A 41,847-nucleotide genomic window follows, 5' to 3' on the forward strand; every position below is an offset into this window, starting at 1 on the left:
CCGTATGGTGACCAGCGGCATCTGGCGTCCTGTCACGTTGCGTTTCTATGATGTGGCTGCCATTGGCGACTATCATGTGAAACAGCTTTCGCTGACCGACCGGCAGGCGGAGATTTCCAATGAGCTGGAGATAAACAGTATATCATCGGGAAAAGAGGAAGCCGAAATCATCGTGTCCTGTTCTTTGAAGGACGGACAGCCCCTTATCGTCAGACGGCCGGTAGTGCTGAATCCCGGCATCAACCATGTGAAAATCCCTGTAGAGATAAAGGACCCGGTGCGCTGGATGCCCAATGGCTGGGGAGAACCTGTGCTGTATGACTTTACGGCGCAAGTGGTCTGCCGGGGAAAGACGGTAGCTTCCGAACATCACCGTATCGGACTTCGTACGGTCCGTCTGGTGAATGAAAAGGATGAACACGGTGAATCCTATTACTTTGAAGTGAACGGTATCCCCATGTTCGCCAAAGGGGCGAACTTTATTCCCAATGACATTTTGCTTCCTTCCATGACCGACGAGCGATATGCCACCTTGTTCCGGGACATCAGGGAAGCCAATATGAATGTCATCCGTGTATGGGGAGGAGGCACTTACGAGGATAACCGCTTCTATGACCTTGCAGATGAAAACGGTATCTTGATATGGCAGGATTTTATGTTCGGATGTACCATCTATCCGGCTGATCCGGTATTCTTGAAACGCGTTTCCGAGGAGGTCGATTATAATATCAAGCGTTTGCGTAACCATGCTTGCCTTGCCATGTGGTGCGGTAACAACGAGATTCTGGAAGGGTTGAAGTATTGGGGATGGCAATCCCGTTATACTCCCGAAGTGTATGAGGAGTTTTACCGCAATTATGACAAGCTGTTCCGCGAATTGCTTCCTTCCAAAGTGAAGGAGTGGGACGAGGGGCGCTCTTATATCCATACTTCTCCTTATTTCTCCAATTGGGGACGTCCCGATTCCTGGAATATCGGTGACAGCCACAACTGGGGTATCTGGTACGGCAAGAAAACTTTTGAATCGTCCGACACGGAAATCGGACGGTTCCAGAGCGAGTTCGGTTTCGAATCGTTTCCCGAAATGAAGACCATCGCCACTTTTGCCTCTCCCGAAGATTATGAGATCGAGTCTGAAGTAATGACTGCCCATCAGAAGAGCTCTTTGGGCAATGACTTGATACGTACCTATATGGAACGTGATTTCATCGTTCCCGAGAAATTTGAGGATTTTGTCTATGTCGGTCTTGTACTGCAGGGACAGGGGATGCGCTATTGCTTTGAAGCGCACCGCCGCAACCGTCCATACTGTATGGGAACGCTTTATTGGCAACTGAACGACAGCTGGCCGGTCGTGTCGTGGTCGGGCATCGATTATTATGGTAACTGGAAAGCTTTGCATTATCAGGCGAAACGTGCGTTTGCTCCGTTGATCGTTAACCCTATCCATGAAAACGGGAATCTGAATGTCTATCTGCTTTCTGACAAACTGGAAGATTCGGCAGGCATGACTTTGGAAATGCGGTTGATGGACTTTAACGGCAGGAAACTGCAACAGGAGTCGGTCAAAGTGGAGGCTCCCGCCAACAGTTCTGTCAAGGTGTTTGGCAAACCTTTGGACGAGTGGGCGGATGAAGGACAACGCAAGGAGTGTTATTTGCTGCTTTCCCTTAAAGACCGGCAAGGGCGTGAGATTGCGCGTGACATCCATTATTTCGTGCCTACCAAGGACTTGAATTTGCCCCGGGCTGTTGTGAAAAGTAAGCTGAAGGTGTCGGATGGCCGTTGCGAGGTTACACTCTCTTCCTCAAAGCTGGCAAAGGATGTTTTTGTGCAGATACCTTATCAGGGGGCACGCTTTACGGATAATTTCTTTGACCTTTTGCCGGGAGAAACACGCAAGATTGTAATTACCTCTCCGGAAATAAGGAAAGGTGTGGTTCCTGAGATATCCATTAAGCATATACGTGAAACTTATTAATTTTTTTTAAACATATAAATATGAGAAACCTATTGAAGACGGCAGCAGCGATTGCCATGACCGGATGGTTATGTTCCTGCTCCGGTGAAAAAACTGAAGCAAATTACCGGGTGATTCCTATCCCTCAAGAAATTGTGATGGCTGCCGGCAGTGAGTTTACATTGAGTAGCGGTGTTAAGATTATCTATCCGGAAGGAAATGAGGCGATGCAGCGCAACGCCCGGTATCTGGCCGACTATTTGAAGAAAGCCACCGGAATGGATTACCGGGTGGAAGCCGGTACTGAAGGCAAGGGGAATATCCTGCTTCAAGTACTTCCGGATGCTGAAAAACCGGAGGCTTATCAGTTGAAGGTAAATGGTGAAGGTGTCGTGATTTCCGGTGCAAGCGAGGCCGGTGTATTTTATGGAATCCAGACTTTACGCAAGTCCATTCCCGTCGTGGCAGGCAGCACTCCCGTGCTGGCCGGAGTTGAAATCAATGACGCTCCCCGTTTCGATTACCGTGGTGCCCATTTTGACGTGAGCCGCCACTTCTTCACGGTGGATGAGGTGAAGAGTTTCATCGATATGATGACACTGCATAATATGAACCGTCTGCACTGGCATATCACCGATGACCAGGGCTGGCGTATCGAAATCAAGAAGTATCCGTTGCTCACCGAGATTGGCTCCCAGCGCAAGGAAACCGTTATCGGCCGTAATTCCGGAGAATATGACGGCAAACCTTATGGCGGTTTCTATACTCAGGAGCAGGCTAAGGAAATCGTGGCTTATGCCGCTGAACGCTATATCACCGTAATTCCCGAAATAGACCTTCCCGGACACATGCAGGCTGCCTTGGCGGCTTATCCGCATTTAGGATGTACAGGTGGCCCGTATGATGTATGGACGATATGGGGAGTCTCCGACAATGTGCTTTGTGCGGGCAATGACAGTGTGCTGACTTTCATTGATGACGTACTGGCGGAAATAATGGATATCTTCCCTTCGGAATATATACACATCGGAGGTGACGAATGTCCGAAGGTGAAATGGCAGACTTGTCCTAAGTGCCAGGCACGCATCAAGGCCTTAGGCATCAAGTCCGATGCCAAGCATAGCAAGGAAGAGTATTTGCAGAGCTTCATCATCAATCATGGCGAGAAATTCCTGAATGCACATGGCCGCCAGATGATAGGTTGGGACGAGACTCTGGAAGGTGGTCTGGCACCGAATGCCACCGTGATGTCCTGGCGTGGCGAAGGCGGAGGCATTGAAGCTGCCAAGCAACACCATGATGTGATCATGACTCCGAACACTTATCTCTATTTTGACTATTATCAGACTAAGGATACGGAAAACGAGCCTCTCGGCATTGGCGGTTACCTGCCGTTGGAGCGGGTTTATGGCTACGAGCCGATGCCCCGTTCACTTACTCCTGAGGAGCAGAAGTATATCATAGGCGTCCAGGCCAACCATTGGACTGAGTATATTCCTACACTTTCGCATTTGCAGTATATGGCATTGCCGCGTTGGGCAGCTCTCTGTGAAGTTCAATGGAGCAGTCCGGAAGAGAAAAACTACCAGGATTTCTTGAGCCGTCTGCCGCAACTCATCAAGTTGTACCAGGCCGAAGGTTACAATTATGCCAAACATGTGTTTGATGTGACCGCTGATTTCCGGGCCAATGCGCAGACCGGTGTTGTGGAGGTCAGCATGAAAACCATAGACAATGCTCCCATCCATTATACACTGGATGGTACGGAACCCACCGCAGTCTCACCCGTGGCAGACAGTGTGCTTGCCATCAAGGAGAATTGCACGTTCCGTGCCGTAGCTGTACGTCCCGAGGGCAACAGCCGTATTCTTTCCGAGAAAATCGCTTTCAGCAAATCCACCTGCAAACCTATTGTGGCTAACCAGCCTGTGAACAAGCAATATGAGTTCAAGGGGGTATCTACCTTGGTTGACGGGCTGAAAGGCAACGGTAACTATAAGACCGGCCGATGGATTGCTTTCTACCGCAACGACATGGATGTGACCATTGACTTGCAGGAACCTACCGAAATCTCCAGTGTGGCTTTCACTACTTGCGTGGAGAAGGGCGACTGGGTATTCGACGTACGTGGTATCACTGTCGAGGTGTCTGATGACAACAAGACATTTACCAAAGTCTTTTCGGAAGAATATCCGGCTATGAAGGAAACCGACCGCAACGGTTTGTATGAGCATAAGCAGACATTCGAGCCCGTCAAGGCACGTTACGTGCACATCCTTGCCCCGTCGGAACACTCTATTCCTGCTTGGCATGGCGGAAAGGGAAATCCCGGTTTTCTGTTTGTAGATGAGATTGTAATAGACTAAAAGAAGAATCAACGACAGCAGAAGAATGAAATCAGTGAACAGGTACTTGTGGGGAGCGGCTTTCGGGGCGCTCCTTGCAAGTTGCGGCACAAATGCCGTGCAGAAAGATTATGCGGATTACGTCAATCCGTTTATCGGTACCGGAGGACATGGACACACGTTCCCCGGTGCTGTTGTTCCTAACGGTATGATACAGCCGGGGCCTGATACACGTATTTATGGCTGGGATGCGTGTTCGGGCTATTATGATGCGGATACTGTCATCAACGGCTTTTCACATCTTCATCTGAGCGGAACCGGTTGTGGTGATTATGGCGAGATTCTATTGATGCCTACTGTGGGAAAACAGCATACGGAACTTTCTGCCGCAGCAGTCTCTTCTGATGCTTCATTTGCCGCGACGGGCGGTTCACCGGCTCAGACGTTACCATACGCTTCCCGTTTCTCACACCGAAATGAGGAGGCGGCTCCCGGTTATTATTCCGTATTCCTCGACACCTATGGCGTAAAGGCGGAACTGACCGCCACTTCACGAGCGGCATTGCATCGCTACACTTTTCCCGAAAGCAGTGAGGCCGGCTTTATCCTTGATCTGGACTACTCTTTGCAGGGGCAGCACAACCGTGCCCTTTCTTTGGAAGTGGTGAATGATTCTACAATCTGCGGATATAAAAACACCAACAGCTGGGCATGGAGGCATGATGTCTATTTCAGGGCGGTGTTCTCCAAACCGTTTACTTGTGAAATCCTGACCGATTCCATCCTCCGGCCTAAAGGACAGCGCTCCCTGCCGGTGAAGAAGGCGTTGCTGCATTTTGCGACAGCCAAGGATGAGCAGGTACTGGTCAAGGTGGCCCTTTCTTCGGTAGATGCGGAAGGAGCGGTAAAGAATCTGGCAGAGATTCCCGGATGGAATTTTGAGCAGGTAAAGGCTGATGCCCGCCGTGACTGGAATAATTATCTGGGCAAGATAGATATTGAGACGGATAATGCGGAGCAGAAGACCGTATTCTATACGGCCCTTTACCATACGGGCATTTCTCCGAGCCTGTTTACCGATGTGGACGGACGTTATCGTGGCCTTGACCGTGAGATACATACGGCCGAGGCAGACAAGCCCATGTACACCATTTTCTCTTTATGGGACACCTTCCGTGCCTTGCATCCGTTGCTTACCATCATCGAACCGGAACTTAATACCCGTTTTATCAACGCTTTGCTGAAGCAGTACCGGGATGGGGGAATCTTGCCGATGTGGGAGCTTGCCGGAAATTATACCGGTACCATGATTGGTTACAACGCCGTGCCGGTGATTGTGGATGCCTATATGAAGGGTGACCGTGGTTTCGATGCCCGCTTGGCTCTGGAAGCTTGTCTGCGCAGTGCCGAGTATGACACATTGGCTCCCATCGCCACGACTGACTATCTGAAACATGCCGCATTGATGCCCATCTCCAAATATTACAAGAACACGCTGGGCTATGTACCTTGTGACAAAGAACATGAGGCAGTGGCGAAGGGATTGGAATATGCTTATGACGACTGGTGTATCAGCCGGCTGGCAGGAGCTTTGGGAGATACCGCTACCCAACGCCGTTATGCCGAATTCGGCCGTTCGTACCGCCATTATTTTGATCCGGTCGTTCGTTTCATGCGCGGTAAGGATATGGATGGAAACTGGCGTACACCATTCAATCCCCGTTCCAGCAGCCACCGTGAAGACGATTATTGCGAAGGTACCGCCTGGCAATGGACATGGTTCGTCCCGCAGGATGTGGAAGGATTGGTACAGCTGATGGGAGGCCGTGAGGGCTTTATCAATAAGTTGGACTCCTTGTTTACCGCCGATTCCGCATTGGAGGGTGACCAGACTTCTGCCGATATCTCGGGACTGATAGGACAGTATGCGCATGGAAACGAACCGAGCCACCATATCCTGCATCTGTATAATAAGGTAGGCCAGCCTTGGAAAACGCAGGCTTTGGTAGATAGTGTGCTTCACAGCCAATACTTCAATGATCCTGACGGCCTTTCCGGTAATGAGGACTGCGGCCAGATGTCTGCGTGGTATATACTGAATTCAATGGGGTTCTATCAGCTTTGTCCGGGTAAGCCGGAATATTCTATCGGCCGTCCGTTGTTCGATGCTGTAACTATTCGTCTGCCGCAAGGGAAGGAATTCCGCATCGTGGCAAAGAACAATTCAGCTGCCAACAAATATATTGAGAGTGCCACGCTGAACGGGAAGCCTCTGTCAGTGCCTTACTTCACCCATCAGCAACTGATGGAAGGGGGCATGCTGCAAGTAGTGATGACGGATAAACCGACAGAGTGGGGGACGGAATAACGTAGTGATACCGAAATACTTTAAACACCGCCTTATATGCATAAGAAAAAAATAACAGGTGTCTTCATGTTTGTGGCTTTTCTTTGGTGCGGAAACTTGCCGGCCCAGAGAGTGATTCCTGTGCCGCAACAGGTGCAACAGGAAAGCGGGACATTCCGCATCACCGGAGACACTAAACTTTATACCAATCTGAAAGGCGCGGAAAGGGGGAGGCTGATTGCCTACCTCTCTTCCCAGCCTTCTTTTCTGAATAGAAAAGTATATGCGAGGAACTCTGCAGCAGGGAATGCTATCTTTCTTCAGAAGCTTCCGGTAATTGCCGCTTCCTCTTCCGAGGGATATGTCCTGGAAGTGACTGCCGGGGGAGTTACCGTCTCTTCCGCTACGGACACCGGGCTGTTCTATGGTTTGCAGACCTTGCTTCAGCTGGCGGAACCTGCCGGAGAGAATCTGTGGCAAGTGGCTGCCGTCAAGATAGAAGATGCTCCCCGCTTTGACTATCGCGGTCTGATGATCGACGTTTCACGGCATTTCCGTACCAAGGAATTTCTGATGAAGCAGATGGACGCTCTGGTGCGTTATAAAATCAACCGTCTGCATCTGCATCTGACGGACGCTGCCGGATGGAGAATTGAAATCAAAAAATATCCCAGGCTTACGGAGTTTGCCGCATGGCGTCCGGAAACGGTCTGGAAGAAGTGGTGGAACGCCCCTGACGGGCGCAAGTACTGTGAAGGGACAGACCCCGCCGCTTATGGCGGATATTATACGCAGGATGACATACGCGAACTGGTGCGCTATGCCGCTGACCGTCATATCACCCTTATTCCCGAAATAGAGATGCCTGCCCATTCGGAAGAGGTCCTGGCGGCCTATCCGGAACTTTCATGCCAGGGAAAGCCCTATACGAGTGCGGATTTTTGTGTAGGCAATGAAAAGACGTTTGCTTTTCTGGAAGATGTGCTGACCGAGGTTATGGATCTTTTTCCGTCCGAGTACATTCATGTAGGAGGCGACGAGGCAGGTAAGCAGTCCTGGAAAACTTGCCCTAAGTGCTTGCAGCGTATGAAGGACGAGGGGCTGAAGGATCTGGACGAATTGCAAAGCTACCTCATTCACCGTATGGAGGTGTTTTTGAACAAGCACGGACGCAAGCTGCTGGGCTGGGACGAGATTATGGAAGGAGGGCTGGCACCCAATGCCACAGTGATGTCCTGGCGGGGTGAAGAAGGCGGATTGAAGGCGGTGCAGGCTGGTCATCGTGCCATTATGACCCCGGGAAGCTATTGTTACTTCGACGGTTATCAAGATGCCCCTTATTCCCAGCCGGAAGCCATAGGCGGTTATCTGCCTTTGTCCAAAGTCTATTCATACAACCCTGTCCCGGATTCGTTTACAACGGAGGAAGCCGGATTGCTGTATGGCGTGCAAGGCAATCTGTGGGCGGAATACATACCTACTGACGAGCATTATGAATACATGATTTATCCTCGTATCCTGGCTCTTGCCGAAGTGGCGTGGAGTATGCCGGAACGTAAGTCATACAGCGAGTTTCACCGCAGTGCCCTGCGTGAAGTGGATTGGCTGTCGTCCAAAGGCTATCATCCTTTCCCGTTGAAGAATGAAATCGGCAACCGTCCCGAAGCGGCACATCCCGTCAAACATCTGGCATTGGGCAAACCGGTGAAGTATAACGCTCCCTACAACGGGCATTACAAGGCTCAGGGAGATCAGTCGCTGACCGATGGCATCCGTGGGGGGTGGACTTATTCCGACGGTGCCTGGCAGGGTTTTATCTCGCGTGACCGTCTGGATGTGACCATTGACCTGGAACGGGAGGAAGAGATTCGTTCCGTCGGTGCCGATTTCATGCAGGTGGCAGGACCGGAAGTCTTTTTGCCTGCCGAAGTCATTGTTTCCGCTTCTCTTGACGGAGTGGAGTTTGCCGAACTGGCGCATCTGGAGAATGTAGTGTCCAAAGACTCTGCCATTTGTTTCAGAAACTACGGCTGGAAAGGTGAAGCCCGTGCCCGTTACATCCGCTATCAGGCACGTGCGGACAAGAATATAGGCGGGTGGATATTTACGGACGAGATTGTGGTGGATGGAGGTACCCGGCAACCGGTGGATTATGTGAATCCTTTTGTGGGAACGACCAATTACGGCACTACGAATCCCGGTGCGGTGTGTCCGCAGGGCATGATGTCTGTAGTTCCTTTCAACGTAATGGGGGCGGTGAACGGAAACATCGACAAGGACAGCCGCTGGTGGTCCACTCCATACGAGAATAAGAATACTTACTTTACAGGCTATGCGCATGTCAACCTCAGCGGGGTAGGTTGTCCCGAAATGGGTTCCTTGCTGCTGATGCCTACTGCAGGTGAACTGAACGTGGATTACATGCAGTATGGAAGTTCCTATAGAGATGAACAGGCAAGTCCGGGCTATTACTCCAACTATCTGACCAAGTACGGCATAAAGACCGAAGTGACCGCTACGCCCCGTACCGGCCGTGCCCGTTTCACTTTCCCTACCGGACAAGGCAACATCTTGTTGAATTTAGGGGAAGGATTGACCAACGAGAGTGGGGCTACCGTCCGTTTTGTGAGTGATACCGAGATAGAGGGTAGTAAATTGCTGGGAACTTTCTGCTATAATCCCGATGCGGTATTCCCTGTTTATTTCGTGATGAAGATAAACAAGGCTCCGAAAACCCGCGGCTATTGGAAACAGATGCGCAAGATGGGAGTAGAGGCTCAGTGGGACAGCACGTCGGGTACCCGAAAAATCTATCCGCACTATACCAAGGAGATGAGCGGCGACGATGTAGGAGTCTGGTTTACTTTTGATACTGCCGGAAACGAAGAGGTGGAGGTAAGTATGGGCGTGTCTTTCGTAAGCATTGCCAATGCACGCCAAAATCTGGAAGCGGAGCAGAAAGGAAGAAGTTTCGAACAGCTGCATACGGCTGCCCGCCAGGCATGGAATGATGACTTGGGCCGCATTTTAGTGGAAGGCGGAACGGAAGAACAACGCCGTGTGTTCTATACAGCCTTGTACCACTTCCTGATACATCCCAACCTCTTGCAGGATGTCAACGGGCAATACCCTGCCATGGAAGGCAATGAGATACGTACGGCGAAAGGAAACCGCTACACGGTTTTTTCCTTGTGGGATACTTACCGGAATGTACACCAGCTGATGACCTTGCTTTTTCCGGACCGCCAGCTCGATATGGTACGGACAATGATAGATATGTATCGCGAGCATGGCTGGTTACCCAAATGGGAACTTTATGGCCGCGAAACACTCACGATGGAAGGTGATCCCTCCATCCCCGTCATCGTGGATACCTGGATGAAAGGTTTGCGCGATTTCGACGTGGAGACGGCATACAAGGCGATGTACAAGTCGGCCACCTTGCCCGGAAGGGACAACTTGATGCGTCCGGATGTCGATGACTACTACTCGTTGGGGTATATTCCGTTGCGTGAGCAGTATGACAATTCGGTTTCCCATGCATTGGAATATTACATTGCCGATTATGCCCTTTCCCGTTTTGCAAAGGCGTTGGGCAAGAAAGAAGATGCCGAGCTTTTCCATAACCGCTCCATGGGCTATAAGCACTATTATTGCCGACAGTACGGTACGCTCCGGCCCATTCTGCCGGATGGAAAGTTCTATTCTCCTTTCGATCCGATGGAGGGCGCCGATTTTGCCCCGAGTCCGGGCTTCCACGAAGGGAACTCCTGGAACTATACATTCTATGTTCCCCACGATGTTTTCGGGCTTGCCAAACTGATGGGCGGCAGAAAGAATTTTGTGGATAAACTTCAGAAAGTGTTTGATGAAGGATTGTATGATCCGGCCAATGAACCGGATATTGCTTATCCATATCTTTTCAGTTATTTCGGTGGAGAGGAGTGGCGTACCCAGAAGCTGGTCAAAGAGCTGTTGGCACGTTACTTTACCGACAAGCCGAATGGTATTCCGGGCAATGATGATACGGGAACCATGTCTGCATGGGCTATTTTCAGCATGATGGGCTTTTATCCGGATTGTCCCGGTACTCCCGATTATACACTGACGACGCCTGTTTTCGACAAGGTAACCCTTCGTCTGGATCCACGTTATTATGGGAAAGAGGCATTAATCATCCGCAAGTCATCTCCGGATTCGGACTATATCAGGGAAGTGAAGCTGGGTGAGAAGAAGCATGCCGGTTTCCGCATCACGCATGAAGAACTGACGCGTGCCGGAGAACTGGTATTTGAAATGAAAGAAAACGATAAAAAGTGATGATATGAAAGGAAAATTGAAACTTGCAGTTATTTCGCTGCTGGCTATACCTATGTTGCTTCAAGCGCAGGTACGTACGGAACAGACCTTCAAGAAAGGATGGAAGTTTACCCGTGAGGACAGTAAGGATTTCAGCCGGCAGGATTATAATGATGCCAAATGGCAATCGGTGACAGTGCCGCATGATTGGGCTATCTACGGTCCTTTCAGCGTCAACAACGACAAGCAGAACGTGGCCATTGCCCAAGATGGGCAGAAAGAGGCGATGGAACATGCCGGACGTACCGGAGGCCTGCCTTTTGTCGGTGTGGGATGGTATCGCCTGAATTTCGAGGCTCCTGCTTCCATGGCAGGGAAAAAGGCTACCCTGGTGTTCGACGGCGCCATGAGCCATGCCCGTGTCTATATCAATGGGCAGGAAGCGGGCTATTGGCCCTATGGCTATAACTCCTTCTTTGTAGATGCTACCCCTTATCTGAAAGCGAATGAAGTGAACACGCTTGCCGTGCGTCTGGAGAACGAATCGGAATCTTCCCGTTGGTATCCGGGGGCGGGACTTTACCGTAACGTACATCTGGTCATTAATGAAGATGTACACATTCCTGTGTGGGGCACTGTAGTGACTACTCCGGTGGTGGAAGAGGGATTTGCCAGAGTCAACGTGAAAACGGAACTGGTAATGCCTGAAGGAAAAAAGGTATCGGACTATCGCATCGTGACTCAGGTTAAAAGAGCGGACGGCAAGATGCTGGCTTCGGATGACAGGCCGGGAAACAAACTGGATGCTACCTTCTTCAACCAGAATTTTGTGATTTATAACCCTTCGTTGTGGTCGCCCGACTCTCCTGTACTCTATACGGCGGAGACCAAGATATATGAGGGGGATGTGCTGAAAGATGAATATACGACCCGTTTCGGTATCCGTACGCTGGAGATTATTCCGGACAAAGGATTCTTCCTGAACGGGAAGATGACGAAATTCAGAGGAGTGTGCAACCACCACGACCTGGGGCCTTTGGGTGGTATAGCCAATGAGGCAGGTATCCGCCGCCAGATCCGGATTCTGAAAGATATGGGTTGCAATGCCATCCGTACTTCTCATAACATGCCTGCTCCCGAACTGATCCGTGCCTGTGATGAGATGGGTATGATGGTGATGGCAGAATCTTTCGATGAATGGAAAGGTGCCAAGGTGCAGAACGGATATCACAAGATATTTGATGAATGGGTAGAGAAGGATTTGGTGAATCTGATCCGTCATTACCGCAACAATCCGAGTATCGTGATGTGGTGTATAGGCAATGAGGTTCCCGACCAGTGGAACGGAAACCGTGGCCCGAAACTTTCCCGCATGCTTCAGGACATCTGTCACCGTGAGGATCCTACGCGTCCTGTAACCCAGGGTATGGATGCTCCGGATGCTGTAGTGAATAATAACATGGCAGCTGTGATGGACGTGGCAGGTTTCAACTATCGTCCTCATAAATACCTGGAAAACTACAAGAAACTTCCCCAATGCATTGTTCTGGGTAGTGAGACAGCCTCTACGGTCAGCTCCCGCGGAGTATATAAATTCCCTGTAGAACGCCGTTCCATGCAGAAATATCCCGATCATCAGTCTTCCTCATACGATGTGGAACACTGTGGCTGGAGCAATTTGCCGGAAGATGACTGGATCTGGCATGAAGACAACACCTGGTGTATCGGAGAATTCGTATGGACGGGTTTCGACTACCTGGGTGAACCTACTCCTTATTATACGGACTGGCCCAGCCACTCCTCGCTCTTCGGTATCGTTGACCTTGCCGGACTGCCTAAGGACCGTTTCTATCTCTATCGCAGTCATTGGAATCCCGGGAAAGAGACGCTGCACATTCTTCCGCACTGGAATTGGGAAGGCCGCGAAGGAGAAGTGACACCGGTTTTTGTCTATACCAACTATCCCTCTGCCGAACTTTTCATTAATGGAAAAAGCCAGGGCAAACGCAGCAAGGATCTGTCCGTGACAGTGGAAAACAGCAAGGATTCTATCTCTACAGCCGAATTCAAGCGCCAGCAACGTTACCGCCTGATGTGGATGGATACAAGATACGAACCGGGCAGCATAAAAGTGGTTGCATACGACAAGGACGGAAAAGCGGTTGCCGAAAAAGAAATGCATACTGCCGGTGCACCGCATCATATTGAACTGGTCGCCGACCGTACAACGATTGATGCCGGTGGTGAGGACTTGTCGTTCGTTACCGTAAAAGTAGTGGATAAAGACGGTAATCTTTGCCCGCTTGCCGATAATGAAATCCGTTTCAAGGTGAAAGGAGCCGGTTTCTATCGGGCGGGTGCCAACGGTAATCCCGCTTCATTGGAAAGTTTTCAGGTTCCGAGAATGAAAGTGTTCAACGGTATGATGACTGCCATTGTCGCCGCTACCGATAAACCCGGAGAGATTCTGCTTGAAGCTACGGGTAAAGGCCTGCAAAAAGCGGTGCTGAAGCTGGAGAGCAAATAATAGGTAGAATTATCCTTGTATTAGATAAATGCTATAATTTATTTAATGTGGGGATAATTCTAATTATTTTTATTAATGTATCGCTATAATTTTAAATATTGCTTATATTTGCAAACGTAAATCTTAATGATTTGCTTAAAGTCATGGATTTGCCATAGGAAAAAACTTTGATAAAATCAGAATATTATGAAGAAATCCCGCTTCTTGCTGATAAGTGTAGCTCTCCTCCCTGCCACGTTGAAGATGTATTCGGCTGAAAAGCCTTTGAAGCCTAATATAATCTTTATTTTGTGTGACGACATGGGATATGGAGATTTGGGGTGTTATGGTCAGAAATATATACAGACACCCAACCTTGACCGGATGGCTCAGGAAGGCATGCGCTTCACACAAGCTTATGCCGGTAGTCCGGTAAGTGCCCCTTCACGTGCTGCATTGATGACCGGCCAGCATTCCGGTCACGGACATGTACGTGGTAATAAAGAATACTGGCCTCAGTCTCCTGTGATGAAATACGGTGAAAATAAGGACTGGAGCATTGTGGGGCAGGAACCGTACGATGCGAATCATGTCATTTTGCCGGAAATAATGAAAAACAATGGATATACGACCGGCATGTTCGGAAAATGGGCAGGTGGTTACGAAGGTTCCTGTTCCACTCCCGACAAGCGTGGCGTGGATGAATATTACGGTTTTATCTGCCAGTTCCAGGCCCATCTGTATTATCCGAATTTTCTGAACAGATACAGCAAGTCAAAAGGAGACACGGCCACCATTCGCCTGACGATGGAGGATAATATCCGTTACCCGATGTTCGGTGATGACTATAAGAAACGTACACAGTATTCTGCCGACCTCATTCACGGGGAAGCCTTGCAATGGTTGGATGCCCAGGACGGGAAACAGCCTTTCTATGGATTTTTCACTTATACCTTGCCTCATGCGGAATTGGCGCAGCCCAATGATTCCATTCTGAAACATTACAAGAAGCAATTCTTTACAGATAAGACCTGGGGAGGAAGTGAAGGCTCGCGATACAATCCGGCTGAACATACCCATGCGCAGTTTGCCGGAATGATTACCCGTCTGGATGCATTTGTAGGCGAAATCTTTGCGAAGTTGAAAGAGAAAGGGCTGGATGAAAATACCATCGTCATCTTCAGTAGCGATAACGGGCCTCACGAAGAGGGCGGAGCCGATCCGTCCTTTTTCGGACGTGACGGGAAATTGCGTGGGCTGAAGCGCCAATGTTATGAAGGTGGGATCCGTATTCCGTTTATTGTCCGTTGGCCGGGACATGTACCTGCCGGTACGGTGAACGACCATCAATTGGCTTTTTACGATGTAATGCCTACTTTCTGCGAGTTGGCGGGCGACAAGAGATTCCCCAAAAAATACTTGAACAAGAAGATAGACGGGGATTGCTTCGACGGTATTTCTTTTGCGCCTACCCTGTTGGGGGATGATGCGCGCCAGCAGAAGCATGAATTCCTTTATTGGGAGTTTCACGAAACAGACCAGATAGGTGTCCGTATGGGCGACTGGAAACTGGTGGTAAAGAAAGGAGAAAAATATCTGTATAATTTGGCGGAAGATATACATGAGGACGTGAATGTTGCGGCGCAGCATCCCGACATACTGCAACAGATGGTGGATATCATTTTGCGCGAACATACTGACAATAAATTGTTTCCTGTTACATTGCCTCGATTATAACCATCGATTTTTATCATTTTAATCCATTAATATCATGAAAAAAGTATTGAACCTATTTCTTTTTTTCTTTTTGTGGAGCACTGCAACTCAAGTGATCCATGCTGCCGATTCTATATTTGTTCGTGAAACGCGTATCCCGATTTTGATCGAAAGACAGGATAATGCATTGTTTTATATCCGGTTGAATGCCGGAGAAAACCAGACCTTGGACAATGTGGCTTTGAGTTTCGGCAAGGAAGTGAAACTTTCTGATATCCAGGCAGTGAAGCTTTATTATGGAGGTACGGAAGCCTTGCAGGACAGAGACAAAAAACGTTTTGCTCCTGTAGAATATATTTCCAGCCACAAGCCGGGAGGTACTTTGGCTGCGAATCCTTCTTATTCAATCAAGAATTCCGAAGTGAATAATCCGGGAAGTGAGGTTCTGTTGAACAGTGGCCAGAAACTTTTCCCCGGTGTGAATTTCTTCTGGATCAGTTTGCAAATGAATCCCGGAACCCGGTTGGATACAAAGGTGACGGCGAAACTGACTTCCGTTACTTTGGACGGCAAGAAAGTGCCTTTGAAAATGTTCTCTCCCGAGGGCATCGAACACCGTATGGGTGTGGGAGTGCGCCATGCCGGAGATGATAATTCCGCGGCGTTCCGTATCCCCGGCCTGGTAACGACCAACAAGGGTACTTTGCTTGGAGTATATGATGTGCGCTACAACAGCAGCGTTGATTTGCAGGAGCATGTAGATGTAGGACTCAGCCGCAGTACAGACGGTGGCAAGACTTGGGAAAAAATGCGTCTGCCTTTGGCTTTCGGCGAGACGGGCGGACTGCCTGCTGCACAGAATGGTGTGGGTGATCCTTCCATTCTGGTTGACACCAAGACGAACACTGTATGGGTGGTGGCCGCATGGACGCACGGAATGGGCAACCAGCGTGCATGGTGGAGCTCACATCCGGGAATGGATGTGAACCATACGGCACAGTTGGTGATGAGCAAGAGTACGGACGACGGAAAGACGTGGTCTGAACCTATCAATGTGACGGAACAGGTAAAGGATCCTTCCTGGTACTTCCTGTTGCAGGGACCGGGACGTGGTATCACCATGAGTGACGGTACATTGGTATTCCCTATCCAGTACATCGGTTCGGACCGTATTCCCAATGCAGGTATCATGTACAGCAAGGACAGTGGCAAGACCTGGAAAATACACAACCATGCACGTACCAATACCACCGAAGCACAGGTAGCAGAAGTGGAACCGGGCGTATTGATGCTGAACATGCGTGACAACCGTGGCGGTAGCCGTGCCGTATATACAACGACTGACTTGGGCGAGACATGGAAAGAACATGAATCTTCACGCACGGCTTTGATAGAGCCTGTATGTATGGCAAGTCTCATCAGCGTGAAAGCCAAGGACAATGTATTGAAAAAGGATATTCTTATATTCTCCAATCCCAATTCAACCAAAAACCGCAATAACATGACTATCAAGGTGAGCCTCGACGGCGGAAAGACCTGGTCGCCCGAACATCAGGTATTGGTGGACGAAGGCTATGGATGGGGATATTCCTGCCTGAGCATGGTAGATAAGGAAACTGTTGGAATCCTATATGAGAGTAGTGTAGCACACATGACCTTCCAGACGGTAAAACTGAAGGATCTGGTGAAATAAACCTGCATGCCCTTTTAAAAGAAAAAATCTTTCTGCTCCGGTACTCTGATCTGAGTGGAAAGATTTTTTTGTTTGATAAATACATGAAACCTATGAAGAAGTTTGCGATATTATGCCTGATACTGGCGGGATGCGCTGCTCCCGAAGTGAAAAACGAATCTGTCTGGACTGTGAGACAGATGCAGGGTGCTCCTGCAGAAGAGGCAGGGATTGGACAGGGTGTTTCGGCCTGCTATGCCGGTGTCCACAATGGAATGCTAATGATGGCGGGCGGCTGTAATTTTCCGGAGGTACCGGCTTCGGAAGGAGGGAAGAAGCGGTTTTACCGGGGCATTTATGTGGCGGATGCTTCGGCCGATTCGGTATTCGTCTGGAAAAAAGCCGGAGAACTGCCTGTTGAGGCTGCATACGGTGTGTCTGTCTCTACTTCCCAAGGGATAATTTGTGCGGGGGGGACCAATCAGAATGGTGCGTTGGCTTCCGTTATCCGTATATCATTGGATGGAAACGGTGCCGGAGTGACCGTTGATTCCTTACCGTCACTTCCGTGTACGATAGATAATATGGGAGGAGCCGTATTGGACCATTATCTCTTTATTGCCGGAGGGAATGTCAACGGTGTACCTTCCAATACGCTGTATTGCCTGGACCTGGATCATACGGATGCAGGCTGGATACAGATGCCTGGTTTTCCCGGCGCTCCCCGTACGCAGCCGGTATGTGTGGCGCAACGAAAAGGCGCGGACAGCCTCCTGTTCTTATGGGGAGGGTTTTCCGGTGCGGGTGAAGGACGTCCGGCTACTCTTTCGGTAGATGGTTATTGCTATAGCCTGGCGGCAAGGACATGGACTCCCGTGGCCATTCCTGCGGGGGAGGATTCTGTTGGGATTTCCTTGGGAGGAGGTACCGGCATAGCCTTTGGAGATAGTCTCATACTCTGTACGGGCGGAGTGAACAAGGATATTTTCCTGGATGCGCTGAAGCGGGAAGAGAAGATGAAACAGGCGTTGGCGGAGGGGAACCGTCCGGTAGCCGATAGTCTGAAACTGGCGGCCAAGGAGTATATGTCCATGTTGCCGGAAGCTTATCGTTTCAATGATAGGATACTGGTGTATAATACGTCCGGGGACTGTTGGACGGAGGTCATGCAATTTCCGGGAACAGCCCGTGCCGGTGCGGTGTTGGCAGGAGAAAACGGTACTTTCTTCAATATAGCCGGAGAACTGAAACCGGGAATCCGTACTCCTGAGATAGTAAAGATAACAGCAGGTGGAGTTTCTGGGAAAAAAAGCCTATCTTTGCGCCCCGTTACCGAAACTAACTAATTCAGAACATTAAATATTATGGCATTTACGAGCAACATTATGATTGTCCGCCACAGATTGCTGAAAGAATTGGTCAGACTGTGGAATACCGGCAAGTTGTTGGAGGAAATAGACCGTTTGCCCATCGAGCTGAGTCCGAGAAGATCCAAGCACGCCGGGCGCTGTTGTGTGCACAAGGAGCGTGCAGTGTGGAAATACAAGTCATTGCCGTTGCTGGGATTGGACATGGAGGATGAAACGGATGAGCTGACCCCCTTGTCCGAATATGCGGCCCGTGCGCTGGACAGGGCGGAAAACGGTACACCGAAAGATAACATCATGTGCGTGATTGATGAAGCTTGCTCGGCTTGCGTGCAGATTAATTATGAAATCACAAACCTCTGCCGCGGATGTACGGCTCGCAGTTGCCAGACCAATTGTCCCAAGAAAGCCGTACACGTCAAAGAGAGCGGACAGGCATGGATTGACCACGATGCCTGTATTAGTTGCGGCATTTGTCATAAAAGTTGTCCTTATCACGCTATTGTCTATATTCCCGTTCCATGTGAGGAAGCATGCCCGGTGAAGGCCATCAGCAAGGATGCGAAAGGAATAGAACATATCGATGAAAACAAGTGCATTTATTGCGGGAAGTGCTTGAATGCCTGTCCGTTCGGAGCTATTTTCGAAATATCGCAGGTCTTTGACGTACTGCATAAGATACGCAAGGGGGAGAAGATGGTGGCTATCGTTGCCCCGTCCATCCTCGGACAATTCAAGGTAAACATCGGGCAGGTATATGGCGCATTGAAACAGGTAGGCTTTACGGATGTGATAGAGGTGGCGCAGGGAGCCATGGATACCGTGAGCAATGAGGCGCATGAGCTGATTGAAAAGCTGGAAGAGGGACAGAAATTTATGACTACTTCCTGTTGCCCGTCCTACATAGAGTTAGTCAACAAGCATATTCCGGATATGAAACCTTATGTGTCGGGCACCGGTTCGCCGATGTATTATGCCGCCCGTATCGCCAAAGAAAAATATCCGGACGCCAAGGTCGTCTTTATAGGCCCGTGCGTAGCAAAGCGCAAGGAAGCCCAACGGGACGAAGCGGTAGATTTCATCCTGACGTTTGAGGAAGTGGCTTCTATATGGGCAGGACTGGGCATTAATCTGGATATGTCGAGCCCTTATTCCATGAGTTTTACTTCCGTGCGTGAAGCCCATGGCTTTGCACAGGCAGGCGGCGTAATGGGAGCTGTCAAGGCTTATCTGAAGGAGGAGGCGGATAAGATCAACGCTGTCCAGGTAGCCAATCTTGATAAAAAGGCTATCGGTACTTTGCGTGCATACGCCAAATCCGGTAAAGCCCCGGGACAATTTATTGAGGTGATGGCGTGTGAGGGCGGTTGCATTACCGGTCCTTGCTCCCACAACGAGGTGGTTGCCGGAAAACGCCAGTTGCAGCAGGAGTTGGTTAAGCAGGAAAAGACTTATTGAGAGCCTCACACCCGATCCCTCTCCGAAAGAGAGAACTTAAAATCATGTAAATGCGGGACTTTGAAAAACGTCGCTTATGACTTTAAAAGAACGGAATGACGCTGAATACCCCACCTCCCTCTCTTCCTTCTCCTCCGGAGAGGGGTCGGAGGTGAGGCTGTGCAAACTTCTGGTTTCCGCATTGCGTCGGAATCACAAGTTGGATGCCGGAGAATACAAAGCTTTATTGCTGTGCAAGGACACGGATACCTTGAATTATCTGCAACAACAGGCGCGGGAGGTTGCGCTTGCCCGTTTTGGCAATCGTATTTTCATCCGTGGATTGATTGAGATAACCAACCGGTGCCGCAATAATTGCTATTATTGCGGTATCCGGAAGGGGAACAGCCATATTCCCCGTTATGGATTGTCGCAAGAGGAAATTTTGGCGTGTTGCCGTGACGGATACCGGCTCGGTTTTCGTACTTTTGTATTGCAGGGAGGTGAAGCGCCCGACATAAGGGATGAATGGGTGGTGGAAACGGTTGCTTCCATCCGCCGTGAGTTTCCGGATTGCGCCATAACCTTATCGTTGGGGGAGAAATCGCGGGAAGCCTATCTGCGTTTTTTCCGGGCAGGTGCCAACCGCTATCTGCTTCGTCATGAAACGTATAATGAGGAGCATTACCGTAAACTGCATCCGGAAGAAATGTCCCTGAACCATCGGTTGCAATGTCTGGACTGGCTGAAGAAGACAGGTTACCAGACGGGAACAGGCATCATGGTGGGGAGTCCGTATCAGACAGTTGACCATTTGGTGGAAGATATACTTTATATCGAACGGTTTTGTCCGGAGATGATAGGCATAGGGCCTTTTCTCCCGCATCATGATACCCCGTTTGCCTCTTTCGGGCCGGGAGATATGGAAATGACCCTGAAGTTACTTTCTATCTTCCGTTTGATGCATCCTGCTGCCCTGATACCTTCTACCACGGCATTGGCTACACTTGCACCGGACGGGCGGGAGAGAGGTATCCTGGCGGGAGCGAATGTGGTGATGCCCAACCTTTCCCCGCAGGGGCAACGCAGCAAGTATTCCCTCTATGACAACAAGGCCTCTATGGGTGCCGAATCCGCAGAAGGATTGCGGCAATTGGAGAAACAGTTGGAGACCATCGGTTACTGTCTGTCTGAAGACAGGGGTGACTATGGCAGTTGATCATTTGAATTATGGTATATAGTTATAATGTAAAATCAAAACAGGCGGAAGAGTTCATCAACCATCAGGAGATACTTGATACGCTGGAATATGCCCAGGCCAATCGTGGTAACCGTCCGCTGATTGAAAACCTGATTGAAAAGGCTGCTTCATGCCGGGGATTGTCCCATCGGGAAGCGGCATTGTTATTGGAGTGCGACCAGCCTGATTTGACGAGCCGCATCTTTCATCTGGCACAGGAAATCAAACGGAAATTTTATGGCAACCGCATTGTCATGTTCGCTCCGTTGTATCTTTCCAATTATTGTGTAAACGGCTGTGTCTATTGCCCGTACCACGCCAAGAACCGTACCATTGCCCGCAAGAAGTTGTCGCAGGAAGAGATACGCCGGGAGGTGATTGCATTGCAGGACATGGGACATAAACGGTTGGCACTGGAAGCCGGTGAGGACCCTCGCCGTAACCCCATCGAATATATATTGGAATCTATCCGTACCATTTACGACATACACCATAAAAACGGGGCTATCCGTAGGGTGAATGTGAATATTGCCGCTACTACGGTGGAGAATTACCGTCTTCTGAAGGAGGCAGGCATCGGTACTTACATTCTCTTTCAAGAAACCTATCATAAGGAAAATTACGAAGCCTTGCATCCCACCGGTCCCAAAAGCAATTATGCCTATCATACGGAAGCCATGGACCGTGCCATGGAGGGAGGCATAGATGATGTAGGCATCGGTGTGCTGTTCGGTTTGAATACGTACCGTTATGATTTTGTGGGACTGATGATGCATGCCGAACATCTGGAAGCTGCTTTCGGAGTGGGGCCGCATACCATCAGCGTACCCCGTATCTGTCCGGCGGACGATATCTCGACAAACGATTTTCCAGATGCCATCTCCGATGAAATGTTCTGCCGCATTGTTGCCGTTATCCGTATTGCCGTACCCTACACAGGCATGATCATCTCCACCCGTGAGACGGAAGCGGTACGCCGTAAGGTGCTTGAGCTGGGAATTTCGCAGATAAGCGGTGGTTCGCGTACCAGTGTGGGAGGCTATGCTGTGCCGGAAGTGGAGGAGGAGAATTCTTCCCAGTTTGATGTCAGCGACCGCCGTACGTTGGATGAAGTGGTCGGTTGGCTGCTCGACTTGGGACATATCCCCAGTTTCTGTACGGCATGCTATCGGGAGGGGCGCACGGGAGACCGGTTCATGTCGCTTGTCAAACGCGGGCAGATAGCCAACTGTTGCCAGCCCAATGCCTTGATGACATTGAAGGAATATCTGGAAGATTATGCTTCCTCCGGCACAAGGGAAAAAGGGATACGCTTGATTCGTGAAGAGATGGAACATATCCCCAATCCGAAAATAAAGGAGATAGCCTTGAAACATTTGCAGGAGATAGAAAATGGAAAAAGAGATTTCAGGTTCTAGGACCCCTAATGCCAACCGGTTGCACATTGCCCTTTTCGGAAGGCGGAACAGCGGCAAGTCCAGCCTTGTCAATGCCTTGACAGGACAGGACACGGCCCTTGTATCCTCTATTCCCGGTACAACTACCGATCCGGTAATGAAAGCCATGGAGGTGCATCCGCTGGGTCCTTGTCTTTTCATAGATACTCCGGGATTTGACGATGACGAAGGAGAATTGGGTGGAATGCGTGTGGAACGTACCTTGAAGATGATGGAAAGAACGGATATCGCCCTGCTTCTTTGCGAGGACGGCGGTGAGCAGGAGAAAGAGTGGCTGCGGATATTGGCTGCCCGTGACATTCCTGTTATTCCGGTCCTGAATAAGGCTGACCTTCACACGGATGTCGAAAGTCTTGCCGGACAGATTGAGAAAGAGTACGGCCTGGCTCCTGTCATTGCCAGTGCCAAAGAAGGTACGGGTATCCGGGAGATTTTCCGCGCCATCCTTGAGAAACTCCCGCCGGATTTCGGGACACAGACTATTACCGGGAGCCTGGTAAGCGAAGGGGACGTTGTTCTCCTGGTCATGCCGCAGGACATACAGGCACCCAAGGGACGTCTCATTCTTCCCCAGGTACAGACTATCCGCGAACTGCTGGACAAGAAATGCCTGGTGATGAGCTGCATTGCGGACAAGTTGAAAGAGACCTTGAAAGCTCTTGCTTATCCTCCTAAGCTGATTATTACGGATTCCCAGGTATTTCCCGCCGTCTATCGGCAGAAACCTGCAGAGAGCCTTCTCACTTCCTTTTCCATCCTTTTTGCCGCTTATAAAGGAGATATCGATTTTTTTGTGGAAGGAGCGTCGGCCATCGGCCGTTTGACGGAGCAGTCGCGCGTACTGATAGCCGAAGCCTGTACCCATGCTCCCTTGACGGAAGATATCGGGAGGGTGAAGATTCCCCGTCTGCTGAGGCAGCGTATCGGCGAGAACCTGCAAATAGATATGGTATCCGGAAGCGACTTTCCCCAAGACCTCTCCGGTTACCACCTCATCATCCATTGCGGTGCCTGCATGTTCAACCGCAAGTATGTCCTCAGCCGTGTGGCAAGTGCACGTATGCAAGGGGTGCCGATGACAAACTATGGAGTGACCCTTGCTTATTTGACTGGAATATTGGACAAAATAAGTTATTGACTGTTTTCTTTCCTCCGCTGATATGCCGGCTGACAATTCTATGTGTTAAATGTTTCTAATATAAGGTACTTTGCAATGCAAGGTACTTATATAATACATATATTTGTGTCATACAAAGAAGCCGGACAATGAATGTCATGACACAGCCTATTTGTAATTCATAGTTTTTAATTTGTAAATAACCATTATGGATGTAAACAATGTAAAGTCGCAGATGCGCAAAGGCATGCTTGAGTATTGCATCATGCTGTTGCTTCACAAGGAACCGGCTTATGCTTCGGATATTATCCAAAAGTTGAAAGAAGCCCGGTTGATTGTGGTGGAAGGGACACTTTATCCGTTGCTTACTCGTCTGAAGAACGACGACCTTCTGAGTTATGAATGGATTGAATCGACCCAGGGGCCACCCCGCAAGTACTATCGGCTGACGGAGAAAGGAGAAGTCTTTCTCGGTGAACTGGAAATTTCGTGGAGAGAACTGAACGAGACGGTTGACCACATAGCCAATAGCTGACCTCTGATAAACAAGGGTGATTTCAATCGTAAATAGTCGAATCGTAAATAAAAATAGAATAGCAATGAAAAAGACATTAACTGTAAACTTGGGTGGAACAGTTTTCAATATAGATGATGATGCTTACCGCCTTTTGGATAACTACTTGAGTAATCTTAAAATGCATTTCCGTAAGGAGGCCAGTGCAGACGAGATTGTAGATGATATAGAACGCCGTATCTCCGAACTGTTCGCCGAAAAACTTTCAGCAGGTTCACAAGTGATTACTATCGCTGACGTAGAAGAGGTAATTGCCCGTATGGGAAACCCCGAAGATATGGAGATGGGAGAGGAGAGTGACAACAGTGGTGCTACTGACAGTAATTCACCGCGCCGTCGCCTTTACCGCAATCCGGACGATAAGATGCTGGGTGGTGTCATTAGCGGACTGGCTGTTTATTTGGGATGGGACGTAACTTTACTTCGCCTGTTGCTGTTCGTTATCCTTATCTGTGGTTATGGAACTTTGATACCTGTATATATTGTATGTTGGTTGGTAATTCCGGAAGCCCGTACGGCAGCGGAGAAACTGAGCATGCGCGGTGAAGCCGTTACGGTAGAAAATATCGGGAAAACCGTGACTGACGGTTTCGAGAAAGTTTCCAACGGAGTAAATGATTATATGAAATCCGACAGACCCCGTACGTTTCTGCAAAAAATGGGTGATGCCTTTGTTATGGTAGCCGGATGGTTCCTGAAGCTTTGTCTGGTGATATTTGCCATTATATGCAGCCCTGTATTGTTTGCTTTTGGAATCGCATTTGTAGTGCTGCTGTTTGTGGCAATTACGGTAGCCATCGGTGGTGGTGCAGCGTTACTTTCATTTTTCCCCATGGCCGACATTGTGCTTCCGACTTCACCGCTTGTCGCTATTGTAATGTATATAGCCGGTATCTTGTTGGTAGGAATTCCTTTGGTCAGCCTTGTATGGGCTATCTTTAGCCAGGTATTTAAATGGCAGCCGATGAATTCCGGTCTGAAATGGACGCTGGTCATCCTTTGGATTGTAAGTGCGGCTTGCTTCGGCATCTGCTTCGCAGTACAAGGAGCTACATTCCCGGAGATAGGCATCTTCCATATCTGATTACACGGTACAAGAATTTAATATGCAGTAATGCAATAAGACTTTGTACTACATAGAGTTTTTTAATACTATTGCCAGCACTCCGTCACTTTTGTATATAATTATTTGAATGTTATTAAGTTAGCGCGTGTAGGCAACCGTGTTGGCAGTGTGCTGGCAACACGGTTGCCTACACGTTTTTTTTGCTTCTTTTTACTGTTTCTGTTATGTAATTATTTTGTTGTCAGCTATTTATGGTGATTTGCATATCCCTTCTTCGATTGTGTCTAAATAACGTTTATTAACGCCGAAAATGGAGGAATTCAGCACTTTGTCTTTAAAAAATCTCAAGATTTTGCCATGACACTCATTGTTTTTAGTCTGGTATATATGGATTGAGGCTCCTAGATATCGGTACTTTTTCACGCTCGGGCTTATGTCTGATGTGAAAAGGAATCGTGCAGAATATCCGGAAGCCTTATACAGAACTTCGTCCCACACATGAAAACCGTCCGGCACACGGCCGTAAACCGTAGGGCACACGCATGTGGGCTGTTCGTCACAGGTACGTGGGACAAAGTTTGGCGTCATCCAAAGATGCAAAATCAATAAGGAAAATGCGGATTTGTAACTTGCATTTTCTTAATAATATACTTGGTTATCAGATGATAAGCTGTATTGTTATTTAGCATAATGCTTGACTTGTGGAAGGAGGAAAGTGTTTTTTAAACGTTCGTTTAATGGACACCTGTTTTTACCCTTTTGTATATCGTGCTATTTCTATAATAACACACGTTAAAATCTTAAATTAAGGATGTGATTAAATAACTATAAATTAAGCATATAACAACGGTGTGTTGAAAAAAAATTTCCTCATAAGAATATTTTGTAATTTCATTTCTTGCCATTACCTTTGTGTCCATTAAACGAACGTCTATTGAACGCAATGTTATTCCTAACTCGTTCGTTAACACGGATTTATAGACATTCTTTTGTCAGTGCGGTTTTGAAAGAGCAAATGTCTCGATCGGACCGCGAAGCGTACCCAAAACCAACCTTCTATTATTTAATTATTTTCCTCAAGTGTCTGAAACACAGAAATATTGGTTTGCAGCCCGTACATTAAGCAAACAGGAGTTTGCCGTTCAAAAGCGTATTGAGAAGCTGAAATTAGAGGAAAAAATGGACGTGGAATGTTATCTTCCTACCCGTACTGTGGTAACACAATTAAAATATCGCAGGAAGCGTAGTATTGTCCCCGTAGCCCGTGGTTTGATTTTTATCCATGCCACCAAGCAGTGTGCTTGTGACATTCCCAATATTTACGGTGTTCAAGTCTTTTATATGAAAGACCTTTCCACGCACTCCATGCTGGTAGTTCCCGACAAGCAGATGCAGGATTTCATGTTTGTCATGGATTTGAATCCCGACGGTGTAAGCTTCGACAACGAACCTCTCACTATTGGAAAGAAAGTTACAGTTATAAAAGGGGAATTCAGTGGTATTGAAGGTGAGATTGCCACAGAAGCCAATAAAACTTATGTCGTTATCCGTATTACAGGTGTTTTGGTAGCAAGCATCAAAGTCCCCAAATCCTATCTGAAGGTAATTAAAGACTGATAAATAAAAAACTCAATACAAAGATGAATTCTTTACTTTCTCGTGCTCTAGAGCTTCAACAGACAGCTCATGATCTTATGTATTTGGATACTAATGGTGAGTCTGTCTATTCCGATGATTTTTGCCGTCTGAATAAGGAGGTACTTGTCAAATCCGACTCTCTGTTTTCTGAAAAAGGTTCTGGCGTTGAAGAGGAGGCAAATCTGTGCCTTGCCCTTTTGATGGGTTACAACGCCACCATATATGATAATGGAGATAAAGGGCAAAAGAAGCAAGCTATCTTAGATCGCATCTCTGAAATTCTGGAACAACTTCCGGCTTCTTTATTGAAAGTACGCTTGTTGGCTTATTGCTATGGAGAGGTCTATGAGGCTGCTTTGCTTCAGGATGCTTATGCGATTATTGATGGCTGGAATAAGGAAAAATTGACAAAAGAACAAACGGAGGTTATAGAGGAATTGAAGAATGTGGAGGATAATCCGTATCCGTTTGAGGAAGTAGAAGAATAAAATATCATGGTAGATTCGTACAATCTGCATGATATTTTATTTATTTGACTTATGAAAGGCATTGTTTTAGTTGGGGGGATTTGGTCACGTTTATATCCATATAAAATCGTCATTGAACACCTTAGCTGCAGAGGAAGAAAAAAAGAGAAGAAATACGTGATGTTTATATGGAACGTCACTATAGAAACTTCTGCAGCTATTTGCAGGAATGCTTGAACGAAGTTAGAGAACAATTAGAAAAATTTGATCCGAAATTGGGTTTGGGCGAGGATAATTCGGTTCAAAACCACTAAAAATAGGGTTCTGAAATGTTAAATCTTGCATTATTATATTCTACGCAAACTAGTAAATAGGCAGAAAATCAAATGTTTAAGATTAGTTTGGGGAGAATTGGATGCTTACTTTTGCAATAATTTACTCCATTACAATGAATTTGAAGGTAATAGTTATTTGTTTGTTGCTACCTATAGGAGCGTTGGCACAAAATGTTACTAATGCAGAGTCGGAAGACAACCGAATTTTAAAGTTTTCTAATTTCTCAGCATCGTTAGAATTTACCACAAAGTATATGTGGCGTGGTATTGAATATGGTACGTCGCCTGTTTTTCTCCCCATGCTCTCATACAGCTATAAGGGTTTTAACGTTTATGCGATGGGGGGATATGCCGCTAATGGGAGCCACCAAGAAGTGGATTTTGGTATAAGTTATACTCATAAGTGGTTGACTATTGGATTTAATGATTATTACTATCCCACGGCTGTAAGCGAAAAAGACAACTATTTTGTATTCAAAAATCGTGAGACGAGTCATTATGTGGAGGCAAGTGCAACGCTTGCTCCTCAAAAGTTCCCTGTTTATTTAACGTTGTCGTCTTACGTCTTTGGCATGGACAAGAAACCTAATGGCAGTCAAGCTTTTTCTTCTTATGCGGAGATAGGCTATAATCACCACTTCAAAGGGAACAATGTGATGACGGTCTTGGTAGGTGCTGAACTAAATAGGGGCTTTTACACGGATTACGAAAAGGGCTTTAGCGTATGCAATGTAGCGGCAAAATATACAACATCAATACCCTTGGGCAAGTATAAACTGCCGATAAGTGCTTCTCTTGTCTTTAATCCGTATAAAGAAAAAGCTTATTTTACATTCTCCGCATATTTAAGATGATGAAAACAGCAGTCATCCTTGCAGCTCGCAAGGAGCATGATAGTTCCATACCCTATCCTTTGTTGCCGATAATGGATGGGCAGTGTCTGCTGGAACGGACATTGGGCATTCTTGAAGATTTGGGCTATGACAAGATTATTCTTGTTGTCGGTTATAAAGCTTCACTGTTTGACAGATTCAAATCGGATAAAGTCAGTATAGTGGTCAATCGTGATTATCGCTTTACGTCATCCATGGGTTCTTTGGCATTGGCTGCGACTTGTATAGACGAGGATTTCTTGCTTATTGAGGGCGATGTGTTTTATGAGCGGGTTGTGCTTGAACGACTCAGTCAGACTCGATACGATAATTGTTTAGTCTTAACGGAAGAGTCCGGTAATGGGGATGAAGCATTTGCCGAAACCAAAAATGGTTTTGTTGTCAAAATCAGTAAGGATAAGCATCGTATTGTACGCTTCAATGGCGAGATGCTTGGACTGTTAAAGATAAGCAAAGATACCTTGTGTCGGATGATGCTGCTGTGGGAACAATCTACTAATTCGTTGATGAATTATGAATATATATTGTTTGATGTCACGGAATCTGTTGACAGGCCATATATATTCTTTAAAAATTTGATATGGGGCGAAGTTGACAACCGTGCTGATTATGAAAAGCTAATAAATGACGTGGTTCCCCAGCTCCGTAGAAAGGAGAATCCGTTTGATAAGGAAAACCTGCTGGAATATCTTCAACAGATATTTCCGGACAGGTGCGTTACCGATGCTCAAATCATGCAGATAGGAGGGATGAGCAATAGGAATTTTCGAGTAACGCTTGGAAGCGATGACTATGTACTGCGTGTGCCGGGCATTGGAGCGGACGGCATGGTGGAACGTAGAAATGAAGAAATAAACTCCTTGTTGGGGTGCAAGATTGGCGTGAATCCGGAAATCATCTATTTCAATAGTGAAACGGGAGTAAAGCTTGCTGCTTTTATAAAAAATGCAGAAACATTGAATTCTGCTACTGTGCAACGCTCGGAGAACATGAGGAATGTAGTCCGTATCCTCCGTACCCTGCATAATTCAAACGTCCGTCTTAATAACGAGTTCAACATCTTTCATGAGATAGAGAAATACGAGAGGCTGATGAAAGATGCGGGTGGAGTGATGTACGCGGGATGGGAAGATGTAAGAGAACGTGTGATGTCGCTTGAAGGTTATCTTAACGATGTCTTGGGCGTGGAGTTATGTCCTTGCCATAACGACCTTGTGGCCGAAAATTTTATCAAAGATGAAAATGGCAAGATGTATCTTATTGATTGGGAGTATTCCGGTATAAATGACCCCATGGCCGATTTGGGTGCGTTGTTTCTTGAATCGAGATTCACAGAAGACAATATGGATTATGTGCTTCAGGGCTATTTTGATGGCAATGTGCCGGAAACTGCAAAAACCAAAATAATAATATACCAGATACTTTTTGACTATCTATGGGCTGTATGGACGGTGATAAAAGAGGCCAAGGGGGATGATTTGGGTACCTATGGGCAAGAACGTTTTAGCAGGGCAAAGAAGCAATTGGCTGACTTGTCGATTTTTTTAACAATAAAATAGAATACAGGATGATTTCGAAAATTAAGAAAGCCACAAGGATAGACTGGATAATAACGTTGATCCCATTGGCATTGGTTATAGCGTTGTGCGGCATCTTTTTTGTGGCACCTACTGCTTCAAATGAAGTGTTGAGCAAGATAAGGTTTTTCTTCGGCGACACGCTTGGCTCCTACTATTTGATTATTGGCCTAGGCATATTTCTGCTTTCAATATTTATCGCCTGTTCAAAATATGGCAACATAGTGCTTGGCGATAAGGATGAAAAGCCTAAATACTCTTTCTTCAATTGGGGGTGCATGATGTTTACTTGCGGTTTGGCGGCAGACATATTGTTCTATTCGTTCTCGGAGTGGTTCATGTATGCCGTTGACCCCCACATCGCAGAAATGGGAAACATGCAGGATTGGGCAGGTGTGTATCCGATATTTCACTGGAGCTTGATTCCTTGGGGATTTTATTTGGTACTGGCCGTTTCTTTTGGCTTTATGCTTCATGTCCGCAAATGCGAACGCCAGAAATATTCAGAAGCATGTCGTCCGTTGTTTGGCAAATATACGGACGGAGTAGCCGGACGTTTGGTGGATTTGCTTGCTGTATTTGCCCTCATAGCAGGTACGGCTACGACATTCAGTGTGGCGACCCCGTTGATGGCAAGTATTATTGATAGCTTGTTCGGCATGGGACTTGATAGAGTTGCTGTCACCATTGTGATTCTTTTGATTACTTGCTTTATCTATACCTATTCTTTGTTGCATGGGTTCAAGGGAATCAGCATTCTTGCGAAGATATGTATTTTTCTGTTTTTCGGTCTCCTTTCTTACGTATTCTTGTTTTGTGGCGAAACCAAGTATATTGTTGAGTCGGGCATGTCCTCATTGGGAAGGATGCTTCAAAACTTCTTCGAGTTGTCCACCTATACAGACCCGCAACGTACTGCTTCCTTTCCTCAGAACTGGACTATTTACTATTGGGCTTATTGGATGGTGTGGTGCGTGGCGGCTCCCTTTTTCATAGGCGGTATATCCAAAGGCAGAACAATCCGGCAAACCATTCTTGGTGGTTATGTGTTTGGTGTTGGGTCAACAATAGTCAGTTTCATTGTATTGGGCAACTATTCAATGGGATTGCAAACAGCCGGCAAGGCGGACTTCCTTGCAGAATATACGGCTAACGGTGATGCGTACAGCCTCATAACCAATATAATCAATACCATGCCTTTCGCCCAAATGGTTTTAGCCATTGTACTTGTCACTATGATTGCATTCTATTGCACGTCATTTGATTCAATAGCACTCACAGCCTCATGCTATAGTTACAGAAGCCTTAAGGATGGTGAGATGCCGCATAGGTCCATCCAATTGTTGTGGTGCATTTTGCTAATCATGCTTCCCATCGCACTTGCGTTTGCCGAAAGCTCGATGAGCAATCTACAATCAGTCAGTATTGTGGCGGCTTTCCCCATCGGTTTTGTGATGGTCATGATAGTTTGGAGTTTTATGAAGGATGCGAAAGCGTATATGAATAGCGATAATAATCATTGATATGAATGCGATAATCTTAGCGGCAGGTCTCGGCACTCGATTGAGGCCATTGACCAATGAACGCCCCAAGTGCATGGTGGAAGTTTGTGGCATACCGATGGTGGAGCGGCAAATTCTGTTCCTGCATGAAGTGGGAATAACCGATATTACGCTTGTTTCGGGATATAAAGCAGAAAGCCTTGACTATCTGAAAGCAAAGTATGCTGTTGATATTGTGCCGAATCCTAAATATGATACGGTCAATAACATCTATTCGATGTATGTGGTGAAAGAACGTTTTGGCGACAGCTATGTGCTGGAGGGTGATGTATATATGCAAAAAAATTGTTTGCGTAAAGAAGTTGGTTCTTCCACCTATTTTTCCGTCTGGAAAAAGGAGTACAAGAGAGAGTGGGGCTTGGTGACTGACGAAAATGGCGTGCTTGACCATGTACATATTGGCGACGGCCAAGGTTACATCATGTCCGGTATTTCATATTGGACAAAATCCAATGCCGCAAAAATAGTTAACCGAATAGACAGGCTAATTGAGAATGAGTCTTATAAAGACCTCTTTTGGGATAATGCGGTTATAGATTCAATACCTGTGCTCGATTCAATAAAAGTGGATGGTGTTGATGGCATTTATGAAATTGACACGGTAGAGGAGTTGAGAGAGTTGGAAGGTGAACTTTATTAACGATATTCGGTTTGGGATACTCTAAAGTGTCTTTTTAAAGGCTATGCCTTAAATAGATTGTTTACGTTGTTTTAGATAGTAATGTAAAATTGTTGACAATTAGTGGCTTCTGTTAAAAAAAATTTCATATATAGTAGTTTCCTTACTTGCTCAAGTTATGTGTTCTCTTTTTTAACTTTTCCTTATGTAACACGTGTGTTGGGTGTAAATAATATCGGTATTTGTAATTTTGTCGATAGTATTATACAGTACTTCGTCATATTTTCTATGATGGGTGTTACTACTATTGGTATTAGGGAAGTAGCCAAATATAAAGATAATAGGGATGGATTATCAAAGGTATTTAGTACATTAGTTTCTATAAATTTAGTTTTTACATTTCTTTCAATTGTTGTATTGATAATCTGTTGTTTTTATATTCCCAAATTACAATCATATTCTCAGCTGGTGTATGTGGGAATAGGAAGGATTATAGCAGGTGCATTGTTGGTTGAATGGTTATATACAGGATTGGAGAATTTTAAATATGTTACAGTTCGTTCGCTTATTGTCAGAGTATTATATGTTTTATTAGTCTTTCTTTTAGTAAAGGATGAAAATGACTACATCTTATATTTTTCTCTGAATGTATTGAGTTATGTGGTTAATGCAGCATTAAATTGGGCTTATAGTAGAAATTATGTTACGTTTTCTATAAAAAGTATTGATGTAAAAAAATATATAGGGCCTTACATAATTTTAGGGATATATTTGATCTTGACAAATCTTTATTCTACGTTTAATGTAATGTATTTAGGATTTGTATCCAATGATACAGAAGTGGGATATTATACAACTGCTACAAAATTATATTCTATCATTATGGCTGTATTTACTGCATTTACAAGTGTTATGATGCCAAGAATGAGTTCGCTTGTTGCTAATAATCAGATGGAGGATTTTAAAGAGCTAACTAATAAATCAAAAGATGCATTGTTTGCTTTCTCTATTCCTTTAATTATTATATCCGAATTATGTGCACCTCAAATAATAGGAATATTGGCAGGTACTGGGTATGAAGGTGCAATTCTTCCTATGAGAATTATTATGCCTCTTATGTTGATAATCGGTTATGAGCAGATTATTATATTGCAAGTGTTAACTCCCCTGAAAAAGGATGTGGCTATTTTAGTAAATTCAGCAATTGGGGCTTCCCTTGGTTTATTGCTGAACTTTTTTCTTGTCAGTAAACTATATAGTTTGGGGGCTTCTGTGGTTTTAGTAGTATCAGAAATATCAGTCCTTTTGTCAGCTCAGTATTTTGTATCCAAATGCATTGGTTATAAGATACCTTTGAGAGCTTTATTAAAACGTTTATTTTTATGTTTACCAATAGTATTTGTATCAATTTTTTCTCATATAGAGCCTGCTTATGTATATCTATCTTTGATTTTAGTTTCTATGGTAGTGATAATATATTGGGCTTTAGTAGAATACTTTATAATGCATAATATTGTTGTTTTAGATATTGTGAACAAAATTTTATATTGCCGTCATAAATCCGGTTCTTGTTAAGAACATAGCGTATTCTTTGTTTTTCGGATTTGAAAATTGGCTGATTGAGTTAAAAAATATAGTATGGATTTGATTCCTAAAATAAGTGTTATAATTCCTGTTTATAATCCAGGTTGGAGCATACATAATTGTGTGAAATCTTTGTTGGCTCAAGTGCTTGAAAATATTGAATTTATTTTTGTTTTGGATTGCCCGACAGATGGGAGTGAGAAGATAATTGAAGATTATGCTCATAATAGTAAACAGATTAAAATTGTAAAGAATGAAAAGAATCTAAATATTGGCATGAGTAGAAATGTGGGTCTTTCAGCTGCAAAAGGTGAATATATTGCTTTTTGCGATCATGACGATATTGTAAAGCCATTTATGTATAGCGATATGGTACAGATAGCTGATGAAACTAATGCTGATATTGTTTTAGGGGTTCCAGAATATATTTATGACGACTCGTCTCTGAATCAAGCCTATTATTATCCAGAATTAGATGGTGATATTCGTTTGAAATTGTTGTCACTAATTATAGGTGAAGATAATGATAGTTCCCAATGGAAGTTTTATTTTTCGCATGGGGTGATTTGGGATAAAATATATAAAAGGTCGTTTCTGGAAGAAAACCATATTCAATTTGTTGATAATAATAAGATTACTTTTGAAGATAATTTGTTCAATATAGATACTCTTATTGTTGCAAAAAAGGTTGTGATATATAATAGAATAGTTTACCAGCATGTTATTAACGGCTTGAATACAGCGGCCACTTATGGATATTCAAAATATGACTGTGTAAATGGCTATATCTTATACTTGTATCAGCGTTTGATAGAAAATGGCTTGTATAATCAGTACAAAATACGTTTTTATAATTCTGTAGTAATGTACATAACTGGCTCTTTTAGTGTTGAGATAAAGAAAAATTGGAAGAGACCTTTACGCATCATTGATTCTTTTATGTATTTGAAGAAAAATAAAGTGATTCAAGAATCTTTCCGTAATAGTAAATTGAGGCCATACTCTAACAGGCTTATGAGAAATTTAGTCTTGTTTTTTATCAATATAATATTTAAGATATAAAAGAGGTATGCCTAAGGTGTCAGTTATAATTCCTATTTATGGAGTTGAAAAATATATAGAACGTTGTGCGAGAAGTCTGTTTGAGCAGACCCTCGATGATATAGAATATTTGTTTATTGATGATGTTACTCCTGATAAGAGTATAGATATATTAAAGCAAGTGTTAGTTGAATATCCTTTTCGTAAGAAACAGGTAGTAATCCATCGTATGGATACAAACAGTGGACAAGCCGCTGTTCGTAAATGGGGAATACAAAATGCTACAGGTGATTTTGTGATTCATTGTGACTCAGACGACTGGATTGATGTTGATATGTATCGTGTAATGTACGAAAAGGCTATACGGGAGGAAGCTGATGTCGTAGTTTGTGATTTCAATTATACAGATGGGATTTCTTATAAACGAAAGGTGAAAGCTTGCTTCTCAGATAGTTGTGATGAGTTCGTATTGGATATGTTGTATCAAAAAATATCATGGGCAGTTTGGAATAAGCTTATACGAAAGGAACTTTGTTCTTCTGTAAAAGTTTTTCCGCTGTATGCAATGGGAGAGGATATGGTTACAACAATACAAATAATTTTGAGCTGTGAGAAAATTTCATATGTGGAAAATGCTTATTACAATTATTATTTTAATCCAAATTCCATTATGAATACCCTAACACGGGAACAATGTATGAATAAATATTTGCAGCTAAAAGGTAATACAGAACTGTTGCTTCCCTTGTTGAAAAATAGTTTTACAGGAATTTGTTATCGTAAAATAGAAAAGGTTCTCAGATATAATAAAACAATACCTTTGCTGACTTACATATATGAAAAGAATTTTTTTATATTGTGGAAGTCTGAAATGAAGTCATGTTATAGCTTGATTTTTGATTGTAATGTTAAGAAAATATTTAAATTGATGTATGTGCTAGTTATGTTAAGGATTTATCCTCTTTATAAGTGCTGGAAATAATGCAAAGTATTTCTTCGAAAGGCAATAAGAAATATTGCAATATACTAAAGTGTGTTACCGTTATGAATGTACTGATATATATGGTGTATCCATTACATTCAGAACCATCTATGACTTTTTTCTTTTATTGTCTTGCTTGTTTTGTTGTGGGTTCATGGTGCTTTTTTAAGGTGAACAGAAAAACTAATTATTTGGACTTTGATGTGTTGTTCATTATAATTTATGTTTTCACATGTTACATATCCACGTTTTTCTTGAAAGAACAGACTTTATATCGAGCATTGTTTTTGGGGTATATGTTTGACACGGATTATGTGAATATAGGTAACTTGTTATCTACTATTGGTATTCTTTCTTATTATTGTGGAGGTTGCAGTAAGGTAAATGTGCCTATAGATAATTCTCATATGTTGCCATGTGTGATTCATACAAAAATATTGTCGGTCTTATTGCTCTGTTTTACCGTTTTGTTTATAGCAATGGGGGGGATGGCTTATAGTCAATCTGCATATCTTGACAGTGCTGGTGTTTTTTCACCTCTTATTCCTTATATTCTACTATTAATCACATTTGTATCTACCGTCATTATTGTTTCGGAGTTTTACAATAAAAAACATCATGCTTTTTATAAAATAAACAAACTTTCCATTATTTCCATAGGAATAGTCTTATTTATTTTGTTAGCTGGTGGAAGCCGTAGTAGTGCATCTTTTATAGCTTTACCTATCTTAGGCATTTATTGTATGATATATAAGCCGTTAAATAAAAAACAAGTTTTTGGTTTTGTTACATTATCAGTAGTTATAATGTGGCTTATAGGTCAAGTACGTTCTGGAGGAGAGGCTTCCGTCTCGAATCCAATCTTGTTGCTTGTTGATTTAACAGTTCCTTCAAGAAACAATTATGCAGTATATGAATATGTTGCTAAATATGGTTTTACGTATGGGACTTCTTTTGTTGGAGTATTTACAGTTATTCCATTTTTATCTAATTTTTTGGGATTGACAAATGGAAGCGGAGAGTTGCTAACACACGACTTTTTTAATATGAATCCCGACTATGATTTAATAGGTTTAGGTACGACAATTATTGCGGATATTTATATAGCATTTGGATGTACCGGGGTTATAGTGCTAATGTATTTATTAGGAAAAATAGTAAAAAAATATACGGAAGGAGCTAAAAATAACAATTATTATTCGTTGGTAATTTATGCTGAGTTGTTTTCGGTATCGGTATTTACTGTAAGAGGATACGTGACAACAGGTTTACGTCCTATTATTTGGTGCTTAGTCATTGCTTATTTTGTAACTCACTATTCTATAAAATTTTCTGCTATAGATAAATAGTTAATTTTGTTTTGCGTCAATATTTTAAAAAAAACTATCGGCACTTCATAGGGATGTAGTTTTATGGAATATTGAATAGATATATAAAGCTCTCAAAGGGGTATGATTTTTTTGTTTTTTACTGCTTCTGTTAATATAGGTGGGATAGAAAGAGTTTTTCTTTCTTATGCGGCTGGTTTGATGTCTCAAGGGCATAGTGTTCATTACGTCTCCTGTAGGGAAAAGGGCGAATTGGGACTTGATTTGCCAGATAATTTGCAATTTCATAACTTAGGTAACGTAAGGTTAAGATATTCAGTTTTTAAGTTAAGGAGATTATTGTTAGAGATAAAGCCAAATATTATTATAACAGGTAATGATTCTACTTTAGTTGCATATTTGTCTAAAATATTGACATTTAAGCGTGATTTTAGAATAGTAACATCTCAACATTCTTATTATAAAAATAATGAAACATTGTTTTATACCAAATATATCTTAAAATATTTTTTCCCTAGGTGTAATAAGGTTATAGCAGTATCAAATGGTATCGCTGACATGTTGGCAAACGATTTTAATATGAGAGAACCATTTGTTAAGGTGATAAATAATCCTATTGATATTCAGAAAATAGATAAGGATTCTTTTAAAAAAGTATCTGATGTTCAGCTTCCTGAAAACTATGTCACATTTATAGGAAGAATGACTCCAGTGAAAAATCTTTATTTTTTAATAGATTCGTTTGAGCTTTTTTGGGTGAGGCATTGCGACTACTTCTTACTTATGATTGGCGAAGGTTATCAACGAAATGAATTGGAGGAATATCTTTCAAGAAAAAAGTGTGCAAACAATGTACTATTTATAGGCGCTCAAGAAAACCCATACTCTTTTTTGAATGATGCTAAATTATTGCTTCTTACATCTTATTCAGAAGCATATCCAACTGTTTTAATTGAGGCAATGAGTTTAGGTGTTACTTGTGTTTGCACTCCTACTTTGGGTGCTAAAGATATATTAGAGGAGGGCAAATACGGTTATATAATAAATACTTTTGACGATAAAATGGAATATTTTCAAGCGATGGAAAGTGCACTATCTAATCCCTTGGAGAAGAAAATGCTCCGTAATCTTGTTGAACAAAAGTACTCATTGGATAAAAAGATTAATGATTTTTTAAATTTTGTAAATTCATAACTGTATGAATTATAATCCGCTGGTGAGTATCGTTGTACCATTATATAACTCCCAAAATGATATCGAAAATTGTTTAGAGTCAATATTTAGGCAAACGTATAAAAATTATGAGGTAATTATTGTCGATGATGGGTCAACCGATAATTCAGTCTACTTAGTTGAACATTTTATTTCTCAGCATACGGATATGCAGATATTATTGTTGCATCAACAAAATTTTGGTCCTTCTAAGGCTAGAAATGAAGGGATCTTACATTCAAAAGGTGATTTGATAGCATTTCTTGATTCTGATGATGAGTGGAAAAGTGATAAGCTTAGTAGTATGGTTCCTTTTTTTGTTGACAATGAGGTTGGTATTGTCTCGTCCTTGTATTCGATAGCTAATGATTGCGCTTTTAATAATCTAGATAATTCTGTAAAACTCATTACACCTAATAGGCTTCTGTTCAAGAACTATTTTATAACATCTGCTACAGTTGGTAGGGCAAATGTGCTAAAAAAATATTTATTTAATGAATTGCAAAAATACTCAGAAGACTATCGCCTATGGCTGGAGATATGTTTTAGTGGTTACAAATGTTTGCTTTTTAATTCCTGTCTTACGAAAATGAATTCAAAGCCCATTTACGGTGGTAGTGGGCTTTCCTCAAAATTATATGAGATGGAGAAAGGTGAGTGGCATAATTATTATCATTTATTAAAAATAGGCAGAATCAACTTTTTTCAATTTTTGTGTGCAATATCGTTTTCTTCTATAAAATATATTTATCGCATAGTTGATGTTAAAATTAAGAAGCGTTAGTGCGTTATATAATAAGTAGGGTGTCCAGCTTAATGTTCTAGTTTTTAGCTCAAAAAAGAGATGTTCATTATTCTAAAGTATTGAGAATCATCCAATATATGATATTCAATGGCCAAGGATATTACGATGCCTTTTTAAAGAGTTAAATCTGTGATAAAGAATTATCTATTTCTTGTTTTATATCAGAATGTTACGAATTAACACAATGTTAAATCAATATCGAAAATCGGAACGTAAAATTGTACACCCTATATAATAAGAAAAAATATGAAACTCTTTACGACTGCAAGTTATTATGGTTCTGGTTCTTCTGCTATAACTGATTTATTAAGTGAATATAGTACAGTGAAGGCATTGGATAGTGATTTTGAGTGTAGAATAGCGTATGATATGTTTGGACTCTCTGATCTTGAATATTATTTAGTTGAAAATAACCACCGGCATAACTCTAGTACAGCTATTAATATGTTCTTACGCTTATGTGGAATTTATGGATTGAATAAAAACATTAGATTTGAAAATTATTCAACTATTTTCCCAAATTTCCATAAGAGCGTGATTGCTTATATAAACGAGTTGGCCCCCATGAGCTATAAAGGAGGGTCTCATGTTGATATTTACATGAAGAGTGATTTGTTTATATTTTTATTAAAAATTAGAGGATTAATCTATAACATTTTTCACAAATTTGAGTCAACAAATGATGATTCTGCATGGTTGTTAAAAGGAGTGACGCCTTATGAACGAGAACTAGGAAAAATTGACTATCATATATCATATCCAATAAATGTTTTTTTGGAAGCAACCCAACGTTTCACTGAAAATTTGTTTGGTAGTGTTAACATGGGTAATAATGAGTATCTTATGGTGGATCAATTGGTACCAGTATCAAACACCATGCGTTTTGTAAAATATTTCAAGGATCTTAAAGTCATTTGCATAGACCGTGACCCAAGAGATGTTTACTATAATGAAAAGAAATTTTGGAAAGGTGGAATTGCGCCTTCTGAACCTAAAATGTTTGTTGAATGGTATAAAGCAACTAGGCAACATAAATTGGTAGAAAAGGATGATAAAAATCGAGTGTTGAGAATAGAATTTGAGGATTTAATTTACGATTATGAAAAAATGTGCCATAATCTTGAATCCTTTTTAGGATTATCTTCGGGCATGCATGTAGCTCCGAAAAGTAAACTAAATCCGAGTTTATCTATTAGGAACATAAAAAAATGGAAAGATGATAATGAGGAGTTGCCTAATATTGAATACATAAAAAAACAATTATTAGATTACTATCCATTTAAGTATGATTGATATTTGTTCTAAAAAGCATGGTTTAAAGTTCTTGGTAATAAAATATTCGTAGTGTTATGAATATATTACATGTTGTCAATATTCCGTTTGTTATTCCATATTTTCTTGGAAAACAGCTTGTTTTTTTTTCAGACAAAGGATATAAGGAACATATTATTTGTTCATCATCAGACGAATTGCCAGTTATGGCTAAAAAGTTCCACTTTGAATATGGTACGGTAGAGATACTGCGTAAATTTTCCATTTGGAAAGATTTGAAAGCGGTGAAGAATACTTTTTCATATATCAATTCTCGACAGATTGACATTGTCACGGGACATACACCGAAAGGGGCATTGGTTGCTATGTTAGCCGCTTATACAGCACGCGTTCCGAAACGGATATATTTTAGGCATGGGTTGGTTTATGAGACATCTCATGGTATGAAGCGGAAACTTCTTATTGCAATGGATCGGTTGGCGGCTTGGATGGCTACCAAAGTGGTATGTGTGAGTCCATCCGTATATAAACGAAGTATTGAAGATAGGTTAAATAGTACTTTAAAACAAATAGTTTTGTCAAAGGGGACTTGTAATGGAATTGATGTTGGCCGTTTTTGTAAGGATACTTTGAATGCTGAAAAAGTATGTAGTTTGCGTAAGCAATATGATATTCCTTGCGGTTGCTTTGTGGTTGGATTTACTGGACGATTGGTAAGGGATAAAGGAATCGTCGAATTGGTAAGAGCTTTTAGGATTCTTCAAGAAAAGCATTCTGATGTAGTAATGTTGTTGGTTGGGATGTACGAAGAACGTGATGCGCTGCCTTCCGACGTCATAGAAATGATAAAAAATAATTCCAAGATTATTAATACGGGGTATGTGCCGAATGCAGAAATAGAATATTATTATGCCCTAATGGATGTATTTGTTTTACCGTCCTATCGTGAAGGATTTCCAACTTCTGTATTAGAAGCTTCTGCCATGGAGCTTCCGGTAGTTACAACCAGAGAAACGGGGTGCATTGATTCAATAGTGGAGGGAAAGACCGGTCTGTTCGTGGAACATGATGAACGGGAAATGGCCTCTGTTATTGATTTTTTTTACAATAATGAAAACATGCGGAGGCTTTTAGGGAGTAATGGGAGAAGGTTTGTGGCAGATAATTTTAAGGAGTCCATCATCTGGGAAGAAATAGAAAAGCTATATACTAATTAAGAAAAATAGTAAGTGTTTTCATGAACATACTAATTACCGGAATCCACGGCTTTGTGGGTTCCAATCTTGTTGTAGCCCTGAAGGAACGTCATAACCTTTATGGTCTGGATATTGTTGCCCCTAAGAAGGAAGGGGTGGTAAGGACTTTTTCTTGGAAGGATATTGATTCTTCCTCTTTTCCGATGCAAAATCTTCCGGAGTTTGATGCTATT

29 protein-coding genes and 1 pseudogene (1 of these 30 running past the window's edge) are annotated in these 41,847 nt (G+C 43.9%); all 30 read left to right on the plus strand.

Annotated features, from left to right (window positions below; all coding sequences use genetic code 11):
- Positions 1-1,981 carry the 3' portion of a beta-mannosidase gene (locus tag HMPREF9446_RS15925; protein WP_009126768.1) on the plus strand. 584 nt of this gene lie to the left of the window's left edge, so only the last 1,981 of its 2,565 coding nucleotides appear in the window; its start codon lies off the left edge, out of view; it ends in the stop codon at positions 1,979-1,981.
- 20 nt (positions 1,982-2,001) lie between these two features.
- The gene (locus HMPREF9446_RS15930; protein ID WP_009126769.1) at positions 2,002-4,326 is read left to right on the plus strand and encodes a glycoside hydrolase family 20 protein; all 2,325 of its coding nucleotides are present in this window, start codon (positions 2,002-2,004) and stop codon (positions 4,324-4,326) included.
- 25 nt (positions 4,327-4,351) lie between these two features.
- A complete protein-coding gene (locus HMPREF9446_RS15935) occupies positions 4,352-6,673 on the plus strand; it encodes a GH92 family glycosyl hydrolase (protein ID WP_009126770.1) in 2,322 nt (773 codons plus the stop codon).
- 66 nt (positions 6,674-6,739) lie between these two features.
- Positions 6,740-8,185 (plus strand): annotated as a pseudogene (locus HMPREF9446_RS19230) (beta-N-acetylhexosaminidase); the annotation flags it as partial.
- 555 nt (positions 8,186-8,740) lie between these two features.
- Positions 8,741-10,972, plus strand: coding sequence for a GH92 family glycosyl hydrolase (locus HMPREF9446_RS19235; protein WP_050797318.1), 2,232 nt, complete (start codon positions 8,741-8,743; stop codon positions 10,970-10,972).
- A gap of 4 nt (positions 10,973-10,976) precedes the next feature.
- Positions 10,977-13,478: a beta-galactosidase GalB gene (gene galB / locus HMPREF9446_RS15945; protein WP_009126772.1), complete on the plus strand. Its 2,502-nt coding sequence runs from the start codon at positions 10,977-10,979 to the stop codon at positions 13,476-13,478.
- A gap of 243 nt (positions 13,479-13,721) precedes the next feature.
- Complete coding sequence (locus tag HMPREF9446_RS15950; RefSeq protein WP_245532296.1) at positions 13,722-15,194, plus strand: arylsulfatase; 1,473 nt, start codon at positions 13,722-13,724, stop codon at positions 15,192-15,194.
- 34 nt (positions 15,195-15,228) lie between these two features.
- Positions 15,229-16,866 carry a sialidase family protein gene (locus HMPREF9446_RS15955; protein WP_009126774.1) on the plus strand — a complete coding sequence of 546 codons (1,638 nt, stop codon included), beginning with the start codon at positions 15,229-15,231 and terminating at the stop codon, positions 16,864-16,866.
- An 83-nt stretch (positions 16,867-16,949) separates the two neighbouring features.
- Positions 16,950-18,191 (plus strand): cyclically-permuted mutarotase family protein, encoded by a 1,242-nt coding sequence (locus HMPREF9446_RS15960; protein WP_009126775.1) that lies wholly within the window; start codon positions 16,950-16,952, stop codon positions 18,189-18,191.
- An 18-nt stretch (positions 18,192-18,209) separates the two neighbouring features.
- The gene (locus HMPREF9446_RS15965; RefSeq protein WP_009126776.1) at positions 18,210-19,670 is read left to right on the plus strand and encodes a monomeric [FeFe] hydrogenase; all 1,461 of its coding nucleotides are present in this window, start codon (positions 18,210-18,212) and stop codon (positions 19,668-19,670) included.
- Between the two features lie 76 nt (positions 19,671-19,746).
- On the plus strand, positions 19,747-20,868 hold the full coding sequence (gene hydE, locus HMPREF9446_RS15970) for a [FeFe] hydrogenase H-cluster radical SAM maturase HydE (RefSeq protein ID WP_009126777.1): 1,122 nt from the start codon (positions 19,747-19,749) through the stop codon (positions 20,866-20,868).
- An 11-nt stretch (positions 20,869-20,879) separates the two neighbouring features.
- A complete protein-coding gene (hydG, locus tag HMPREF9446_RS15975) occupies positions 20,880-22,307 on the plus strand; it encodes a [FeFe] hydrogenase H-cluster radical SAM maturase HydG (protein ID WP_009126778.1) in 1,428 nt (475 codons plus the stop codon).
- Positions 22,282-23,484 carry a [FeFe] hydrogenase H-cluster maturation GTPase HydF gene (gene hydF / locus HMPREF9446_RS15980; RefSeq protein WP_009126779.1) on the plus strand — a complete coding sequence of 401 codons (1,203 nt, stop codon included), beginning with the start codon at positions 22,282-22,284 and terminating at the stop codon, positions 23,482-23,484. Before hydG ends, hydF begins: the two co-directional genes overlap by 26 nt.
- Before the next feature lie 187 nt (positions 23,485-23,671).
- Positions 23,672-23,998 carry a PadR family transcriptional regulator gene (locus HMPREF9446_RS15985; protein WP_009126780.1) on the plus strand — a complete coding sequence of 109 codons (327 nt, stop codon included), beginning with the start codon at positions 23,672-23,674 and terminating at the stop codon, positions 23,996-23,998.
- A 64-nt stretch (positions 23,999-24,062) separates the two neighbouring features.
- Positions 24,063-25,121 carry a PspC domain-containing protein gene (locus tag HMPREF9446_RS15990; protein WP_009126781.1) on the plus strand — a complete coding sequence of 353 codons (1,059 nt, stop codon included), beginning with the start codon at positions 24,063-24,065 and terminating at the stop codon, positions 25,119-25,121.
- Positions 25,122-26,183: 1,062 nt separating this feature from the next.
- Positions 26,184-26,720 carry a UpxY family transcription antiterminator gene (locus HMPREF9446_RS15995; RefSeq protein ID WP_009126782.1) on the plus strand — a complete coding sequence of 179 codons (537 nt, stop codon included), beginning with the start codon at positions 26,184-26,186 and terminating at the stop codon, positions 26,718-26,720.
- 23 nt (positions 26,721-26,743) lie between these two features.
- Positions 26,744-27,229 (plus strand): UpxZ family transcription anti-terminator antagonist, encoded by a 486-nt coding sequence (locus tag HMPREF9446_RS16000; RefSeq protein ID WP_009126783.1) that lies wholly within the window; start codon positions 26,744-26,746, stop codon positions 27,227-27,229.
- 427 nt (positions 27,230-27,656) lie between these two features.
- Positions 27,657-28,397: a TorF family putative porin gene (locus HMPREF9446_RS16005; protein ID WP_148345850.1), complete on the plus strand. Its 741-nt coding sequence runs from the start codon at positions 27,657-27,659 to the stop codon at positions 28,395-28,397.
- Positions 28,394-29,995 (plus strand): phosphotransferase, encoded by a 1,602-nt coding sequence (locus tag HMPREF9446_RS16010; RefSeq protein WP_009126786.1) that lies wholly within the window; start codon positions 28,394-28,396, stop codon positions 29,993-29,995. Before HMPREF9446_RS16005 ends, HMPREF9446_RS16010 begins: the two co-directional genes overlap by 4 nt.
- A gap of 8 nt (positions 29,996-30,003) precedes the next feature.
- Positions 30,004-31,536 carry a BCCT family transporter gene (locus HMPREF9446_RS16015; protein WP_009126787.1) on the plus strand — a complete coding sequence of 511 codons (1,533 nt, stop codon included), beginning with the start codon at positions 30,004-30,006 and terminating at the stop codon, positions 31,534-31,536.
- A gap of 1 nt (position 31,537) precedes the next feature.
- Positions 31,538-32,215, plus strand: a complete 678-nt coding sequence (locus HMPREF9446_RS16020; RefSeq protein ID WP_009126788.1) for a CTP--phosphocholine cytidylyltransferase — start codon at positions 31,538-31,540, stop codon at positions 32,213-32,215.
- Between the two features lie 102 nt (positions 32,216-32,317).
- A complete protein-coding gene (locus HMPREF9446_RS16025; protein ID WP_039969820.1) occupies positions 32,318-33,769 on the plus strand; it encodes an oligosaccharide flippase family protein in 1,452 nt (483 codons plus the stop codon).
- Between the two features lie 63 nt (positions 33,770-33,832).
- Entirely contained in the window at positions 33,833-34,840 is a 1,008-nt protein-coding gene (locus tag HMPREF9446_RS17970) for a glycosyltransferase (RefSeq protein WP_009126790.1), read from the plus strand.
- A gap of 7 nt (positions 34,841-34,847) precedes the next feature.
- Positions 34,848-35,801, plus strand: coding sequence for a glycosyltransferase family 2 protein (locus HMPREF9446_RS16035; RefSeq protein WP_009126791.1), 954 nt, complete (start codon positions 34,848-34,850; stop codon positions 35,799-35,801).
- Positions 35,801-37,150, plus strand: a complete 1,350-nt coding sequence (locus HMPREF9446_RS16040) for an O-antigen polymerase (protein ID WP_009126792.1) — start codon at positions 35,801-35,803, stop codon at positions 37,148-37,150. Before HMPREF9446_RS16035 ends, HMPREF9446_RS16040 begins: the two co-directional genes overlap by 1 nt.
- 102 nt (positions 37,151-37,252) lie before the next feature.
- On the plus strand, positions 37,253-38,323 hold the full coding sequence (locus tag HMPREF9446_RS16045; RefSeq protein ID WP_009126793.1) for a glycosyltransferase: 1,071 nt from the start codon (positions 37,253-37,255) through the stop codon (positions 38,321-38,323).
- 4 nt (positions 38,324-38,327) lie between these two features.
- Positions 38,328-39,125: a glycosyltransferase family 2 protein gene (locus tag HMPREF9446_RS16050; RefSeq protein ID WP_009126794.1), complete on the plus strand. Its 798-nt coding sequence runs from the start codon at positions 38,328-38,330 to the stop codon at positions 39,123-39,125.
- 267 nt (positions 39,126-39,392) lie between these two features.
- Positions 39,393-40,439, plus strand: a complete 1,047-nt coding sequence (locus tag HMPREF9446_RS16055) for a sulfotransferase (protein ID WP_009126795.1) — start codon at positions 39,393-39,395, stop codon at positions 40,437-40,439.
- Positions 40,440-40,495: 56 nt separating this feature from the next.
- Complete coding sequence (locus tag HMPREF9446_RS16060; protein ID WP_009126796.1) at positions 40,496-41,635, plus strand: glycosyltransferase family 4 protein; 1,140 nt, start codon at positions 40,496-40,498, stop codon at positions 41,633-41,635.
- A gap of 20 nt (positions 41,636-41,655) precedes the next feature.
- The coding region (locus HMPREF9446_RS16065; RefSeq protein WP_039969822.1) for an NAD-dependent epimerase/dehydratase family protein at positions 41,656-41,847 on the plus strand (192 nt) is incomplete at its 3' end.

It is taken from the genome of Bacteroides fluxus YIT 12057, assembly GCF_000195635.1.
Classification (GTDB): domain Bacteria; phylum Bacteroidota; class Bacteroidia; order Bacteroidales; family Bacteroidaceae; genus Bacteroides; species Bacteroides fluxus.

Coding starts and splice junctions, on each gene's coding strand:
- HMPREF9446_RS16055 (WP_009126795.1), top strand. CDS start 39,393: ATGAAACTCTTTACGACTGCAAGTTATTATGGTTCTGGTTCTTCTGCT.
- HMPREF9446_RS17970 (WP_009126790.1), top strand. CDS start 33,833: ATGGATTTGATTCCTAAAATAAGTGTTATAATTCCTGTTTATAATCCA.
- HMPREF9446_RS16020 (WP_009126788.1), top strand. CDS start 31,538: ATGAATGCGATAATCTTAGCGGCAGGTCTCGGCACTCGATTGAGGCCA.
- HMPREF9446_RS15930 (WP_009126769.1), top strand. CDS start 2,002: ATGAGAAACCTATTGAAGACGGCAGCAGCGATTGCCATGACCGGATGG.
- HMPREF9446_RS16060 (WP_009126796.1), top strand. CDS start 40,496: ATGAATATATTACATGTTGTCAATATTCCGTTTGTTATTCCATATTTT.
- HMPREF9446_RS16040 (WP_009126792.1), top strand. CDS start 35,801: ATGCAAAGTATTTCTTCGAAAGGCAATAAGAAATATTGCAATATACTA.
- HMPREF9446_RS15985 (WP_009126780.1), top strand. CDS start 23,672: ATGGATGTAAACAATGTAAAGTCGCAGATGCGCAAAGGCATGCTTGAG.
- HMPREF9446_RS16000 (WP_009126783.1), top strand. CDS start 26,744: ATGAATTCTTTACTTTCTCGTGCTCTAGAGCTTCAACAGACAGCTCAT.
- HMPREF9446_RS15965 (WP_009126776.1), top strand. CDS start 18,210: ATGGCATTTACGAGCAACATTATGATTGTCCGCCACAGATTGCTGAAA.
- HMPREF9446_RS16045 (WP_009126793.1), top strand. CDS start 37,253: ATGATTTTTTTGTTTTTTACTGCTTCTGTTAATATAGGTGGGATAGAA.
- HMPREF9446_RS15950 (WP_245532296.1), top strand. CDS start 13,722: ATGTATTCGGCTGAAAAGCCTTTGAAGCCTAATATAATCTTTATTTTG.
- galB (WP_009126772.1), top strand. CDS start 10,977: ATGAAAGGAAAATTGAAACTTGCAGTTATTTCGCTGCTGGCTATACCT.
- HMPREF9446_RS15960 (WP_009126775.1), top strand. CDS start 16,950: ATGAAACCTATGAAGAAGTTTGCGATATTATGCCTGATACTGGCGGGA.
- HMPREF9446_RS16035 (WP_009126791.1), top strand. CDS start 34,848: ATGCCTAAGGTGTCAGTTATAATTCCTATTTATGGAGTTGAAAAATAT.
- HMPREF9446_RS16010 (WP_009126786.1), top strand. CDS start 28,394: ATGATGAAAACAGCAGTCATCCTTGCAGCTCGCAAGGAGCATGATAGT.
- HMPREF9446_RS16050 (WP_009126794.1), top strand. CDS start 38,328: ATGAATTATAATCCGCTGGTGAGTATCGTTGTACCATTATATAACTCC.
- hydG (WP_009126778.1), top strand. CDS start 20,880: ATGGTATATAGTTATAATGTAAAATCAAAACAGGCGGAAGAGTTCATC.
- HMPREF9446_RS15955 (WP_009126774.1), top strand. CDS start 15,229: ATGAAAAAAGTATTGAACCTATTTCTTTTTTTCTTTTTGTGGAGCACT.
- HMPREF9446_RS15935 (WP_009126770.1), top strand. CDS start 4,352: ATGAAATCAGTGAACAGGTACTTGTGGGGAGCGGCTTTCGGGGCGCTC.
- hydE (WP_009126777.1), top strand. CDS start 19,747: ATGACTTTAAAAGAACGGAATGACGCTGAATACCCCACCTCCCTCTCT.
- HMPREF9446_RS16015 (WP_009126787.1), top strand. CDS start 30,004: ATGATTTCGAAAATTAAGAAAGCCACAAGGATAGACTGGATAATAACG.
- HMPREF9446_RS16005 (WP_148345850.1), top strand. CDS start 27,657: ATGAATTTGAAGGTAATAGTTATTTGTTTGTTGCTACCTATAGGAGCG.
- HMPREF9446_RS15990 (WP_009126781.1), top strand. CDS start 24,063: ATGAAAAAGACATTAACTGTAAACTTGGGTGGAACAGTTTTCAATATA.
- hydF (WP_009126779.1), top strand. CDS start 22,282: ATGGAAAAAGAGATTTCAGGTTCTAGGACCCCTAATGCCAACCGGTTG.